Genomic DNA, 53,301 nt, shown 5'->3' with positions numbered 1-53,301 from the left:
CGCGCCGAGGTACAGGAACGACGCGGGCACGTCGAACAGCGTCTGGCCCTTGGTCAGCGCCTCCTGCAGCCCGCGCAGCATGGTCAGCATCCCGAGGGTGACCATGAACCCGGACAGGCCGAGCTTGAGGATGAAAAACCCGTTGAGCCCACCGATCACCGCACCGACCAGCAGGCACACCGGGATCGCCGTCCACGCGGGCAGCTCGATGCCGAGCCCGTTGGACGCGGCCGGGATGACCAGGGCGATCGCCAGGGCGGGCGCGATGCCGATGGTGGACTCCAGCGACAGGTCCATCTTGCCCGCGATGAGGATCAACGCCTGCCCGAGCACCAGCAGCGACAGCTCGCTCTGCTGCTGCAACACCGCGATCAGGTTGTCGGCGGTGAGGAAGATCGGGCTGACCACCGCCCCGACGACCAGCAGCACGATGATCGCGGGCACCAGCGCCAGGTCCTGGTAGCGGCCCAGGCGGAACTTCGGCGGGGCGGCCGCGGCGGCCGGCGGCCGGGTGAGTGCTTTCGTCATGACATCCCTTCGATCGCCGCGATCAGCTCGCCGTCGCGCCAGCCCCGGTCGAACTCCGCGACCACCCGGCCGTGGAACAGCACCAGGACCCGGTCGCACACCCGCAGGTCGTCCAGTTCGTCGGAGACGACGAGAGCGGCTTTACCCGCGCGGGCCTGGGCGTCCACCACGCCCAGCAGGGATTCCTTGGACTTCACGTCCACCCCGGCGGTCGGGTTGATCAGCACCAGCACGGCGGGCCCGGTCGCCAGGGCGCGGGCCATGACGACCTTCTGCTGGTTGCCGCCGGACAGGTCGGAGACCGGTTGGTCCGGCCCGGCGGCCTTGATGTCGTACTCCGCGATCGCGGTCCGACCGGAGTCGTGGAGCGCCGACTTGCGCACGAACGCCGCCGGGGCGGTCATGGTCGCGTTCTCGGCGATGGTCAGGTCCAGCACCAGGCCCTGGTGGTGGCGGTCGCGCGGCACGCACCCGATGCCGGCCCGCAGCGCGGCCGGCACGTCACCGGCGCGGACCCGCGAGCCCCGGACCGACACGGACCCGGCGGCGGACGAGCGCAGCCCGTAGACGGTCTCGGCCAGCTCGTGCTTGCCGCTGGACGCGCTGCCCGCCAGCCCGACCACTTCCCCTGCTGCCACTTCGAGGGACACGCCCTCGAAGCCGTCGCCCGACAGCCCGTCCACGGTCAGCACCGGTTGCGACGACCGGGGCCGGTCCGCGCCGTCCGGGATGCTCAGGCCGCCGGGCTCGCCGGTCATGGCCTGGATCAAGTCCGGTTTGGACAGTCCGTCGACCGGCGCGGTGAGGATGTGCTTGGCGTCCCGGTAGACCGTGACGGTCTGGCACACCTGGTAGATCTCCTGGAGGTGGTGCGAGATGAACAGGAACGTCACGCCGGTGTCCTGCAACGCCCGCATCCGGTCGAACAGCCGCTCGATCGCCGGGCCGTCGAGCTGGGCGGTCGGCTCGTCGAGGATGATGAACCGCGCCCCGCCCGACAACGCCCGAGCGATCTCCACGAGCTGCCGCTGCTCCACGGTCAGGTCGGCGACCCGGGCGTCCGGGTGCACCGCCACCTCGTACTGCTCCAACAGGTCGGCGGCCCGCCGGCGCAGCCTCGACCACCGGATCAGCCGGTCCTGCCGGTTGAGGAACAGGTTCTCCGCCACCGACAGCTCGGGCACGGCGGTCGACTTCTGGTACACGCACGCCACCTTCTCCCGCCACGCCGCGCGGTCCGCGACCGCCGGCGCGTCCGCGCCGAAGAACCGCACCGACCCGGCGTCCGGGGCGCGCATCCCGGTCAGCACCGACACCAGCGTGGACTTCCCCGCGCCGTTGCGACCCACCAACGCATGGGACTCGCCGGCCGTGATCTTGATCTCCACGTCGTCCAGCGCGACCGTGCGGCCGAACCGCACGGTCACCCCGGTCGCTTCAACGGCGTTCATTTGCCGATCTGGTTGCCCCAGAAGGCCTTGTCATCCACGTTCTCCTTGGTGATCAGCGGCGCCGGGAGCTGGTCCTCCAGCTGGCCGTTGCCCACGTCGACGATCTCGCTGCCGTGGTCGGTCTTGCCCGGCTTGAACGTCTTGCCCTCCACCGCGGCCTTGGCGTAGAACAGCGCCCACTCCGCGTACAGGTCCGCCGGCTGCGACACCGTCGCGTCGATCTCGCCCTTGCGGATGGCCTCCAACTCCTGCGGGATGCCGTCGTTGGAGACGATGAACACGTGCTTCGGGTCGGTCGGCGGCACCAGCATGTTCTTCTGCCGCAACACCTGCAGCGTCGGCGCGAGGAACACGCCGCCGGCCTGCATGTAGATGCCGTTGATGTCCGGGTGCTGGTTCAGCCGGGTCTGCAACGCGGCGGAGGCCTTGGTGCCCTCCCAGTCCGTCGGCTCCTCGAACACCGTGATGCCGGGGTAGTTCTCCTTCATGCACTTGGCGAACGCCTCGGACCGGTCGCGGCCGTTGACCGAGGACAGCGAGCCCTGGAACTCCACGACCTTGCCCTTGCCGCCCAGCTTCTCGCCGAGGAACCTGCACGCCTTCTCGCCGTAGGCCTTGTTGTCCGCCCGCACCACCATGTACGCCTTGCCCTTGTCCGGGCGGGTGTCCACGGTGATCACCGGGATCTTGGCCTTCTCCAACCGCTCCAGCGTGGAGGCGATCGCGCCGGTGTCCTGCGGCGCCATGATGATGGCCTTCGCGCCCTGGCTCTGCAACGACTGCGCGTTGGCGACCAGGTTCTCCACCTTGTTCTGCGAGTTCGTCGGCGCCATCAGGTTGATGCCCAGCGCCTTCGCCTTCTCCGGCGCGTACTTGATGTAGGAGTTCCAGAAGTCGGAGTCGGCCCGGGGGAAGTCCAAGCCGATCGGGCCGACGCCGGAGGCGGTGCCACCGGAGGTGGTGGCCGTGCCGCAGGCGGCGGTGGTCAGCGCGAGGCACACCGCGGCGGTGAGGATGCTGCGACGCTTCATCGTTCCTCGATTTCGGGGGAGGTTTTCCTAGGACTTCGGGCGCAACCGCAGCCCGTGCATGCCGCCGTCGACGGCCAGGACGGTGCCCGCGGTCGAGCCGGACAGCGGGCTCGCCAGGTAGGCGATCGCGCCCGCGACCTCGTCGGCCGAGACCAGGCGCCCGTGCGGCTGCCTGGCCTCCAACGCGGCCCGCTCGGCGTCCGGATCCGGTGCCGAATCGAGCAGGCGGCCCACCCACGGGGTGTCCGCCGTGCCGGGGGCCACCGCGTTCACGCGGACGCCCTCCCGCACGTGGTCAGCGGCCATCGCCAGGGTCAGCGCGTGCACCGCGCCCTTCGTGGCCGAGTACAGCGCCCGCTGCGGCAGACCCGCCCACCCGGCGATCGAACCCGTGTTCACCACCGCCGCCGCGGGCGAGCGGCGCAGATGCGGCAGGGCGGCGCGGGTGACCCGCACGATCCCACCCACGTTCACCTCCCACACCCGCCGCCACTCGTCGTCCGGGTTGGCGGCCACGTCCCCCTGCGCGCCGATCCCCGCGTTGTTCACCACGACGTCCAGCCGACCGAACCCGGCCACCACGGCGTCGACCGCCGCCCGAACGCTGTCGTCGTCCGACACGTCGGCCCGGATGCCCACCAGCGGCTCGTCCACCCGCGGGTTCAGGTCCAGACAGGCCACCTTCGCGCCCCGGGACGCGAGCAGGCGCGCGGTGGCCAAGCCGATGCCCGACGCGCCGCCGGTGACGATCGCGACCAGTCCCTCGAAGTCGTTCACGACGCCTCCGTCCACACCGGACCGTCGGGGTAGCGGTACGCGGCCAGGGTTTCGTCCTTGAGCCGGGCGGAGAACCCGGGCTCGGTGGGCGCGACGTACCGGCCGTCACGCACCACCGCCGGGTCGGTGAAGTGCTCGTGCAAGTGGTCCACCCACTCGATGACCCGCCCGTCCAGCGACCCGGACACCGCCACGTAGTCGAACAGCGACAGGTGCCGCACCAGCTCGCACAACCCCACACCACCCGCGTGCGGACACACCGGGACACCGAACTTGTGCGCCAACAACAGGATCGCCACGTTCTCGTTCACCCCGCCCACCCGACACGCGTCGATCTGCAACACGTCGATCGCATCGGCCTGGAGCAACTGCTTGAAGACCACCCGGTTCTGCACGTGCTCACCGGTCGCCACCCGGATCGGGTCCAACGCCGTCGCGATCGCCTCGTGGGCCAGCACGTCGTCCGGCGAGGTCGGCTCCTCGATCCAGTACGGCTGGTAGGGAGCCAGTTCGCGCATCCACCGGATCGCCGTGTCGACGTCCCAGCGCTGGTTGGCGTCCACCGCGATCCGCACCTGCCCGCCGACCACCTCACGGGCCAGCTTCATCCGCCGCACGTCGTCGTCGAGGTCACCGCCGACCTTGAGCTTGATCATGTCGAACCCGTCGGCCACCGCCTGCCGGGACAACGCGGCCAGCTTGTCGTCGGAGTACCCCAGCCAACCCGGCGAGGTCGTGTAGGCCGGGTAGCCCTCCCGGGCCACGAATTCCGCCCGCTCCGCCCGACCCGGCTCCGCCGCCCGCAACAGCCCCAGCGCCTCCTCCGGGGTCAACGCGTCGGACAGGTAGCGGAAGTCGACCAACCCGACGATCTCCTCCGGCGTCAACGCCGACAGGAACCGCCACAACGGCACCCCCGCCCGCCGCGCCGCCAGGTCCCACGCCGCGTTCACCACCGCCCCCAACGCCATGTGCGCCACGCCCTTCTCCGGGCCCAGCCACCGCAACTGCGAGTCGCCGACCAGCTCGAAGTACAGCGCTCCGAGGTCCGCGGCGGTCTCGGGGACGGCCCGGCCCACCAAGTGCGGAGCCAACGACCGGATCGCCGCCGCCTGCACGTCGTTGCCCCGCCCGATGGTGAACGCCAGGCCGTACCCGTCCGGACCCTCGTCCGTCCGCAACACCACGTACGCGGCCGAGTAGTCCGGATCGGGGTTCATCGCGTCCGAACCGTCCAACTCCCGCGACGTGGGGAACCGGATGTCCATCACGTCCAGGTCGACGATGCGGGCCATCACGCCTGCCCGAACGTCTGGCGCTGGGTGCCCAGGCCGTCGATGGACAGCTCGACCACGTCCCCGGCCCGCAGGTACGGCTTGGGCTCGGGCTGCCCGAGGGCCACGCCCGCCGGCGTGCCGGTGTTGACGAGGTCACCGGGTCGGAGGACGAGGAACCAGCTCAGGTAGCGGATCACCTCGGCCACCGGGAAGATCATGTGCTTGGTGGAGGAGTCCTGGCGAATGGTGCCGTTGACCGACAGCCGCAGGCCCAGGGCCTGCGGGTCGGGGACGTCCGCGGCGGGGACCAGGAAGGGGCCGAGGGGGTTGAACGTCTCGCAGTTCTTGCCCTTGTCCCACTGCCCGCCGCGCTCGATCTGGAACTCCCGCTCGGACACGTCGTGCGACACGGTGTACCCGGCGACGCAGGCCAGCGCCTCCTCGGCGGTCTCCAGGTACCGGGCGGTGCGGCCGATGACGACGCCGAGTTCGACCTCCCAGTCCGTTTTGACCGAGTTGCGCGGCACCAGGACCTCGTCGTACGGGCCGACGATGGTGTCCGGGGTCTTGAGGAACACCACCGGTTCGGCGGGGATCGCGGCGCCGGTCTCCTCGGCGTGGTCGCGGTAGTTGAGGCCGATGCACACGATCTTGCCGACGCCCGCGACCGGCGGCCCGACGCGCAGGCCCTCGGGGTCGAGCACGGGGAGCGTCCCGGCGGCGAGCGCGGCCCGGGTGCGGGCGATGCCGTCGGCGGCCAGGAACGGCCCGTCGACGTCGCCGGTCACCGGGCTCAGGTCGTACGTGGTCCCGTCGGCCGTCCGGACGGCGGGGCGTTCGGAGCCCGGCGCTCCGAGGCGCAGAAGCTGCACGGTGGGTCCTCCTCGGCTGCACGAAATACATCGGATGTATAGCCCGGCAGGACCGCCGTCGTCTAGATGCCTGGCGAGTATTGGTCCGATGACTTCGCCGCCGACTACGTTGCGCAACGATGCTCATGCACACCGTGGCCACCCGGGCACCCGCCGATCGGGTGGCGGCCCGCCGACTCAAGGCCGGAGCGACCACGCGCCGGGCGCCCTTGATGTCCGCCGCAACCAGCCGAAGAAGGGTTCCGATGAGACACCACCGTGCGGTGTGGGCGTCCGCCGCCAGCACCGCCGCACTGATCGCCTCGCTCACCACCGCCGGCGTCGCCCACGCGGACGAGCCGCTCGCCGAACCGCTCTCCCCCTCGGCCGCCGACGTGGCCCGGACCGGGTCGTCCGAGCAGGTCGGCGCGACCCTCGCGAAGGCGACCGGCACGGTCACGGCGTTCGTCGAACTGGCCGAGACGCCCGCCGCCGAGTCCTACGGCGCGGAGAAGCGGCGCGGTGGCGCGGACGCGCAGGCCGCCGACGCGGCGAAGCGGTCCCGGCAGCGCACCGACGACAAGGCCGCCCGCGTGGTGGACGTGCTGCGCGGCAAGGACTCCGCGACCCGCGAGGTCGCCCGGACCGCCAACGCCGTGTCCGGCGTGGTGGTCAGCGCCGACGCGGCCGGGGTGCGCGCGCTGGCCGGGCTGCCCGAGGTCCGGTCGGTGCGCCTGGCCGTGCCGAAGGTCGTCCAGAACGCCAGCTCCGTGCAGCTGACCAAGGCCGCGCAGGTGTGGCGGCAGACCGGCCGGTACGGCGAGGGCATGCGGATCGGCATCATCGACACCGGCATCGACTACACCCACGCCGACTTCGGCGGCCCCGGCACGCCCGAGGCGTACCAGGCCGTCGACCGGACCGCGCCGTGGACGCCGACCGCCAAGGTCGTCGGGGGTTACGACTTCGCGGGCGACGACTACGACGCGACCGAGCCGGAGAAGTCCACGCCCAAGCCCGACCCCAACCCGATGGACTGCCAGAGCCACGGCACGCACGTCGCGGGCACGGCCGGCGGGTTCGGCGAGAACGCGGACGGCTCCACGTTCACCGGCGACTACAGGACGTTGACCGACGACCAGCTCAACGCCATGCGGATCGGTCCGGGCACCGCGCCCAAGGCGTTGCTGTACGCGCTGAAGGTGTTCGGCTGCGAGGGGTCGACCAACCTCACCTCGCAGGCCCTGGACTGGGCGCTGGACCCCAACGGCGACGGCGACTTCGCCGACCACCTCGACGTGGTCAACATGTCCCTGGGCTCGGACTTCGGCGGCCAGGACGACCCGGACTCGCTGTTCGTGCGCAAGCTCGTCGAGCACGGCGTGCTGGTCGTGGCGTCGGCGGGCAACGGCGGCGACTTCTACGACGTCGGCGGCTCGCCCGCCAACACCCCGGAAGCGCTGGCCGTGGCCAACACGCGGGACGCGTTCGCGCTGCTGGACGGCGTGACGGTGGGCGGGGTCGACCAGCCGGGCCAGTACAGCCAGAACTACACCGGCTACGCCGGCCTCGACCTGACCCGGCCCGTGGTCGCGGTCGCCGCCGAGGGCAACAAGGACGGCTGCGACGCGATCGCCCAGGACCTCAAGGGCAAGTTCGTCTGGCTGGAGTGGGACGACAACGACACCACCCGCCGCTGCGGCTCGGCCGGGCGCACCAACAACGCCCAGAACGCGGGCGCGGAGGGCGTGCTGCTCACCTCCACCCGGGACAACTTCCTGGCCGCCATCGCGGGCAACGCGGCCATCCCGGCCTTCCAGTTCACCGGCACCGCGACCGCCGCCGTCCGGCCCGCGCTGACCGCCGGCACGCTGGAGGTCCGGATGCGCGGCGCGCTGCGCAACTCCGTGCCGACCACGACGCCGAAGCTCGCCGACACCATCACCCCGTCGTCCTCGCGCGGTGCGCGCGGCGCGGTGGCGGCCAAGCCGGACGTGGCCGCGCCCGGCGACACGATCGTGTCGGCCAACGTCGGCACCGGCAACGGCGCGGTGAGCAAGGGCGGCACGTCGATGTCCGCGCCGCACGTGGCCGGGATCGGCGCGCTGGTGCGGGAAGCGCACCCGGACTGGACCGTCGAGGAGGTCAAGGCCGCGGTCGTGAACACCGCCGGCAACGACGTGAAGTCCGGTGACGACAACACCGCCGGCCTGGCCGAGGCCCCGATGCGGGTCGGCGCGGGCCGGGTGGACGCGGCGTCGGCGGTGGGCGTGGACCTGCTGGCGATGGTGGCCGACAACCCCGGATCGGTCGGGGTGTCGTTCGGTCCGGTCGAGGCGGGGCGCACGGTGTGGCGGACCAAGACGGTGAACGTGGTCAACAAGGGCACGGCCTCGCGCACGGTCACCGCGGCGTACCACGAGTCAACGGCCGTTCCGGGCGTGAAGTACGAAGTGTGGCCGCGGACGGTGACGGTGGCGCCGGGCAAGACGGGCCGCGTGCGGGTGTCGCTGCGGATCGAGCCCGAGCAGCTGCGGAAGGTCGCCGACCCGACGGTGGTCAAGCAGCAGGTCGGCGTGGCGCGGCAGTTCATCGCGGAGGCGTCCGGCCGGCTGGTGCTGACGTCCGGGTCGACCGCGCTGCGGGTGCCGGTGTACGCCGCGCCCAAGCCGGCGGCGGACATCTCGGCGGGCTGGGTGATCTTCCGCGGCGACGTGGCGTCGGTGCGGCTGCGCGGGCGGCAGCTGGCGCAGGGCGAGGGTGACCAGGCGTACCGGTCGCTGGTCAGCGCGTTCGAGCTGCAGGGTTCGTCCGAGCGGCTGCCCGACTGCACCGACGAGGTGAAGACGGAGTGCGCGGTCAACGGGTCGGCCAAGGGCGGCGACCTGCGCTACGTCGGCGCCGCGTCCACCGCGCCCGTCGACAAGTCCGAGGGTGCTCTGCTCGCCTTCGGTGTCGTGACGTGGGAGAACTGGGTCACCTTGGGGGCCAACAACTCCCCCGAGATCCGGATCGACACCAACGGTGACGGGTCGCACGACTTCCGCGTGCACGCCGTGAAGCCGACCGACGCCAACGGCAACGTGACGGCGGACGTGTGGCTGGCGCGGACCGTGCGGGTGTCCGACGACGAGGTGGTGGACGAGCAGCCGTTGAACAGCCTGCACGGCGAGGTCGACACCAACCTCATGGACAGCAACGTGGTCGTGCTGCCGGTGACCTTGAAGTCGCTGGGGATCGACCCGGCGGGTGCGTCGTTCCGGCTGTCGTACACGGCTGGTACGACCGGCCAGTACGTCGCGCCGGGCAACGAGGGCGGGTTCGTGGACCACATCGGCACCCCGATGTCGTTCGACCCGCTCAAGCCGGGCCTGTCCGTGCGGCAGGGGACGACGCCGGCGCTGTCCTTCGTGGCAAGGACCGGTGCGCGGCTGGAGGTCCACCGCGACGCTGCGGCGTTGGCTGCGGACGGTGCCGAGAACCTGTTGCTGCTGCACCACCACAACACCACGGAGGAACGAGCCCAGGTCGTGAAGATGCGCGGCTGATCGGGGTTTGATCACTTTCCGCAAGGCCCGGCACAACCCTTCTGGGTGGTGCCGGGCCTTGCGTGCGTTCGACCATACTCGGGCGTATGGGCTTCGTGGTCGGCTTGGACGCGGGCGGCACCTCGACGAGAGCGCTGGTGCTGGACCTGGACGGCACCCGCCTGGGCGCGGGCGTGGCGGGCGGCGCCAACCCCAATTCGCACCCGCCGGAGCTGGCGGCCACACACATCTCCCAGGCTTTGAGCGCGGCCCTGGACGGTTTGGACGCGGCCAAGGTCGAGTCGGGCGTCCTGGGCATGGCCGGCTCCAGCAAGGTCCTCAGCGACCCCACCGTGAATGCCCTCTTCGAGGCCGCGTGGACCGGTGCCGGGCTGCGCTGCCCGATGCGCGTGATCACCGACTGCGAGGCGGCCTTCGCCACCGGTTCGTCGGCCCCGGACGGCACCGTCCTGGTAGCCGGCACGGGTTCGATCGCCGCCCGCATCACCGACCACCGGCTGGCCGGCACGGTCGGCGGCTACGGCTGGCTGCTGGGCGACGAGGGTTCGGCGTACTGGCTGGGCCGCGAGGCGGTCCGCGCCACCCTCCGCGCCTTGGAGTCCAACGCCCCCCTGGACCCGTTGGCCGAAGCGGTCCTGACCATGGCCGACCTGACCATGGCCGACCTGACCGTGACCGACTCCCGCCGCGACACCTGGCGCCGCCTGATCACCCAGTCGAACCAGTCCCCGCCGATCCACCTGTCCCACTACGCACCCCTGGTGACCGCCCACCACACAGCCCCATCGGCCGCCCGGATCATCACCGACGCCGTGGACGCTTTGGCCGACTTGGCCATGTCGTGCCGCGAGGAGGGCGACGAGACCCCGATCGTCCTGGTAGGCAGCCTGATCCAGGCCCACCCCTTGGGCACCCGCCTACGCGCCGAGCTGACGGCCCGCACCCACGCCGCGGTCCGCATCGCCACGGAGGGCGCGGCCGGCGCAGCGTGGCTGGCCGCCGTGGAGATCCTCGGCACCACCGCCCCCCGCCCCTGCTGAGGGCACCACCGGTCAGGCGGCTTCTTCCGGGACGCGCGGGTGGCGGAGGCCGGGGTGGTCCTCGGGCAGGGTTCGGCGGAGGAGCCACCAGCTCACCGCGATGCACACCGCCTGCAACGGCCAGGTCAGCGCCGCCCGCATGAACCCCAGCAACACCACCTGCTGCGCCACCCACAACGCCCCGAACACCACCACCCGCAGCACGTACTGACCCACCCAAGGCCAAGACGCCACCCGGTAAGCCCGCAACAGATCCGGATCCCGCCGCCACCGGAACTTCTGCCCCGTCACCAGCCCGACCACGACCCCCAGCAACGGCCACCGCACCACGATGCTCGCCGCCCACACCAGCGCACTAGCCGCGTTCAAGAAGATCTGGAGCAGGAAGAAGTCCTCGGCCCGACCGGTCTGCAAGGCGATGTACGCCGCCAGGACCACCAGCGCCACCGACACCACCACCGCACGCGGCCGGTCGCCGCGCACCACCCGGACCACCGCGATGACGACCCCGCACAGCACGGCCACCAGCGCCCCGGCCTCGATGGAACGCCCGGTCAGCGCCCACCCCAGGGCGAACGCCAAGGGCGGCAGGGACGCGTCCACGGCACCGCCCCGGCCGCCCAGCAGGTGGGCCAGGGACTCCTGACGGGTGTCGGTCATGCCTCCAGGGTGCCTTAGGGCAGCCTTACCCAGGTAACGGACCCGCATCGGAGCATTGACCGGGCATGACGCCCGTCACTACCGTGGCCCGAAATCGTCTGGAAAGTTACCAGACAGGTCAGACGGAAAGGCATGAGCCGATGCGAGCCGGTAGCCCACGACTGCTGCGCGAGATCAACGACCGCGCCGCGATCGAGGCCTTGCTGCGCAATGGACCTCTCACCCGCTCCGAGCTGGAGGGCATCATCGGCCTCTCCAAGCCGGCCACCGCCCAGCTGCTGACCCGCCTGGAAACCGAGGGCACGGTCCTGCGCAACGGCCTGCGCGGCGGCGGACGCGGTCCCCGCGCGCAGCTCTGGACGGTCAACGGCGCGCTGGCCCACGTCGCCGCCATCGACCTCACCCCGGACACGGTCGACGTGGCGATCGCCGACATCTCCGGCACGCTGCTCACCGAGCACTCCGCGCCCATGCCGCGCACCGACGTGCTGGAGGCGTTCCACGGCGCGGTCACCAAGGCCGCGAACCAGGCCGGGCTGTCCCCGGAAGCCCTCCACCACGTCGTGGTCGGCTCCCCCGGCGCCGTCGACCCGACCACCGGCCGGCTGAACTACGCGCCGCACATGCCGGGCTGGGAGGGCTTCGACATCCCGGGCACCCTCCAGGACCTCCTCGGCACCAGCGTCACCGTCGAGAACGACGTCAACCTGGTCGCGCTGGAGGAGATGATCGCCGGCCGGGCGAGCGGCGTGAAGGACTTCGTGCTGCTCTGGCCCGCCGACGCGGTCGGCGCGGCCGTCGTGGTCAACGGTGTGCTGCTCAGGGGCGCGACCGGTGGTGCGGGCGAGATCGACGCCATGCAGGTGCCCGACCACGCCCACGCCGAGACCGGCACCGAGCGCACCGGCAGCCGGTACGGCGACCTGCTCGACAGCGCCGCGATCGTCAAGCTGGCCCGCGCCCACGGGGTGTCCGCGCGCACCGGGCACGCCGCCGTCCGCAAGGCCCTGAGCGAGGGCACGGCCGGCCGCGAGTTCCTGGTCGACCTCGCCCGCCGCATCGCGACCGGCGTGGCCAACGTGATCGCCGTGCTCGACCCCGAACTGGTGCTGCTGTCCGGCGACATCGCGCACGCCGGCGGCACGACGCTCGCCGACCTCGTCGCCGCCGAGCTGCGCACCCTGGTGGTGCCCCGCACCCCCGTCCAACTCGCCCTGGTGACCGGGAAACCGGTGCGTTCCGGCGCACTGCACTCCGCGCTGTCGGTCGTCAGGGAACAGGTGTTCGGCCTACCCGCCGCCACGACCGAACCCTTCCGCGGCCCGCGCCAGTAGTCGGCGTGCCGCACAACGTCCCCGACCGCACGTTGAAGAAGGAGAGCACATGCGCAAGGTCCCCCGCGCAGCGTTGCTTTGCGTGGCCGCCGCGGTGTCCCTGACCGCCTGCGCCGCCGGCGCCGGCAAGTCCGACCAGGCGGGTGGCCTCGCCGCCGCGCCCGGCAAGGACGACAAGTTCACCCTGACCGTCTGGAGCCCGTTCTCCGGCCGCGAGCAGGACGAGGTCACCAAGGCGTTGGAGAGCTTCAAGAAGAAGTACCCCAACGCCGAGATCAAGCACGAGGGCAGCCAGGACGACGACAAGATCACCGCGGGCATCCGCGGCGGCAACCCGCCGGACGTGGCCCTGTCGTTCACCACGGACAACATCGGCCAGTTCTGCTCCTCCGGCTCGTGGCAGGACCTCAAGCCCTACATCGACCGCGACAAGGTCGACCTCTCGCAGATCCCCGACGCCGTCCGCTCCTACACCGAGTACAAGGGCACGCGCTGCGCGATGCCGATGCTCAGCGACGTCTACGGCCTGTACTACAACAAGGACATGCTCGCCGCGGCCGGCATCACCGCCCCGCCGAAGACCACCGCCGAGCTGGTCGACGTCGCCAAGCGCACCACCAAGTTCGCCCCGGACGGCTCGATCGAGGTCGCCGGGTTCATGCCCACGATGATGTTCTACGCCAACCGCCCGCCGATCCTGGCGCCGCACTTCGGGGCGAAGTGGGCCGGTCCGGGCGGCAAGTCGGCGCTGGCGAGCCCGGAGTGGGCGGAGATGCTGACGTTCCAGAAGGAACTCGTCGACTTCTTCGGCTTCGAGAAGCTGGAGCGGTTCCGCGCGGGCCTGGGCCAGCAGTACTCCAACGACCACGCGTTCCACCAGGGCAAGATGGCCATGATGATCGACGGCGAGTACCGCACCGCGTTCCTCAAGGACCAGGCGCCGCAGATCAAGTTCGGCACCGCGCCGTTCCCGACCAGCAAGCCCGAGCTGTACGGCACGGCGTTCACCGCGGGCACGATCATCGGTGTCCCCAAGGGCGCCAAGAACCCCGGCGCGGCCTGGGAGCTGATCCGGCACATGGCGTTCGACACGGACACGATCGTCAGCCTGGCCAACGGCCTGAAGAACATCCCCAGCACCAAGGCCGCCCTCGCCGACCCGCGGCTGGAGGTCGACGAGACCTTCAAGACGTTCATCGACCTGGCCGCAGGCGGCAAGCTCCAGGGCAACCCGGTCACCCCGATCGGCGACGCGCACATCAAGGCCGTGGGCGACTTCGCGGCCTCATGGCAGGCGGGCAAGGTGCCCGACCTGATGGCGGGGCTCAAGGACGTCGACAAGCAGATCGACGACCAGATCGCCAAGAGCGGCAAGTAGCCGTGACCGCCACGCTCGAACGCGTGGACGTGCCGCGGACCGCCCCCGCCCGGGGGCGGTCCCGCGCCCGCTCGCGCCACCGGTGGACCGTCCTGGCCTTCATGGCCCCGGCGGTCCTGGGTTTCCTGCTCTTCTTCGGCTACCCGCTGGTCGCCACGGTCGGGTTCTCGTTCACCGAGTACGACTTGATCAACCCGCCGGAGTGGACCGGGTTCGAGAACTACACCTACATGTTCGGCGACAAGCTTTTCCGCACCGCCGCGTACAACACGCTGTGGTTCGTGGTCGTGCTGACCGGGCTGCGGGTGGTGTTCGCGCTCGGGGTCGCGTCGGTGATCGCCCGGCTCAAGTCGGGCGTGGGCCTGATCAGGACGCTGTGCTACCTGCCGTCGCTGACCCCGCCGGTCGCGGCCACCCTGGTGTTCTTCCTGGTGGTGCGGCCCAACGACGGTCCGCTGGACGCGTTCCTCGGCTGGTTCGGCGTCGAAGGCCCGCTGTGGTTCTCCGACCCGGCGTGGGCCAAGCCGGGGATCACGCTGGTGATGCTGTGGGTGTCCGGCGACCTCATGATCATCCTGCTGGCGGCGATCATGGACGTGCCGCGGGAGCAGTACGAAGCGGCCGAACTCGACGGGGCCGGGCCGGTGCGGCGGTGGTGGCACATCACCCTGCCCAACATCTCGCCGGTGCTGCTGTTCGGCGCGGTGAACTCGATCATCCTGGCGTTGCAGCTGTTCACCCAGGCGGTCGTGGCGGGGTCGGCGGCCAGCGGGTCGGCCGACGCCACCGGCAGCACCAAGGACCTGGGCTTCCCGGAGAACTCGACGCTGACGTTCCCGGTGTGGCTGTACGCGCAGGGCTTCCGGTACTTCGACATGGGGTACGCGGCGGCGATGGCGACCGTGCTGTTCATCGTGTCGTTCGCCGCCACGGCGGTGCTGGTGCAGCGCATGCGCAAGGCGTCCTACCAGGAGGAAGGGGGTCCGGGCGCATGACCGCCGTGCTCGACGCGCGCCGCCCCGCCGAAACCCGGCCGCGCGACTGGAAGGGCGTGCTGGACTGGGTCGCGGTGCACAGCCTCGGCTTGGCGCTGGGCCTGATGTTCGCGCTGCCCGTCCTGTTCGTGTTCCTCACCGCCGTGATGTCCGACAGCCAGGCGTTCACCAAGGACCTGTGGCCGCGCGAGTGGCACTGGGGCAACTTCCTGGAGGTCTTCGACAAGGCGCCGCTGCTGAAGTACCTGGGCAACAGCCTGCTGTACTCGCTGCTGGCCACGGCCGGGATGCTGCTGTCGTCGATCCCGGCGGCGTACGCGCTGGCCAAGCTGCGGTGGCGGGGCCGCAACGCGGTGTTCCTGCTGGTGGTGGGCGCGATGATGCTCCCGCCGCAGGTGGTCGCCGTGCCGCTGTACGACACGTGGTCGAGCCTCGGCCTGACCGGCACGCTGTGGCCGCTGATCCTGCCGTACTTCCTGTTCGACGCCTTCAGCATCTTCCTGCTGCGCCAGTTCATCGTGACCATCCCGCAGTCCTATGTGGACGCCGCGCGGGTGGACGGGTGCACGGAGTTCCAGGCGCTGGTGCGGGTCGTCGTGCCGATGGCCCGACCGGGCATCGCCGCCACCGCCCTGTTCTGCTTCCTGTACACGTGGAACGACTACTTCGGCCCGCTGCTGTACACCGGTGAACGCCCGGACGAGTGGACGCTGTCGCTGGCGCTGTCGTCGTTCAAGGGGATGCACCACGTGCAGTGGAACCTGGCGATGGCCGTGACCCTGCTGATCATGGTTCCCGCGGTGGTGCTGTTCGCCTTCGCCCAGCGCTCGTTCGTCAAGGGCATCACTTTCACTGGAGTCAAGGGATGAAGCTCACCGTTGTCGGTGGCGGCTCGACGTACACGCCCGAGTTGGTCGACGGCATCGCGGGACGCCGGACCAGTCTCGCCGTGGACGAGATCGTGCTGGTGGACCCGGACGCCGAGCGGCTGGCCGTGGTCGGCGCGTTCGCGCAGCGGCTGCTCGCGCACGCCGGGCACCCCGCGCGGGTCACCACCACGACCGACCTGGAAAGGGGTGTCGAGGGCGCGTCGGCGGTGCTGCTGCAACTCCGCGTCGGCGGGCAGGCCGCGCGGGCGCAGGACGAGACGTTCCCGCTGGTGTGCGACTGCGTGGGGCAGGAGACGACCGGTGCGGGCGGGTTGGCCAAGGCGTTGCGCACGGTGCCGGTGGTGCTGGACGTCGCCGAGCGGGTGCGGGCGCTGGCCGGTGAGGACACGTGGATCGTCAACTTCACCAACCCGGTCGGGATCGTGACGCGGGCGCTGTTGCAGGCCGGGCACCGGGCCGTGGGGCTGTGCAACGTGGCCATCACGTTCCAGCGCTGGACGTCGGCACTCCTGGGCGTCGCACCGGACGCGGTCACGCTCGGCCACGTCGGGCTCAACCACCTCACGTGGGAGCGCGGGGTCTTCGTGGACGGCGTGGACCGCCTGCCCGAACTGCTGGAGCACCACGGGGAAGCGCTTTCCGCACACATAGGACTGCCCGCCTCACTCATGCGCCGCATGGGAGTCGTCCCCTCGTACTACCTGAAGTACTTCTACGAGCACGACGCCGTTGTCAAGAAGCAGAAGACCGACCCACCGCGTGCCGAAGTCGTTGCGGGCGTGGAAAAAGAGCTGCTCGATCTCTACAGCGATGTCAACGTCGTCACCAAGCCCGAGCAGCTCGGACAGCGCGGCGGTGCGTACTACTCCGAGGCGGCGGTCCAGCTGGTGCACGCGCTCACCGGCGGCACAGGCGCGGAGCAGCACGTGGTGAACGTGCGCAACAACGGAACCCTGCCGTTCCTGCCCCACGACGCCGTGGTCGAGGTCCCGGCGACCGTCACGGCTGACGGCGCGACCCCGCTGCCGGTGGATTCGGTGGAACCCGCGATCGCCGGACTGATCGCGCACGTCACCGCGTACGAGCACCTGGCGCTGGAGGCCGCGGTGCACGGCGGGCGGGACCGGGTGGCGGACGCGCTGCTCGCGCACCCGCTGGTCGGTCAGCACGCGATCGCGGACCGGTTGGCCGACGAGCTGGTGGCGCGCAACCGCGACTTCCTGCCGTGGGCGAAGGGGGCTTGATGGCCGACCGCGTGCTCGCCATCGACGGCGGCAACAGCAAGACCGCCGTGGCGCTGGTCGACGTCGAGGGGCGGGTCCTCGCGCAGGTGCGCGGACCCGGCGCCTCACCGCAGAACGTCGGCCTGCCGCGCAGTCTGGAGGTGTTCGGGGACCTGGTCGCCGAGGTGGCCCGGCTGGCCGGGTTGAGATCCACCGGGCCGGTCGCCACGCACACCGCCGCCTACCTCGCGGGCGCCGACCTGCCCAAGGAGGAAGAGGACCTGCGGGCCGCGATCGAGGGGCTCGGGTGGTCGGACACGACCGTCGTCGGCAACGACACGTTCGCGCTGCTGCGGGCGGGCACGTCCGACGGGATCGGCGTGGCCGTGGTGTGCGGGGCGGGGATCAACTGCGTCGCCGTCGCGCCGGACGGCCGGACGCACCGGTTCCCGGCTTTGGGCCGGATCTCCGGTGACTGGGGCGGCGGCGGGCACATCGGCAGCGAGGCGCTGTGGCTGGCGGTGCGGGCCGAGGACGGGCGCGGCGAGCCGACCGCGCTGCTGCCCGCCGTGCTCGCCCACTACGGGGCGCGGACGCTGGCCGAGGTGGTCGAGCGGCTGCACTTCGAGGAGCTGGAGTTCGACCCGCACGCGTTGTGCCCCTTGCTGTTCGAGGTCGCGGCGGCGGGTGACGCGGTGGCCCGTGCGGTGGTGGACCGGCTCGTCGAGGAGGTCGCGCTGCTGGCGTCGGTGTCGCTGCGCCGGCTGGAGCTGCTGGCCGAACCGGTGGACGTGGTCCTCGGCGGCGGCGTGCTGACCGGCACCAACGGCGTGGTCGTGGACGCGGTCCGGGACCGGCTCCGGGCGGTCGCCCCGCTGGCCGGGGTCCGGGTCGTCGACGTGCCGCCGGTGGTCGGCGCGGCCCTGCTCGGCCTGGACGCGCTCGGCGCCCCGCCGGTCGCGGAGCTGCGGCTGCGCACCGCGTACGAGTCGCAGGTGCCCGTGGAGGCCACGGGCTAGCAGGCCCCGGTGCGCGCGGGAGGTGTCAGGCGGCGGCCCTCCCCGCGCACCGGACCCTCCCCCGCTGCCAGGGGGATGTACGGCGGCGGCGCCTCCTGGCAGCGGGACCCCTACGCGCCCGACACCGTGGTGGGGATCGTCAGTTCGGTCCGGGACGTGCTCACCGGCACGCTGACGGTGAGTTCGGGGACGGTGACGGACGGCCTCCGGGTGGTCGTCGTCGTGGACGTGATCTCCGTTGCAGTCGGCTGTGTTCCGACCGTAGTCGTCGTCGTGGCGACCGTTCGGCGGGTGGTCGTGGTGACGGGGACTTCGACGCCCTGGAAGTCCATCGGCGGCCCGTCCCCGCCGGCGCGCTGGGTGGGCACCGGCGAGGTGCCCACGCGCTGCTCGCGCGGCGGTTCGGGGTCGGCCCGGGTGAGGGCGACAGCGGTCACGACGCCGGCCAGCACGGCCAGTGCGCCGAACGAGACCAGCGGGAGGGGCGGACGCGGCACGGTCGGCAAGGGTAGGCCCACGGACGTGACGAAACGCCCATTGGCGACACCGAGTCCCACCATCGAGTGATCTCCGGGCGTCTCCCGGGCCAACCGACGGTGGCGTAGGTCGGAGGTGCGGAGGCATCCTGTTGGGCGCGCGCGGGTCACGGGGGTGCCGCGCGGCTGTGACGAGGGAGGGGCGCGCGTGGAAGGGCTGGACAGTTTCGTCGCGTTGGGGGACAGCTTCACGGAGGGAATGGACGACCCCGGTCCGAACGGCACTTACCTGGGCTGGGCAGACCGCCTGGCGGCCTTGCTGTCGCTGGCGCGACCGGGCTTGCGGTACGCGAACTTCGCGGTGCGCGGCAAGATGCTCCAGGAGATCGTGGACGAGCAGATCCCGCTGGCGGTGTCGCTGAAACCGAAGCTGGCGACGTTCTGCGGCGGCGGCAACGACATCCTGGTGCCGGGTTCCGACCCGGACGCGTTGGCCGAGGTCTACGAGATCGCCGTGGCGGACCTGCGCGCGGCCGGCGCCGAAGTCCTGATCTTCACCGGTTTCGACCCGAAGCACACGCCGTTCCTGCGCTCGCTGCGCGGGAAGATCGCGATCTACAACAGCCACCTGTGGTCGGTCGCCGAGCGGTACCACTGCCGGGTGGTGGACCTGTGGTCGATGACCGTCCTGCACGACCGTCGCGCGTGGAGCGAGGACCGACTCCACCTGTCGACGGAAGGGCATCGGCGGGTGGCTCTGCGGGCGGCGGAGGTGCTGGGGTTCAAGCAGGCGGAGGACTGGAGCACGCCGTGGCCGCCGCTGGAGGACGAGGACTGGATGACGCAGCGGCGGCATGACCTGAAGTGGGCGCGGGAGCACGTCGTGCCTTGGATCGGACGCCAATTGCGCGGGGAATCGATGGGCGACGGTGTCGCACCAAAGCGCCCCGAACTCCTCCCGGTCTGCTCCGACTGACCGGGGTTCGAAAGGCGGACAACCACCCTGGAAAACAGGCTGCCCGGGCCGGCACTCTCCCCCGAATGCCGGCCCGGGCAGCGGTTCGGGTGGCTTCCCCCCTGGCATCCCCCTCCAAGAGCCACCCGTGCGCGCTCATCCGCTTGTGCGTTGATCAGCGCGCGTGTCCAAGTTCCCACGACTTCCCATTCGCGAGCTAAACACCCGCTAAACCTCGGTGGTCAAGGCTTCAAGGGCCGTTCGGACCAACATCGCCCGCGGGGCGCCGAGGCGTTCGAACAAGCGGAGGGATTCGGCCAGCTCCGCTTGGGCCGCCACGCGTTCACCGCGCTTGGCCAGCACCTCGCCGAGCACCTGGCGGCCGAACGCCTCCTCGAACTGCATCGAGCCGCCCCTGGCCAGCTCGACGCCCTGCCGCGCGTGCTCCTCCGCCTCGGCGAGCAGGCCCAGCTCGGTGTACATCTCGGCCAGGTTGTTCACGGCCAGGACGTACGCGCGCTCGTCGCCGTTGCGGTGGTGCACCTCCATCGCCTGGAACTGGTGCTGGGCGGCGGTTTCCAGCTGCCCCAGGCGTTGTTCCACCTGGGCCAGGTTGTTCAGGACGGTGGCCTCGCCCAGCGCGTCGCCGTCGCGTCTGGCCAGTTCGACGGCCTCGCGGTAGTACGCCAGGGCCTCCTCCAGGCGGCCTTCGGCGGACAGCGCGCTGGCCAGCTGGTCCAGGGTCATCACCAGGTACCTGGGCTCGCCCAGCTCCACGGCGATGCGGTGGGCGCGTTCGGCGTCGGGCAGGGTGCCGCGGATCGAGCCGGTCCGGGAGTTGATCTTGTACATGGCGTGCAGGACCAGCATCTCGCCGCGCCGGTCGCCGCTCACGCGGGCCGCCGCGAGGCCGAACTCCGCGATGCCCTGCCAGTCGCGGCTGACCACCCGGGCCACGCAGTAGGTGTGCACCAGCCGGACCAGTTGCCAGACCTGTTGGTGCAGGCCGGCTTCCGCGCCCGCGTGGACGAGGGCGATGAGGTTGGGCCACTCCTTGTCGTACCAGGACAGGGCCTGCGCCGCGGTGGCCGGGCGCGGCGCGGTCAGGTCGACCGCGGCCAGGTCCAGGCCGTCGCCGGAGGGGCGGATCAGCCGGCGGGCGTGGTCGCAGGCGGCCAGGTAGTGGTCCATCAGCCGGCGCAACGCGGCCGTGCGGCGCTCGGCGTCCTGCTCGCCCAGGACCTCCCGGGCGTACAGGCGGACCAGGTCGTGCAGGACGAAGCCGCCGCGCCACTGCTCGACCAGCAGGTGGGCGTCCGCGAGGTCGGCTAATCGCGCCGCCGCGGTGCCCAGGTCCGTGCGGCAGAGCGCGGCGATGGCGTGCGGGCTGACCCAGCGGCCCGGGACCAGGCCCGCGGCGCGAAACGTCTCCGCCAGTTCGGGCGGCAGGTTGCGGTAGGACACCGCGAGCGCCCGCGCCACGCCCACGCCGGTGTCCGCGAGGTCCAACGCCCGCAGCCGGACGTCGTCGTCGGACAGCTGGGCCACCAGCGACTCGACCGTCCACTCCGGACTGAACACCAGCTTGGCGGCGGCGATCCGCAGCGCCAGCGGCAGGTTGCCGCACAGCTCCACGAGCATCCGCACGGCCATCGGCTCCTGTTCGGACAACGGCTTGCCGACGACCTCGTCAACCAGCCGCACCGACTCGTCCTCGGACAGCGTGTCCAGCGTGAGCATCCGCGCCCCGTTGGACACCACCAGCGACTCCAGCCGCCGCCGGGACGTCACCAGCACCACCGACCCCGCGCCGGGCGGCAGCAGGAGCCGCACCTGCTCCGGGTCCCACGCGTCGTCCAGCACCACCAGCACCCGGCGCTTCGCCAGCACCGACCGGTAGAGCCCCACCCGGTCGTCCAGGTCGCGCGGCACGCCGTCCGCGGGCACGCCCAGGGCCAGCAGGAACCGCCCGAGCACCTCGGCGGGCGCGACGGGTTCCCGGTCCGGCGCGAAGCCGTTCAACGGGGCGAACAGCAGCCCGTCCGGGAACTGCTCGGCGCGCCGGTGCCCCCACGTCACGGCCAGCTCGCTCTTGCCGATGCCGGGCGCCCCGTTGACCACCGCGACGGTCGTGGCGCCCGGGTCGCGGCCGTCGCAGAGCCGGTCCAGCCACGCCAGTTCCTCGTCACGCCCGATGAACCCGCTCGCCGCCGCGGGCAGCTGCGCGGGCACCACGACACCGGGCCGGGGCGGCAGCGTCGCCGGCTCGGCGAGACCGCCGGCCCGCAGCGCCGGGTCGTCCCGCAGCACCTGCTCGTGCAGCACCCGCAGCTCGGGGCCGGGGTCGATGCCCAGCTCGTCCACGACCCGCCGGTGGAAGCGCTGGTAGGCCTCCAGCGCGTCGGCCCGCTGCCCCGACCGGTACAGCGCCCGCATGATCTGCCCGACGAACCGCTCCCGGAACGGGAACTCGCCCACCAGCTGGCGCAGCTCGCCGACCAGCTCCACGTGCCGGCCCAGCTCCAGCTCCGCCTCGATGCGCTCTTCCAGTGCGGCAAGCCGAAGCTCTTCCAGGTCGGTGGTGATCGGCTCGCCCGGCACGTCCGCCAGCACCGGCCCCCGCCACAGCCCCAGCGACTCGCGCAGCAGCTGCGCCCGGATCGCCGCCGGCTTGCCCCGCGCCCCGGCCACCAGGCGGCGCGCCCGGTGGAAGTCCAGCCGCCACGGGTCGACCGCGAGCTGGTAGCCCGGCGGGGTGGTCAGGATGCGCGCGGACCCGGCCGGGTCGGCCTGCTCCAGCATGCGCCGCAGCCGGGACACGTACCCGTGCACGATGGTCCGGGCCGTGGCGGGCGGTTCGTCGTCCCACAGGCAGTCCACGATCTCGTCGATGGGGACGACCCGGTTGGCCTCCAGCACCAGCATCGCGAGCAGCCCCCGCATGCCCTTGCGGCCGATGACGAGCTGTCGGCCGTCCGCGAGCACCTGCAAGGGTCCGAGGACACCGAACTCCAGCCCGCTCCTGCTCCGGTCAGCCATGCCCCTCCCCCGCCTGTCGCTACTGCCCAGTCACTCACATCAGGTGCGCCGGACGGCGTGTTGGATACCTGTCAGTAGATGTTGTTTGCTCAACTAGTCGTCGCTCCCATGACCGGACGACCCCGCGGCGGCTAGGGTTTTGACCCCGGACGACGCAGGTGCAGGAGGGCAAGTTGCCGCGCGAGCCGATGAGCGTGGTCGACCGTGGCGCCGCCTGCCTGCTGGGCGGCGCCCTGGGTGATGCGCTGGGCGCGCCCGTCCAGTACCTGGGGTGGACCGACATCCAACGAGACCACGGCCCCGAGGGTGTTCTGGAACCGCCGCGTCCCGCCCTGGTGACCGACGACACCCAGCTCACGCTGTTCACCGCGGACGGCTACCTGCGGGCGTGGGTGCGCGGGCACACCACGGGCGAGTGGGAGCCGGTGGAGATGGTGTGGCAGAGCTACCGGCGCTGGCTGACCACCCAGCAGGTGGCCGCGCCGGAGCTGGGTGCGACCGGCCTGGTGGGCGACGAACGGCTGTACTCCAGCCGGTCACCGGGCCTGACGTGCCTGCGCGCCCTGGCCGCCGACAGCCCGCCAACGCCCGAGGAGCCGCACAACGAGTCCTCCGGCTGCAACGGCGTGACCCGGACCGCGCCGGCGGGCTTCGCGCCGACCGCGGAGATCGCCTACGACCTGGGCTGCCGGTTCGCCGCGCTGACCCACGGCGGTACCGGCGGATGGGTGGCGGGTGGTGCGTTCGCGCTGCTGATCCACCTGCTGGCGGTGAAGGCGCGGCCGTTGCGGGAGGCGGTGGACCAGGTCATCGGCCGGGTGCTGCGCGACGACCCGTACACGGCGAACACCCTGAACCGGGCCGTGCTGTTCGCCGACGAGCACCGGGCGCTGGGCTTCGATTCGGTGCGGGTGGACCGCTTGGGCAGCGGGTGGACGGGTCCGGAGGCGCTGGCGATCGCCGTGCACACGGTGCTGGTGTACCCGCGGCGGTCGGAGTTCGTGGACGCGCTGCGGGCGGCGGCCAACCACTCGGGCGGCAGCGACGCGACGGCGGCGTTGACCGGCAACATCCTGGGCGCCCTGCACGGCACCGAGGCCCTGCCCCGCGATTGGCTGGCCGGCTTGGAGTTGGTGGACTTGCTGACCCGTTTGGGAACCGACCTGGGCCACTCGGTCGTCGGCGCGGAGTTCGACCACTCCCGCTACCTCTGAGACCGGGTCCACGTTCCACCGATCTCGGCCGCGTGCTCCCGAATGCGCGCGACCGAGACCGGCCCTCCGCGTGATCGAACGCCGGGGCACGCCCCGAGCGCGAAACCCGGCTGACCTGCACGGAGAAGGGAAAACCCGTGCCGGAGACGGTAGCAGAGCGCGTGCGCGCAATCACACCCGGCCCACCTCCTTAACGACGTGAAGGAGCAGGGCAACATCGTTCCCGTGGGTCTGGGACGGGACGCGATCGTGCGCGCGGCACTGGCGTTGCTCAACGACGTCGGCTTGGAGGGCCTGACCCTGCGCCGCCTGGCCGACGAACTGGACGTCCAGGCCCCCGCGCTCTACTGGCACGTGAAGAACAAGGCTGAGCTGTTGGACGGAATGGCCGCCGCGATCTTCCACGACGCCCTGGACGACGTGGAGGCCCCGCGCCGGGGCGAGTCGTGGGTGGACTGGACCGCCGACTGCGCCCACCGCCTCCGCACCGCGATGCTGACCTACCGCGACGGCGCCCACGTCCTCTCCGGCACGTGCCTGTCCCATGCGTCGGGCCGGCCGTTGGAGTTGGCCATGCGGACGCTGTGCGACGCGGGGTTCTCGGTCCGGGACGCGGGGCGGGGGATCGCCGCCGTCTACTCGTACGTGCAGGGCTTCACGGTGGAGGAGCAGTCCACAGGGCCTGGGGAGCCGGATGCCGCGCGGTTTCCCCTTGCCGCGCACGCTTGGGTGGAGTTGACCAAGGACGCGGACGAACGCTTCGAACACGGCCTGCGGTTGCTGCTGTCCGGGCTCCGGCTTTCCAGGTTCGGCAGCTGACCGTGCCCGCGGACGAGACCAAGACGGCCCAGGCACACCTCGCCCGACGCCCACGCCCACGGCTGCTGCTGCACCCACCCGAGTCGGCCAGCCTCCGCCCCAGGGACCACCGCCCCGCCGCGCACCACCCAACCGCACGTCAGCCGGCCCGGCACCAGCCAGTCCGGCGCCGCCCAACCGGGCACCAGCCCGCCCAGCACCAGCCAGCCATAGTCCGGCCGGCCATAGTCCGGCCGGCCGTGGTCCAGCCGGCCGTGATCCGACCGGCCACGGTCCGGCGAGCCGGGATTCGGCCGTCCCGGTTGGGCAGGTAGCCGTGCCGGTGGGCGTGCGCGCGATGACCGCGCTGTTGATCGACCTCGACGGCCGTGCCGACACCACCAACCTCGGCGACCTGGCCGTCCAAGCCGTCCGCCAAGCCCCCCGCGACGACCTGGCCGCCCTGGCCGAACTAGCCGAAGTCACCGGCTGGATCCTCTTCGAGGAAGAACGCCAAGCCGAGGCACACGCCCACAACCTCCTCGCCCTGCACCTTTCGCGGCAGTCGAATTTTCACGACGTTGAAATACTTACTTTGCTGAACAGTACTTTTCAGCGGACGCGGGTGAACAAGCTCCGAGAGGCGCTTGCGCTTGCGGCGCGAGGGGTGGAGCGAACCACATCCACGAAAGTGCGAGCGATGTTTGCGTTGCGGGAGGCGCGGGTGTACTCGCGGATGGGGCTGGAACGTGCGGCGTTGGGGGCGTTGGATCGGGCGCGGGACGTGCTTGAGGACGACCCGAGAGCACCGCACTGGGCTTGGTGGATCGACCAGGCCGAACTCGACGGGCACCGGGCGGCGGTGTTGGCGAACCTCGGGCGGCTGGAGGAGGCCGCACTCGCCTTCCCGCCGGACGACGGCCTGCGGTTCAGGGAAGTGTTGCGGGCCATGCGGTTCCGGACGCTTCGGGCGTTGGGTGAGTGGCACGGGCCGGAGCCGGTCTTCGCGAGTCCGCGAGCGCGTCAGGCGGCCACGGGCATCCCCGGAGTCCGGTACACCCGCGAAGAAGCGTCCACGGCGTAGACCTCGCACCCCTCCTGCGCGGCGGCCCACGGGATGCCGTCCAAACCCAGGGCGAACGCGGCGGTCGCGGTCGCGTCGGCCACCGTCAAGGTCGGGGCGAACACCGTCAGGCTCAGCAGGTCCGTCACCGGCTCACCCGTGCGGCCGTCGAGGATGTGGTCGCCGCGCTCGTACCTGCCCGAGGTCGCGACCGCGCCGGACGTCACCTCCAGCACCGCGCACAGCCGGTCGGCCGCCAGCGGGTGCCGCACCCCCACCCGCCAAGTCCCGCCGACGACCACGTCCCCGCCCGCGTTCACCACGAACCGGGTCGCACCCCCGGCCACCAGCAGGTCCGCCGCCCGCTGCACGGCCCACCCCTTGACCACCGCGCACGGGTCCAGCCCGCGACCGGGCAGCCGCACGTCGAACGCGCCCCCGGTCGCCAGCCGGTAGTGCTCGCACAGCTCCAGCACGTGCGCCAGATCCGGGCTGACCCCGGTCGGGTCGAGTTCACCCGAGCCCAGCCGGGACACCTCGCTGTCGGGCTTGAACGGGCTGAACCGCTCGTCCACCTCGCGCAACCACGCGAACGCCCTGTCGACGGCATCCTCGTCCGCCAAACCCTCCACCCGCACGGACACCGGCAGGCCCATGACGTGCTCGACGCGTCGCACCTGCCTCAGTCCTTCGCATCGATCGCGGCCTGGAGCGAGGTCACGTAGGCCTCGCTCGTCGTCGTCGCGCCCGAGACCGTGTCGACGTCGGCGCTCTGCGCGGTCAACGTCCCCTCGATCAGCAAGGGCACGGCCCGCCGGGTGGGCGCGCTGCCCGGCTGCTTGAGCATCGTCACGGCGGTGATGCGGTCGCCCTCGAAGGTCACCTGCACCTGCACGTCACCGTGGCTGGTGCGCACCAGCGACCCGGACACGGTCTCCGCAGAGCCCGAAGGCGTCCCCGAAGGCGAAGGCACATCGACCGCCACGGTCTCCGGAGTGGCCTCGAAGCGCCACAACGGGACCAGGCCGGCGACGGTCAGCAGCAGAACAGGAACAGCTCTCTTCACTACTCCCCCTCAACTCGCCAGGCTGAAGCGCTCGGCGTGGACCTGCCGCTTCGGCACGCCCAAGTCCCGCAAGCTCTGGAGCACGGCCCCGGTCATCCCCGGCGGACCGCACACGAACACGTCCCGGTCGCGGATGTCCGGCACGGCGTGCGCCAAGGCCTGCGGACCCAACGGCGCACCGTCGGACGGCCCGGTCACCACGTGCAGCACCGCTCCCCGCGCCTGCGCCAAGCCGCGCATCTCGTGCAGCAGCACGGCGTCCCGCGGCCGGCTGACCCGGTAGAGCACCACGACGTGCCCGCGCAACTCCTCCAGCAGCGCCCGGATCGGCGTGATCCCGACCCCGCCCGCGATCAGCAACGTGTTCGGCCGCGTCCGGTGCATCGTGGTGAACGCCCCGTAGGGACCCTCGGCGAACACCCGCGTCCCCGGCTTCAGCGCCCGCAGCGAAGCGCTGCCCGGCCCCAGCGCCTTCGCGGTCAGCCGCAGGTGCCTGCCGTCCGGCGCGGCGGACAGCGAGAACGGGTTGGCCTGCCACCAGCGGTCGCGGGTGAGGAAGCGCCACAGGAAGAACTGGCCGGCCCGCGCGGGCAGCCGGTCCAGGTGGCGGCCGGTGATGTAGATCGACACCACGTCCGGCGACTCGGGCACGACGGCCGCGACGCGCAGCCGGTGCCGGAGGTTGCGCCACAGCGGCAGCACGAGCCGTCCGACGACGACCGAGCCCAGCGCGAAGCCCCACAGGCCCCACCAGTAGGCGGTGGCGGCGGGCGACGCGGTGAACGTCGTGCCGGTGCCGATCTGGTGCGAGAACGCCAGGACCACCGCGATGTAGGTGTACAGGTGGATGAAGTGCCAGGTCTCGTACGCCATCCGCCGCCGCGCCCACCGCGCCGACACCCCGCCCACCACCATGATCACCAGCAGCGCCACGATCGCCCGCAGCACACCGTCCACAGTGGTCGCCAGCGACACGAACTCGTCCACCGGCGGCAGGGACGCCGGCTGCGCGTACCCGAGGGTGATGAACACGGCGTGCGCCACCAGCAGCCACAGCAGCGAGAACCCGACCCAGCGGTGCCACGACGTGAGCCGGTCCATGCCCAGCCGGCGGTCCAGCCACGGCAGGCGGGCCACCAGCAGCAGTTGGAACGCCATCAGCAGCGCCCCGTACAGGCCGGTCAGGCGGCCGAGGAGGACCAGGGCGTTGGCCGACGCGCCCGACTCGGCGAACAGCGCGGCGACCACGACCACGTTCGCGGCCAGCACGGCGTGCAGGCCGGTGCGGGCCACCACCTTCGGGCGCACGGCCGGCGCCTGGAGCTGGACGGTTGTCACGGGCGGCTCTCCTGTTCGGCGTGGACGACCTCATCGAGCCTGCTGGTGGAAGCTGTGCCGGTCCTGTCGCCGACCTGTCGGCTTCCTGTCGATCCGCGCGGTGGTTCGCCCGGCGCGCGGCGGTGACGCACCATGAGCACGTGGACAAGGGCAACGCGGTTCGACTGCTCGTCGTGGACGACGAGCCGCACATCGCCGACCTGGTCGCGACCGTCGCCCGGTACGAGGGGTGGCAGGCGCGGACGGCGGGCAGCGGCGAGGCCGCGCTGTCGACGGCCGCCGAGTTCCACCCGGACATCGTGGTGCTCGACCTGATGCTGCCCGACCTGGACGGGTTCACCGTGCTGGACCGGCTGCGGGCGTCCGGCGCGATGGTCCCGGTCGTGTTCCTCACCGCGCGCGACGGGACGGCGGACCGCGTCGCGGGCCTGACCCGGGGCGGCGACGACTACCTGGTGAAGCCGTTCTCGGTGGAGGAGCTGATGGCGCGGCTGCGGGCCGTGCTGCGGCGCAGCACCGGGCCGCAGTGGAAGCGTTCGGTGCTGAAGGTGGCGGACCTGGCGATGGACGAGGACACCCGCGAGGTGCGGCGGGACGGGAAGCTGGTGACGCTCACGCCCACCGAGTACGAGCTGCTGCGGTACCTGATGCGCCGGTCGCCGGCCGTGCTGACCAAGGCCCAGATCCTCGACCACGTGTGGGAGTACGACTTCGGCGGCCGGTCGAACGTGGTCGAGCTGGTCATCTCGCACCTGCGGCGCAAGCTGGACGTGGGACGGGAGCCGCTGATCCACACCGTGCGCGGCGTCGGGTACGTGCTGCGCAAGGCGCCCGACTGATGCGCTTCACCGGTTACCGCAGGTTGGCGCTGGGCACCCGGCTCGCGCTCGGGCTGGGCGCGTTGGCGCTGGTCGTGTTCGCCGTGGTCGGCACGGTGATGGCGGGGCGCATGGAGAACTACCTGGCGCAGAAGCTCGACGAGCAGGTGGGGCGGTCGCAGCAGGACCTGGAGAAGGAGATCCACCGGACGGGCAAGCTGACCAAGAACGTCTACGGCTGGTTCGCGGCGGTGTACCGGGTCGAGAACGGCACGGCCACGTTGGAACCGCCGTCCGTGCAGCCGAACCCCGAGCTGCCGGCGGACCCGGGCAAGCTGGCGGAGGTGGCGGCGGCGACCACGGGCTCCGAGCCGGTCTTCCGCACCGAATACCTCAAGGGCTACGGGACGTACCGCCTGCGCGGCTGCCCGTTGGGCGACGGCCAGGTGCTGGTCAGCGCCGCGCCGATGAACGACATCACCACCACGGTCCGGCAGCTGGTGCTGGTGGAGGTGGCCACGTTCCTGCTGGCGCTGGTCGCGCTGGTGGTGGCCGGCCGGGCCGTGCTGCGCCGGGGCCTGCAACCGCTCAGCGACATGGCCAAGACGGCGCGCGACATCACGTCCCACGACCTGACCGACTCGGCCCGGCTGCCGGTGCGGGTGGAGGGCGGCAACGGGGGCGTCGAGGTCGAGGAGCTGCGGACGGCGTTCAACCGGATGCTGGAGCACATCGACACGTCCCTCGCCGCCCGCACCGCCGCCGAGCAGCGCCTACGCCGTTTCGTGGCGGATGCGTCCCACGAGCTGCGCACCCCTCTCACGTCGATCCGGGGCTACGCGGACCTGTTCCGCTACGCGGCCGCCAACGCCCCTGCCGAACGCGAGGCCCACCTGGAGAAGCTGCGCTCGGAAGCGGCGCGCATGAGCGTTCTCCTGGACGACCTGCTCCTCCTGGCCCGCCTCGACTCGGCCGAGGCCGAAACCCCGATCCGCCTGGAGGACGACGACCTGGCTGTGTTGGCCCAAGCCTCCGCCGACGCCTGCCAAGCCGCACACCCCAACCACCCGCTGACGGTCTCCGCTCCCGAGTCGCTGCCCATGCGCTTCGACCCGATGCGCCTGCGCCAGGTCATCGACAACCTGCTGACCAACGCGGCCACTCACACGCCGGCGGGGACGGCGGTGTCGCTGTCGGTGGGTGTGGAGGGCGAGTTCGCGGTGATCAGGGTGAGCGACACGGGACCGGGTATCCCGGCGGAGGACCAGCCCCGGATCTTCGACCGCTTCTACCGCGTGGACAACTCTCGGACACGGGGCAGCGGCGGCAGCGGACTGGGGTTGGCGGTGGTGCATTCGCTGGTCGCGGCGCACGGAGGAACGATCACTGTGGACAGCCGCCCGGGCTCGACGACGTTCACGATCAGGATTCCGAGGCGGGGCTGGTGACCCCCACCCGCGAGGCCGCGTCGGCTTGTCGCGTCGCCTTTCGCTCCGATCACGCTTTTGATCGGAGCGAAACGCGGCGCGACGAGCCGACTTCCAGGCGGCCGTGCCTGCCGCGACGCCCGTCGCGGCCGTCCAACACGGAGCCGGTGAGGGGACTTGAACCCCTAACCTTTCGCTTACAAGTTCTAAGACACACTGTTCGGGTCCGTTCAGCAGCGTTCAACGCGCTGGTCAGGCCGGTTCAGGTAGCTACCCGAACACAACGGAACGAACCGGGACTGAGCCCCAAAGTGAGACCCTTCCCGCTCCCCGTGACCTGCGGCAAGAGGGCTGTAACAGCAGGGGGCTCAATTAGGCCGCGCTGGGCAGCCCTACCCATCACCCCACCCCGTGCGCGACAGTGCCTCTCCAGGCGACTCAGCGGGCGCTGAGTGCCGCTCTGTCCCTCAAGGTCTCGGGTGAGTGGCCCGTTCGACCAGGCGAATCTGTTGGGCCGTCAACGAGCGAATGAGCCCCGCACCACGTCGCCATCAGGGCTACAACGTGACGGGTTCCCCTGCGGCCTCCTGCCCCGCTTGGTGGCGCTTCCCCGCCGGCTGGGTTTCGTCCTACCCGAGTGGTGGGGGCGCTGCGTCCAGGGCGCTTCCGTCACCCCTCCTGTTACAGCCCATAGGGGACAGGTGGGACAGCACCCAGCGACACTGTCCCACTGAATAAGGCCAGGTCAGCAGCTATGCCGAGACAGGTGGGACAGGTGGGACAGCACTCCCACCGCCCGCAGCACTAAGCGGCGCAAATCTAGCCCGCGCGGACCGTCGAACTAGGACTCATCGGTGTCGTGAACCGAGCCGAGTACGACTTCGTCCCCAACGATGCGCAAGACACCGGCTACGACGTCCGAACTCCCAACACGACCGATCAGTTGAGAGGCCAGCCTGTGAGCTGACTCTTCGGTTTTGGTTACCGTAATAAGATGCGTGGTGCCGCTCACAAGAGTTGCCGATACCGCCCATTGTTCTAGGTTGCGCTGATGTTCGAGTTCGATTGCTTCAACGTGATCCGCGCGAACCCAGGCACCCGCGCTTCCAGCCGTCCTGATCCATAGCGCCGGATTCATCGGACCTCCAAGCCGCTCGTGGTTGCGCCGAACTGCTTCACGACTTCCACCATGCACGACCGTCCGCGTCGTCTTTCGCGGCCCGGCCAACCTGCATTGGCTCACGAGGTGCGCCAATCGTGAGGTCACCAGTGGCCCTGAGTCCGACAGTGCGGAGGGCTTGAACGCGCTGTAGTGCGATTCGACGGCCGTCGCTGCTTCGTTCACGCCATTGTGCGCTTTTATGGGTTTGCCGGTCATGGATTCGGTACAGCCATGTTGTATCTGGGGCATTGTACCCGTCGACACACTCGGAAAGTGCGCTGAACATCACGATATCGTCGTCGACCGGTGTTCCGCCCCACCCGCCAAATGCCCGCACAAGCTGGGTCCTCATAAGTAGTCCGGCGCAATGGATTGGCCAGTTGCCACCGTGCTCAATCGCCCAGTTGTTGACTACGCCAGCCATGACCTTCCCGTACGGCAGCGCCGATTCGTAAGTCCGGCGTGACCCATCTGGCAAGTAGTCATCAGCCTGTCCCACTACCCAATGAACCGAACTGTCGTCAAAAATCGGCAAGAGCCGCAGCAGTGCGCCCGGTAGTAGTACGTCATCATGGTCGAGCACTTGCACAATGTCACCCGTTGCGCGAGTGAGCGCGAGATTCCGGGTAGCGGCGATTCCAGTATGCGCATCATTAGATGCGTAGTTTACGCACTCGATATCCGCGACCCGCGCGGCCAGTGTTGGAATCTCACCATCCTCTTGAACCAGCCACTCCAACTCCCATCCGGCTGGTAGCTCTTGAGCCTGCACGCTCGCGATCGTCTCGGCGAAGTAGTCGGACAGCGGAGCATATGCGGCGGTAATGATTGAGATCCGGCGGTTCATGCGGTCGCATCCCATCGGGTCAGCATGGTGTGAAAGGTCAGCATAGTGCGATCGGCCGGGTACTGCGCATCGGTGACTTCGACAACGCGATCGTTAATGTCTATCGAAATGCGGCGGACCCATAGCATAGGTGTGCCGTCCGGTAGATCCCAGGCTTGCACTTCCACCGTAGTGGGCATTGCCGCCGTGACATGGTCTACAACGCGGTCGATTTCGACGCCAACCGTGTACAACTGATGCATGGTGCCGCCCGGCCAGCGAGCATTGGCAGGGTCCGAGATAGCCGGGTTGGGGCTGATGATGTCACCAGGCAGCCAAGAGACGGACTTAGCTGCAAGCACGCCTGTTCGCCGAACCCTGTGCGTGTATTCTCGCCGCAAAAGAGACGTGCCCTCTTGGACTTTGAACGCGTCCGCCAGGTCCGCGTCTGCCGCCACGAAGGAATACTTCGCTTCAAACTCGAAGTCATCGAGCGGCGCTCCCATGTCATCCTCAGCGAGCCCATGCTCACGCCGCGCCTTCTCGGACTTTCGTACGAGATCCTTCTCTACCTGGTGCCGCAGGGAGCTTCGCTCGACTCGCTTCGGTCGCGGTCGCACTGTCGGCGCTTTGCCACGGCCGCCGACGACTAGCCCTTGACCCTTGAGCAGAGCGATCGCTGTGCGCGCGGTCGTGATCGAGCACGTGTAGTCGCGGGCTAGGTCGTGCAGCGTGGGCAGCGAGTCACCCGACCGCAGGTCACCCTTCTCGATCTTGATTCGGAGGTCATCGGCGATCCGAAGCGCGATCGGCTGATGCGCGGCAGTCCGCTGGGGGTCCATACCGCCACTGTAGTGCATCTTTGCCGGTTTGCGCGCAAACCTCTTGCGCAACGACTGTCGACGTGTGTAGCTTCCGGTTTGCGGGTTTGAGGGCAAACCCGCAAACATACGAAGGAGGCGTGACGTGGTCCCCGACGACGAACAGCAGTTCAGCCCGGACGGGCTGACGGAGGACGTGATTGACGCGCTGTTGGCGCAGGTGGCGGACGAGTTGGCGGAGCTGCCGCCCGCGACGTCGGCGTTGTTGGACGGTTCGGCCCGGACGCGGCGGGACCGCCGGGTCGTGGAGCGCCAGTTGGGCGGGACCGTGCGGGTGCTGCGGGTGCACGGCTTGTCGTCCGGCTCGGTCGGGACGGAGGCGGCGTGATGGCGCGGACGTTGCGGAGCTTTTCGGCGCGTTTCCGCGTGGTGGAACAGCGGCTGGCGGACGTGGTCAGGCGCGGCGTGAGCGACGACCGCGCCGCGTACTTCGCGGACGTGGTGGCGGCTCACGTCGCGATGGCGGACCTGTACCGGGAGGCCCGGGACGCGGCGGTCGGTGACATCGGCGGCATCGTGTGGTCCGCGCTGTACGACGCGGAGCAGGTGCACCGCGCCGAGGCGCGGGAGTTGGAGCGTTTCGCGGCGAAGGTGGCGTTGTCCGACGCGGCCGGGACGGCGGCGTGATGGCCCGCCCGCGCGACAGCTTCGACACGGTGGTGTTGCCGGGGTCCGGTCGGGCGGTGTTCTGCCGGGGGTTCGACAGCGGGTTGCCGGTGTTCGGGTTCCGGGGCCGTCCGGGCGCGGTGCCGCCGGAGTTGGCCACCCGCCGCCAGTTGCGCGCGTTGGGCTTACGGCCCGGCGGCGCGGACCCCGTGGCGCTGCTGCGGTTCCGCCACCGCCGCCCGTACCGCCGGGTCGAGATCTGCGAGTTGTACCGCCGCGACACCGCCGTGCCGGTGCGCCCGATGACCCCCGCCAAGTGGGCGGCGCTGGACAAGGCCAATTGCGCCCGGCGGGCGCGTCGGCTCAGCCAGGAACAGCACGAAGTGACCTTGCCCGGACCGGCGGCTGCGTCCCGCCAAGAACTGACCACCGGTCCGGTCCACCCCAACTCCGTCACGTGGTGACGGGTCAGGAGAGCTGAAGCATGTCCTACAGGACCCCCCAACACCAAACCCTCATCCGGTGGACGCCGCTGGTCGCCGCGTCCGTGTTCCTGGCCGTGGTACTGGTGTTGACCGCGTGCGAGCCGGGTTCCGGTTCGTCCGGTGTGGACACCACCCCGGTGCAGACCGGCGGTGAGGTCGAGTTCTCCGCGCGGTGCGACGAGACCGGCTTCGCCTACGACATCGAGCCGGACACCCAGGAGGCATACCAGGCGGCGCGGGAGTACTGCCGCAGCCTGGACGCCGCGATCGAGAACGCGCCCTGGCCGTCCGGGTTCCGCCCCACCGGCCCCGTGGCGGTGGAGCGATGAACACGCTCGTGTTGCTGGCCGTGCTGGGCGTCGCCCTGGCGCTCGTGCTGGCCGTGCTGCTGTGGAAGGCCGTGGTCACGCTCGCGCTGGTGGCCGGTGCCGTGTGGGCGCTGGTGGCGCACGGCGGCAACGACGCCGTGACGCTGCTCGCCGTGACCGCCGCCGCGCTGGCGGTGCTGCTGCTGATGACCACCACCCGCCGTCGACCCGCCGCCGTGCTGCGGCTGCGTCCCGAGGAGGTGACCGCGTGACCAGCGCCTACCCGACCACGGTCGACACGTTGGAGACCAAGGTCCGCAACTGGGCCGCAGAGCTGGGGCACCTGCCGTCCCGCAACCAGGTCATGAAGCGGTTCAAGGTCGGTGCGCCCAAGGCCACGGCCGTGCTGACCGCGATCAAGAACGCGGAGCACCGGCAGGAGGTTGCCGACTTCTACACGGCGCGGGCCAAGGTCAGCGACGACGCCTTGCGGCGGCTGCACGCGGTCCCGGCCGACCACGCCACCACCGACGCCCCCACCACGGCGGACACCACACCCGCCGACACCACACCGCCCGCGACCACCACCGAACCGGCCGTGCCGGACGCGGTCGAGCGCCCGGCGGACGGTGGTGACGGAAGCGCCCCGGACGCAGCATTTTTCGGCCAGGCGGGACGAAACCCGGCCGGCGGGGAAGCGTCACGGGACGGGCAGGAGGCCGCGGGTGAACCGTCACGCGTTGGGCGTTCCCGCGTGGCGTCGTGGCCGTTGTTGCTGCTCGCGCTGCCCGCGTTCGTGGCGGTGTGGGGCGGTTGGGTCGGGCTGGGTGAGCTGACCGGGTTCGGCCCGGTGCGGCTGCTGCCCGGCATCGCCGACGACTTCGTCATCAACTCGGCGATCACGCTCCCGATCGGCGTTGAGGCCTACGCCGCGTACGCGCTGCGGGTGTGGCTGTCCGGCGCGACCCGGTCCACCGCCGCCCGCCGCTTCGCCCGGTGGTCCGCGATCGGCTCGCTCGTGCTGGGCGCGCTGGGACAGGTCGCCTACCACCTGATGGAAGCGGCCGGGGTCACCGTCGCGCCGTGGTGGATCACCACGTTCGTCTCCGTGCTCCCCGTGGTCGTACTCGGCTGCGGCGCGGCACTCACCCACCTGTTGCACCACGACCGGACGGAGAACCGGGGATGACCACGCCCGACAGCGCCGTGTGCGACCTGACCGACGAGTGCCCGGCGACGCAGCACTACGCGAACTGCCCGAAGTTCAGCGTCGTCATCCCGCTGACCCTCACCTGGGACCAGGGCGACGACAACGACGAGGACAACGGCGAGGACCAGGGGGTGACCCGATGACCAACGCGACGCCAGTCGACCGCACGACGCCCGACGCCACGCCCGTCACCGACGCGCCGGACAACGTCGTCCCGCTGCACCGCGCGTCCGACGCGACCGCCGTACCGGGCGCGGAGGTCGAGCCCGCCCCGCCCGTGCTGGACGCGGAGATCGTTGAGGAGACCGACGACCGGGCGGACCGGCCGGTGGTGCCGGTCGACCAGCCGGGCAGCGTGCACGACGCGGACTTCCTGACCCGCATCCGGGAGACCGACCGGCTCCCGATCATCCCGACCTACCTGCGGACGCTGTCCCAGGCCCGGCAGACCGCCGGGTGGGTGGCGCGGCACTACGCCCACACCGCCGCCTACCACGTGGTCCGCTCGCCGCTGTACGCGCTGCGGCTGGCGGTCCGCTCCCCGCAGGGAGCGTGGGCGCTGATGGCGGCCACCGGCCGGTGGGTCTCCGACGCGGAGGGCCGACCGGTCCGCCGCGCCGTCGCCGAGTCCGGCAACGCCGACCACTACCTGAAGCTGTCCCACCAGCGCGACGCCCGGGTCCGGACCCGCTTCATCATGCTGGCGGTCGGCCTGGTCCTCGGGCCGGTGCTGATGTTCGTCTTCTACGACGTCACGCCGGAGTGGGTGACCTGGGTCTGTGGCGCGGTTGCGCTGGGCATTCTCGGCAGGATCGGCACCCCGGCGGACAAGCCGGTCGCGTCCCGCGCGGTGGTCGGGGTCCAGGCCCAGAAGCTCACCTCCGATCTCGTGGTGCAGGGTCTGGTGTCGCTGGGCATCGGCGGCATCACCAGTGCGGTGTCCAAGCGCGGCGAGTCCGCCATCGGGTTCACCGCGCCCATCCACCGGGACGGACCCGGCTGGCGGGCGGACGTGGAACTGCCGCCGGGTGTCACGGCGGCCGAGGTCATCGAGCGGCGGGAGAAGCTCGCCTCCGGGCTCGGCCGCCCGCTGGGGTGCGTGTGGCCCGAACCCCGCACGGACGGCCACCCCGGTCAGCTTGTGCTGTGGGTGGGGGACCGGGACATGTCCAAGGCCCGTCAGCCGGTGTGGCCGCTGCGGCGCGGCGGCGCGATCGACCTGTTCCGGCCCCAGCCGTTCGGCACCGACGTGCGCGGCCGGTGGGTGGAGATCGTCCTCATGTTCATCACCGGGATCATCGGCGCGGTCCCGCGCATGGGCAAGACGTTCACCCTGCGAAAGCTGCTGCTCATCGCCGCACTCGACCCGCGCGCGGAGCTGCACGCCTTCGACCTCAAGGGCACCGGGGACCTGTCCCCCCTGGCCGTCGTGGCGCACCGCTACCGGGCCGGGGACGACCCCGAGGACATCGAGTACGTCCTGGCCGTCCTGCGGGAGCTGCGGGACGAGATGCGGCGGCGCACCAAGGTGATCCGCGAGTTGCCCAAGGACCTGTGCCCGGAGAACAAGGTCACCACCGAGTTGGCCTCGAACAAGACGCTGCGGCTGCACCCCATCGTCGTCGGCGCGGACGAGTGCCAGGTGCTGTTCGAGCACCCCGACCACGGCCGCGAGTTCGAAGAGATCTGCACCGACCTCGTCAAGCGCGGCCCGGCCACCGGCATCGTGCTCATCCTGGCCACACAGCGGCCGGACTCGAAGTCGATCCCCACGCAGATCAGCGACAACGCCGTGTTCCGGTTCTGCCTCAAGGTCACCGGGCAGATGGCCAACGACATGGTGCTAGGCACGTCGTCCTACCGCAACGGCGAGCGCGCCACCCAGTTCGCCTTCGCCGACAAGGGAATCGGCCTGCTCAAGGGCGTCGTAGACGAGACGACCACGGTCAAGAGCGTCTACATCGACGGCCCCGACGCCGAAGCCATCGCCGGACGCGCCCGCGCGCTGCGGGTCGCGGCCGGGCGGCTGACCGGCTACGCCGCCGACCAGGACTCCGAAGTGGACGCCGACGCGGCGGACACCCTGCTGCCCGACATCGCCGCCGTCATGGGCAGCGCCGACAAGATGTGGTCCGAGTCCATCGTGGACGCACTGGCCGAGCTGCGGCCCGGCGTCTACGGGCCGTGGGCCGAAGGCGACGGCAAGGACAAGGCCACCCGCCTCGGTGCCGCGCTCAAGCCCTACGACATCCGCACCGTGCAGGTGTGGGGCACCGACCAGACCACCGGCAACGGTGCCAACCGGCGCGGCGTCAACCGCGCCGACATCACCAACGCCATCACCGACCGTAACGGACGGTAGGGCGAACGCCTAGCCCCGGAGCGCGCTGGGTCTAGCACCACACCCCGCTAGACCTAGCGCCCCCGCTAGCCCCACACAACACACCTGATCAGCGCCCTAGTTCCTAGCGGCGTCGGTGCCCCACACCCAAAAACCGGCCCCGGAGGCCTCCTGTGACCCCCTCACGACTCGTTCTCGCCATCGCCGTTCTGTGCACGCTCAGTGACAACACGCAGGTCAGCGTCACCGGCTGGCTCATCCTCACCGGCTACGCCCTCCTGCACTTCGGCTTACTGCTCGCCTACCCGTTCAAGAACTGCCGGGCCTGCAAAGGCGCTGGTCACCACCAGTCCAAGTTCCTCCGCGCCTACCGCACCTGCCACCGCTGCGGCGGCACCGGCAAGACCCTGCGCACCGGCCGCAAGGCGCTCAACGCCGCCACCCGCGTCCGCCGCGCCCGCCGCGCCGCCGCCAACCACCGCCGCGACCAGGTCAACGGGGGGACGTGACATGTGCCGAACCGGTGGACGCCGCTGCGACGGCAGCCACACCACCAGCCGCGCCACCCAGACCACCCGCAAACGCGTCTCCCGCGCCCGCAAAGCACTGCGCGAGGCCAAGGCCAGCGGTGACGCCGCCGCCGTCGCCGACGCACAGCAGCGCCTGGACGCCGCCCGCACCGCACACGAGAAAGCCAAGCAAGCCATGCGCCACAACGACACCGCACCTCAGGACGGGGACGTGACCACCGAACGCGCCACCGCCACCACGTCCACCCCGGACACCGTGGTCGTGGTCAACAACAGCGCCAACGCCGGACCGGGAAGCACCGTGTACCAGGCGGCGGTCATCAACGGCCCGGTGGCGTTCGGCTCCAACGGACCCGACTTCGACTTCGACGGGCCGGACAACGGCGGCGGCTTCCGCATCCAAGCGGGCCGCATCCACCCGGACTGACCACCCCTCCCGCTGCTCACGGCGGGGACGTGACCACCCCGCCCCCGCCGTGAGTCTCCAGAAACCCTCTCGCCATCGTCCACAGGAGACTGTCATGTCGGATCACAACCGCTTGCTGTCCGCAGCGTTGGACGCCGCCGACCACGGCTGGCCGGTGTTCCCGCTCGTGCCCGGCGGCAAGCGGCCCGCCATCCGCGACTGGGAACAGCGCGCCACCACCGACACCGACCGCATCCGCCGCTGCTGGACGGCCGGGCCGTACAACATCGGGTTGGCCACCGGCCCGGCCGGGCTGGTCGTGGTGGACCTGGACGTGGCCAAGCCGGACAAGCAGACCCCCGGCGACATCGGCCACGGGCTGGAGACCCTGTCGTCGTTGTGCGGGCTGTACGACCAGCCGCTACCGGTGGACACCCGCACCGTGACCACCCCGTCCGAGGGTTGGCACCTGTACTTCACCGCCCCCGCCGACACGGAGTACCGCAACAGCGCGGGCAAGCTGGGTCGGCTCATCGACACCCGCGCGCACGGCGGCTACGTCGTCGCGCCCGGCTCGACCGTCGACGGCCGCGCCTACACCCTCACCGAGGACCTCCCGGTGGTGCCGCTGCCCGGCTGGCTCGCCACGCTGCTGCGCCCCGCGCCGCTGCCCCCGCCGCCGCCCGCCCCGGTGCCCCTGCGCGCCAGCGCCGGGGACCGGCGTGGGAAGTACCTCAAGGCCGCCATCGACGCGGAAGTCGCCCGGGTGGAGGGCGCGCGCGGCGGACAACGCAACTTCGCCCTCTACTGCGCCGCGCAAGCCCTGGGGCAGCTCGTGGCCGGTGGCGCGCTGACCGAGGACCAAGTCCGCGACACGCTGATGCACGCCGCCGCCGGGCACATCGCCGTGAACGCCTACAGCGCCTACGCCGCAGAGCAGACCATCACCAGCGGACTGCGGGCCGGTGCCCGCCGCCCCCGGCAGGTGGCCGCGTGAACCGCCCGCGCTTACTCGACCTGTTCTGTCGCGCGGGTGGCGCGTCCGCCGGGTACCACGCCGCCGGGTTCGACGTGACCGGCGTGGACATCGACCCGCAGCCCCATTACCCGTTCCCGTTCGTCCAAGCTGACGCGCTCACCGTGGACCTGTCCGGCTACGACGTGGTCACCGCGTCCCCGCCGTGTCAGCTCTACTCGCAGGCCACGCCGAAGCACCGCCGGGCCGACCACCCCGACTTGGTGGAACCGATCCGCCAGCGGCTGCGTGAGGCCGTCGAACGGGGGGACATCTGGGGCTACGTCATCGAGAACGTGCCCGGCTCGCCGCTGATCGACCCCGTCCAGCTCTGCGGGCGCACGCTGCGGTTGGACGTCCAGCGGCACCGGCTGTTCGAGTCCAACCTGGCGTTGTTCGGGACGGAGTGCCACCACGACACCGGGACGCGGGCGGTGCCGGTCTACGGCGCGTACGGCCAACGCCCGAGACGAAAGCCGGTCGACCGGGAAGCGTCACCGGGACGAAAGCCAGCCGGCGGGGAAGCGTCACCCGCAGAGCGCACGTCCGCCGACCGGGGCCGGGAAGCGATGGGCATCGACTGGATGCCCTGGACCGACCTCACCCAGGCCATCCCACCCGCCTACACGTTCTGGCTCGGCACCCAGCTCATGGGCCACGCCCGCCACCTGCGGCCCGTGACGGAAGCGTCCTGGACCCTTCCGTCACGCCCGGCCGGTGACGGTAGCCACCGGTGGGAAGCGTCACCGAGTGACGGTTCCACCGCGGCCCCCGGTGACGAAAACGACGCATCCGGCCTGGTCACCGCCCGTCTCTGCCGCTGCGGCAAGCCGCTTCGCCGACCCGACACCGGCCGGTGGCCGCGCCACTGCTCCCACGCCTGCCGCCAAGCCGCCTACCGCGCCCGCACGAGGGAGAACGCCGCATGAACACCCCGCCCGTCCCGCCCGAGGAACGCGAGCCGTTCGCCGACTCGTGGACCGCAGACCGGCTGATGCGCGCCGACTTCCCCGACCCGCGCTGGGCCGTCCCCGGCGTGCTGTGCGAAGGCGTCTCCCTGCTCGCCGGACCGCCCAAGGTCGGCAAGTCCTGGATGTCCCTGGGGCTGGGGCTGTCCATCGCGGCCGGACAGCCCGCGTTCGGCTCCATCGACACCGGACCGCCCGCCCCGGTGCTCTACCTGGCGCTGGAAGACACCGCCCGCCGGTTGAAGACCCGCATGGGCAAGATGCTCGGGGACACCGCCGCGCCGCCGCTGCTCACCCTCGCCACCGACTGCCCGCCACTGCCCCAGGGCGGTGACCGGGAAATCGCCGGGTGGCTCAACCTCAACCCGACCGCCCGCCTGGTCGTCATCGACGTCTTCGCCAAAATCCGGGGAAACGAGCCGGTCAACACCCAGCAATACGACGCGGACTACCGCGCGGTCGGTCGCATCAAGCGCGTGGCCGACCACTACGGGATCTCCGTGGTTCTGGTCCACCACGTCCGCAAAGCGGCGTCAGAGGACTTCCTGGCCACCGTGTCCGGTACCAACGGCATCGCGGGCGCGGCGGACGCCGTCCTGGTGCTCGAACGCGCGCGTAACAACGCGGACGGCGTTCTGCACGTCACCGGCCGGGACGTCGAAGAGAACGACTACGCGCTCAGCTTCGACCCCACCAACGGCGCGTGGTCCCTTTTGGACGGCCCGGCCGTCGACCACACGGCGGGGGACACCCGCGTAGCGATCCTGCGCTACCTGCGCGAACACCCCGGAAGCACCCCCGCCGAAATCGCCGCAGCAACCGGCATCAACGCGGGCAACGTCCGCAAGACCTGCGCCCGGATGCAGGAAGCGGGACAGCTCACCAAAGACGCGACCAGCCGCTACTACGTGCCCCTGCCCTGACCGCCGGGACACCCCACGCGACCCCTGTCCCACCTGTCCCACCTGTCTCGCCACACCACCTGACCAGCACAAACCGGGTGGGACAGGCCCCACCACACCTGTCCCACCCAGTCCCGCACCACCGCACGAGAGGACACCCGGCGATGAACCACGACGCTCACCTCGAACTCGCGTCGCTGCTTCACCGACTCGGCGAACTCCTCGCCGAAATCACCGCACACCAACCGCCCACCATTCCCGAACCGCGCCAGTCACCGGAACGCACTCTGCTCACCGTCGAGGAAGCCGCGAACCGACTCGGCATCAGCCGCACCCGCGCTTACGCCCTGATCAGCAGGGGAGACCTCGAATCCATCCGGATCGGACGCCTTCGGCGCGTCCCCACATCCGCTATCGCGGAATTCGCGCGCCGCCTGACCACCTACCCGCACGCCGCCTGACCAACTCGGAGGCACACGCATGGCACGCAAGAAGCGACCCGAGGGAACCCGCGCACCCAACGGCGCAAGCAGCATCTACCTTGGCAACGACGGCTATTGGCACGGCCGCGTCACGATGGGCGTTAGGGACGACGGCAAACCGGACCGCCGCCACGTCAAGCGGAAGGATGAGAAGGACGTTATCGCTGCGGTACGTGAGTACGAGCGGCAACGCGACAGTGGGAAGGTGCGCAAGCCGGGTAAGGGCTGGACCGTTGAGAAGTGGCTGGTGCACTGGCTGGACAACATCGCCACGCCGTCGATCACGCCGAACGCCGCATCGGCGTACCACTACGCGGTTCACAAGTGGCTCATCCCTGGTGTGGGCGCGCACCGCCTCCACCGACTTCAGCCCGAACACTTGGAAAAGCTGTACGTCAAAATGCAGGCTCAAGGCCGCTCAGCCGGATACGCCCATCAAGTGCACCGCACGGCAAGAACGGCGTTGAACGTCGCGGTGAAGCGCGGCCACATCACGGTGAACCCGGCTTCACTGGCAAAGGCTCCACACGTGGAAGAGCAGGAAGTCGAACCGTTCACGTTCGAGGAAGCACAGCAGATTCTGAAGTGTGCTGCAACGCGCCGGAACGGTGCACGGTTCGCCGTCGCGCTCGCGCTAGGGCTGCGCAAGGGTGAGGCGCTGGGGCTGAAGTGGGCGCGCATCGACTTCGACGGCGGCGTTCTGCGGACACCCCGCCAGATCCAGCGGCACAAGTGGAAGCACGGGTGCGACGACCCGAACGCGTGTGGCGCACGACGGCACAAGGTGAAGCCGTGCAAGCCGACTTGTAAGGCGCACAAGCGCAAGCCGTGTCCGCCGCCATGTCCGCCTGATTGCACCGCCCATGCCGTCATCTGCCCTCACCGGCACGGCGGCGGTCTCCGCGAAGTGCCCGTGAAGTCGCGGGCGGGACGGCGCGCGGTCGGCATTCCCGGCCCATTGCTGGACTTGCTCCGTGAGCACAAAGAAGTTCAGGACGCGGAGCGCGACCGTGCAGGCAGCGAATGGCGCGAGGGTGACTGGGTCTTCGCCCAGCCGAACGGGAAACCTTTGGACCCGCGACGCGACCACGACGAGTGGAAGGAGCTGCTGACCGAGGCAGGGGTCAGGGACGCACGGCTGCACGACGCGCGGCACACCGCCGCCACCATCTTGTTGGTAATGGGCGTACCGCCGCGCGCGGTCATGGAGATCATGGGGTGGTCGCAGATCTCGATGGCCGCTCGGTACCAGCACATGCCGTCTGAGCTGACCATGCGCGTCGCCAAGCAGGTCGGGGACCACCTGTGGAAGGACAAGTGAGACCCAAACTGAGACCCCGCTAGTCCCGCTCGGTACCCCCCTGAACGGCATTGCCGCTGGTCAGGGGGGTACTGCTATTGGAGCCGGTGAGGGGACTTGAACCCCTAACCTTTCGCTTACAAGGCGAGTGCTCTGCCAATTGAGCTACACCGGCGCGGCGGATGCGCCGGGGACATCGTAAGCGCCCGCAACAGGTGCTACCTGCGGCGAACGGTCTGCTCAGGGTGTCCCGACATTGGTCCATTGGGAGGTTCCGGACACCGTCCGAGTGGCCCAAGGAACACCTAAAACCGCTGGCCAGCGGCATCAACAGAGCTGAACGCACAGTGATCGACCCACCCGCACCAGGGACCCCGCACGGGGGTGGCGCATCACACAACCGCGAATGTGACACCGTCGAGCGTGGCTAAACCGTGATCCACGAGGAGGTCCACCCCCAGTGAGGCTGCGGCGCAAGCGGTACCGCGACCCCAGGACCGTGCCTGACCTGTGGCAACCCGTCGAGGGACCGGCTCTCCCGGACGACGCCACCGTCCACCTGGTCCTCGACCTCGCCCTCCGGGTCGGCGAGGTCCAGCTGGCCAGTGGCGCGGGGGCCGCGGACGCCACGGCCACGGTCATGGCGGTCGCGGACGCGTACGGGTTGCCGCGCACCGAGGTGGACGTGACGTTCACCTCGATCACCGTCTCCTGCCACCGGGGCACCGAAGCCGCGCCGGTCACCTCGCTCCGGGTGGTGCGCAGCCGGGGCCTCGACTACACCCGCCTGGCCGCGCTGGAGTCCCTGATCCGGCGGATCACCGACAACCAGGTCAAGCCCGCCGACGCCTACGCCGAACTCGACAAGATCACCAAGCAGCCGCACCCCTACCCGCGCTGGGTCGCCACCCTGGCCTGGGCGGGCATGGCGGGCGCGGTGGCGTTCCTGGTCGGCGGCGGGCCACTGCTCGCGCTCGCCGCCGCGCTGGTCACGGCCCTGATCGACCGGGTCGGCCGGCTGCTCAACCGCCGCGCCCTCCCCTTCTTCTTCCAGCAGGTCGTCGGCGGGGCGCTGGCCACCGCCGCAGCGACCGTCATGTACGCCACCGACGCGTTGCCGGCCGTTCGACCCTCGCTGCTGGTCGCGACCGGGATCGTGGTGCTGCTGTCCGGGTTGTCGCTGGTCGGCGCGGTGCAGGACGCGATCACCGGGTACAACGTCACCGCCGCCGGCCGGCTGATGGAGATCGCGCTGCTCACCGCGGGCCTGATCACCGGCATCGCGCTCACCCTGCGCGCCGGGGTGCAGTTCGGCGTGCGGACCTCCCTCGCCGACCCGTTGCCGCCGTTGATCTCCGACGTGCCGGTCCAGTTCGTCGCGGGCGCGGTGACCTCGGCGTTCTTCGCGCTGGCCGCCTACGCCCCGCTCTCCGCCCTGCCGATCGCGGCGGCCGCCGGCGCGGTCGGCACGGGCACGTACGGGCTGCTCGTGCTCACCGGCACGAACGTGATCACCTGTTCGGCGGTGGCCGCCACGGTCGTGGGATTCGGCGGCGCGGTGATCTCCCGCCGGCTGCGCACGCCGCCGCTGGTGGTCGCGGTGGCGGGCATGGTGCCGTTGCTCCCGGGCTGGACCACCTACCGCGGTCTTTACCAGCTGACCGTCGAGCAGGACGTGGGCGGCCTGTCGACCCTCGTCCTGGCCGCCGGCACGGCGTTGGCGCTGGCCAGCGGGGTGGTGCTGGGCGAGTTCCTGGGCCGGCCGGTGCGCACGGGCCTGAGCCGGCTGGAGCGGAAGCTGGCCGGGCCCCGGTTGTCCGGCCCATTGCGTCCCGCCAAGCGCCGGGTCGAGTGACCACCCACTTAGGGGTGACGTTGCTCCTACCTGTCGTGAACACCGTGTGACGGACACCTCTGCCGGGCATTCCGGGACGGCCTCAGCCACTACCCTCAGTGGCGGGCGCACCAACCGTGGATGTCGCGACGAGAGTCGGCGGCGGTTCAACAGGAGGCGTTACCAAGGTGGGCATTGGCGAGAACGGCGCGGATTTTCTGGTCGTGGCTAACCGCTTGCCGGTGGACCTGGAGCGCCTGGAGGACGGCACCGAGCGCTGGAAGCACAGCCCTGGTGGCCTGGTCAGCGCCCTGGAGCCGTTCCTGCGCTCGCACAGCGGGGCGTGGATCGGCTGGCCCGGCGTGGCGGACGCCGACGTCGAGGCGTTCGAGGAGGACGGTCTCCAGCTCCACCCCGTCGCGCTCAGCTCCGCTGAGGTCCGCGACTACTACGAGGGCTTCTCCAACGGCACGCTCTGGCCGCTCTACCACGACGTGGTCGCCCCGCCGGCGTTCCACCGGCGCTGGTGGAACGCCTACGTCCGGGTGAACCAGCGGTTCGCGGACGTGACGGCGAAGGTGGCCGCGCAGGGCGCGACCGTGTGGGTGCAGGACTACCAGCTCCAACTCGTCCCGGCGATGCTGCGCGAGCTGCGGCCGGACCTGCGGATCGGGTTCTTCCTGCACATCCCGTTCCCGCCGGTGGAGCTGTTCATGCAGCTCCCGTGGCGCACCGAGATCATCCGCGGCCTGCTCGGCGCGGACCTGGTCGGCTTCCACCGGCCCGGCGGCGCGCAGAACTTCCTGTGGCTGGCCCGCCGCCTGGTCGGCCTGGAGCCCAGCCGGGGCGCGGTCGGCGTGCGCACCCGGCCGGGTGTGGTGCAGGTCGGCGACCGCACGGTGCGGGTCGGCGCGTTCCCCATCTCCATCGACTCGGCGGGGCTGGACGCGCTGGCGCGCAGCAAGGAGGTCCAGGCGCACGCGAAGCAGATCCGCGAGGACCTGGGCCGGCCGAAGAAGATCCTGCTCGGGGTGGACCGGCTGGACTACACCAAGGGCATCGACGTGCGGCTGCGCGCCCTGCACGAGCTGCTCGCGGACGGCCGGGTCGACCCGCGCGACGTCACCATGGTCCAGCTCGCCACGCCCAGCCGGGAGCGGGTCGAGCACTACAGGCAGATGCGCAGCGAGATCGAACAGGCGGTGGGCCGGATCAACGGCGAGTTCTCCACCGTCGGCCACACGGTGGTCCACTATTTGCACCAATCCGTAGATCGGCGGGAATTGACCGCGTTCATGACCGCCGCGGACGTCATGGTGGTCACCCCGGTCCGAGACGGCATGAATCTGGTGTGCAAGGAGTACGTCGCCTGCCGCTACGACCTGGGCGGCGCGCTCGTGCTGTCCGAGTTCGCGGGCGCCGCGGCCGAGCTGACCAGCGCTTTCCTGGTGAACCCGCACGACCTCGACGGTGTGAAGAACGCTCTGGAAGCGGCCCTGACACTCGATCCGGCGGAGGGTCGCCGTAGGATGCGCGCGCTGCGCCGCCAAGTCCTCACGCACGACGTCGACCGCTGGGCCCGCTCGTTCCTTGACGCCTTGGGCACGCAGAGCGCAATCTGAATCAGTTCAGGCTATCTGAATCAGTTCAGACCCTGCAACCCGACCTGTCCCACCGAGTCTTGAGGAGGGGCGTTGACCGCCGAAGCCCTCCCCGCCGAGCTTCGCCGTGCGATCGTGCAGCTGGCCCGCACACCACGCCTGCTGGTCGCCTGCGACTACGACGGGACACTGGCTCCGATCGTGGCCAACCCCGAGGACGCCCGCCCCCTGCCCGAATCGGTGGGCGCGCTGCGCTCCCTGGCGGGCCTGCACGAGACCACGACGGCGGTGATCTCCGGACGGGCGCTGCGCGACCTCGCGACGCTGTCGCGCCTGCCGTCCGAGGTGCACCTCGTGGGCTCGCACGGGTCGGAGTTCGACGTCGGTTTCGTCCACGCCCTCGACGCCGACGCGAAGGCCCTGCACCGGCGCCTGGAGACGGCGCTTGAAACGATTGTGGAAGGCCACGAGGGCGTGAGCCTGGAGGTCAAGCCGGCGAGCATCGCGGTGCACGTCCGGCGGGCCGAGCAGCCCGTCGGGGACCGGGTGCTGGACGCCGTGCGCGGCGGTCCCAGCACGTGGGACGGCGTGCAGGTCACCGAGGGCAAGGCCGTGATCGAGCTGGCCGTCGTGCAGACCGACAAGGGCCACGCGCTGGACGTGCTGCGGCACCGGGTGTCCGCGACCGCGTCGATCTTCGTGGGCGACGACGTCACCGACGAGAAGGCGTTCGCCCGGCTGTCCGGGCCGGACGTGGGCATCAAGGTCGGCGACGGCGAGTCGCTGGCCGAGTACCGCATCGACGACACCGTCGACGTGGCCACCGTGCTCGCGTTTCTGTTCGAGGAGCGCAAGAACTGGCTGCACGGCGACCAGGCGGTGCCGATCGAGCGGCTGACCATGCTCGCCAACGAGCGGTCGGTCGCCCTGCTCACCCCGGACGCGCGGCTGAACTGGCTGTGCCACCCCGAGCCGGACTCGGCGGCGGTGTTCGCCGACCTGCTCGGCGGGCCGGCGGCGGGCCACTTCTCGATCAAGCCGGAGCACGGGTCGCTGCCGCTGGGCCAGCGCTACGTGCCGGGCACCATGATCGTGGAGACCCGCTGGTCGCGGCTGCTGGTCACCGACTACCTCGACCACGACCTGGCCTCGCACCGCACCGACCTGGTCCGGCGCATCTCCGGCTCCACCAACGCGGTGATCACGTTCGCGCCGCGCCCGGAGTTCGGCCAGGTGCCGGTGCGGCTGCTGCGCGAGCGCGACGGCCTGCGCGTGGTCGGCACGTCCGACCCGATGGTGCTGCGCTCGCCCGGGGTGGACTGGCAGATCACCTCCGACGGCATCCAGGAGACGGCCACCGCCGTCGTGCGGCCCCGGGAGGGCGCGCCGGTCCTGCTGGAGCTGCGGTGCGGCACGGACGACCTGTCCGAGGCCACGCTGGGCGAGGCGGAGCGGCGGGCGCGGGCCGGGTCGTTCTGGTCGGACTGGGCGGCCACGCTCAAGCTGCCGCCGGTCGAGACGGACCTGGTGCTGCGGTCGGCGCTGACCCTGAAGGGCCTGGTGCACCACGACACCGGCGCGATCATGGCCGCGGCGACCACGTCGCTGCCCGAGGAGCTGGGCGGCATCCGGAACTGGGACTACCGGTACTGCTGGCTGCGCGACGCCGCGCTGACCGCGCAGGCCCTGGTGTCGCTGGGGTCGCTGGGCGAGGCGGAGGCGTTCCTGGGCTGGGTGCACGGCGTGCTGGCCACGCTGCCCGGCCCCGAGCGCCTGCACCCGCTGTACACGTTGCAGGGCACCATGCTGGGCGCAGAGGCCGTCATCGACACGCTGCCCGGCTACGCGGGCTCGCGGCCCGTGCGCGTGGGCAACCTGGCCAACCAGCAGGTGCAGCTCGACGTGTTCGGCCCGGTCGTGGACCTGGTGGTGCAGCTCGCCGCCGCGCGCGGTTCGCTCACCGACCAGGACTGGCGGATGGTGCAGGCCATGGCCGAGGCGGTGGCCCGGCGCTGGCACGAGCCCGACCACGGCATCTGGGAGGAGCGGCACGCGCCGCGCCACCACGTGTACTCCAAGGTCATGTGCTGGGTGACGCTGGACCGCGCGGTGTCGCTGGGCGAGACCTACGGGCGCGAGATCGACCCGTCCTGGCCGGTGCTGCGCGACACCATCGCCAACGACGTGCTCAAGCACGGGTGGAGCGAGGAGGCCCAGTCGTTCACCACCGCCTACGACGGCGACGACCTCGACGCGGCGTCCCTGCACGTCGGCCTGACCGGCTTGATCGACCCGACCGACGAGCGGTTCCAGGCCACCGTCACGGCCGTCGAGGCGGAGCTGCGGTCGGGTTCGACGGTGTACCGGTACCGGCGCGACGACGGCCTGCCCGGCGACGAGGGCGGCTTCCACCTGTGCGCGGCGTGGATGATCGAGGCCTACCTGCTCACCGGCCGGCGCACCGAGGCCGAGGAGCTGTTCGCGCAGATGGTCGACGCGGCCGGCCCGACCGGTCTGCTGCCCGAGGAGTACGACCCGATCGCGGAGCGCTCCCTGGGCAACCACCCGCAGGCGTACAGCCACCTGGGCCTGATCCGCTGCGCCCAGCTCCTGGCGGCCCTGCAGTAGTTCTCTTCGGAACGCCCCCGACCTCCTTCCGGTCGGGGGCGTTCGTCATTTCCGGAGCTTGAGGAGCTGGAGGGCTTCGAAGAGGTCGTGGGCGACCAGGGCGCGGGTGTCGCTCGGGAGCGGACCGGCGTCCGGCGGGACCAGGGCCTTGGTGTAGCCGAGGCGGGCGGCCTCGGTGAGGCGCCGGCCGACCCCGTTGACCCGGCGCAGTTCGCCGGACAGACCGACCTCGCCGACCACGACCAGGTCGTGCGGCAGGGGTTGGTCGGTGGCGGCGGAGGCGACCGCGAGGGCCACGGCGAGGTCGACGGCGGGTTCGACCAGCTTCATGCCGCCGACGGTGGCGGTGAAGACGTCCTTGTTGTGCAGCGCCATCCGGCCGCGCTTCTCCAGCACGGCGAGCGCCATCGCGACCCGGGCCGAGTCCAGCCCGCTGACCGCCCGTCGGGGTGAGGGCAGGTTAGTGGGGGTGACCAGCGCCTGGACCTCGCCCAACATGGGGCGCTTGCCCTCGACCACCACGGTGACGGCGGTGCCGGTGACGTCCTGGTCGCGGCGGTTGAGGAACAGGCCGGACGGGTCGGGGACGCCCACGATGCCGTCGTCGCGCAGCTCGAAGCAGCCCACCTCGTCGGCCGCGCCGAAGCGGTTCTTGATGCCGCGGACCAGGCGCAGGCTGGAGTGCCGGTCGCCCTCGAACTGGAGGACGACGTCCACGAGGTGTTCGAGGACACGGGGTCCGGCGACCGAGCCGTCCTTGGTGACGTGCCCGACGAGCACGATCGGCAGCCCCCGTTCCTTCGCCAACGCCACCAGTCCCGCCGTGACCGCGCGCACCTGGGTGACCCCGCCCGGCGTGCCGTCCACCTCGGGTGAGGACATGGTCTGGACCGAGTCGACGATCAACACACCCGGGTCGACCGCTTCGACCTGCCCCAGCACGGCGCTGAGGTCGCTCTCCGCGGCGAGGTACATCTGCGGGTGGATGTTCCCGGTCCGCTCGGCCCGGAGCCGGACCTGGCCCGCCGACTCCTCACCGGTGATGTAGAGCGAGGGCACGGACCCCTTCACGGCCCACTGGTAGGCGACCTCGAGCAGCAGCGTGGACTTCCCCACCCCGGGTTCCCCGGCGAGCAGCACCACCGCGCCCGGCACCAGCCCACCCCCGAGCACCCGGTCCAACTCGGCGACCCCGGTCCTGCGGGCCCGGGCCGACTCGATGTCCACTTCGCCGATGGGCCGGGCAGGCGCGCTGGGCGCACCGGCGACCACCCGGGCCAGCGCGGACCGACTGACGCCCCGCTCCTCAACGGTCCCCCAGGCCTGGCACTCCGGACACCGCCCCACCCACTTGGCCACCTCGTGCCCGCACTCGGCACACCGGTACGAAGCCTTGACCGCACGCCCGTTCTTGACCACGGGGTGCAGGCTAACGACCACCCCCGACAGTCCCTGGTTCCACTCGCGGGTTCCACTGGCGGGTCCACTCGCGGGACCAGTTCCTCAGTGCGCGACACGCCCGGGATTGTCGGTACCCGGTGGGATGATGGAGACGGGGGCCGGAGGCCGCGCCCGCGTCACGGGCGCACAGAGGGCACACGGGCCACCTGCCGCCATCCACGCAGCTCAGCCCACTACCGCGACCCGCTAGCCGTCCCAGCGAGCTGCCAGCCACCCTTCCCGCCGCGAGCCGCCACCGCCAGCCGCGAGCCGCGAGCCGCGAGCCGCGAGCCGCGAGCCGCGAGGAAACGCCACCACCCCCGCACGCGCCAGAGCCAACCCGGCCGCCAGCCGCCAGCCGCCAGGAACTCCACCACCCCCGCACGCGTGCCAGCCAGTCCCGCCGCCAGCCGCTGCACTCCACCAGACGCCGCCCTCCGCAGGCCACCCCAGCAGCCCGCGGAAGCCCAGCGCCTCCCGGCAGCAGTCACCCCGGCGCGGCCAGCCGCGCGCCGCCGGCCGCCCCACCCGCCATCCTCACCGACACCTCGCTGACCTGCACAAACAGTGGCAGCCGTGGCCTCCGGCCCCCGTGTCCATCATCTCACCGGGCACCGACAATTCCCCGGGAGATCCGCCGGAAGCACGTTCAGAGCGACCCATGGACACAGCGAGAGGCCCGCCCCCGGAGTCGGGAGCGGGCCTCGGTGAGTCGCGAGGTCTGGCCGCGAGTCGCCGGGTCAGTGCTTGGAGGGCTCGTCCTTGCGCGGCTCCGGGGTGGCGCCGATGGGCAGGTCCAAGGTGATCGGGCCGGCCTTCTCGAACAGGAAGGTCACCCGCACCGTCTGGCCCGGCCGCAGCTCGCCCTTGAAGTCCTTCAGCACGATCTTGACCTTGCCCGGCTCGCTGGGCTTCGCCGACACGGACACCGACGCCGACGGGTTCGCCGTCGTGGTCGCGGGGGCCGAGACGGACGTGTCCGAGGCGGAAGTCGTCGTGGTCGTAGTAGCCGTCCCCGAGACGGGGGAGGTGGTGGTGGCGTGGGCCGCCGACGTGGAGGTCGGGGCGGACGTCGTGGTCTTGTGGCTGCCGGCGTCGTCCTGGTCGGCGCCGCCGATGATCGCGGTGCCCGGCTCCAGGTCCCGGTCACCGGTGATCTCGGCCTCGGCCGACCGCTCGCTGGTCACGGACAGGAGCTTGTCCGCGTCGGTGCCGTTGTTCGCGATCACGACCACGATCGGGGCGCTGTCGCCCTCCTCGTAATACCCGTGCTCGACCGGGAACAGCAGCTGCGCGTCGCGGACGGCGATGGCGCCGACCGTCCCGCTCGCACCGTTGACGGCGGCCACCTGGGTGTCGGTCTGCGTGACCTGGCCTGCGCTGCAGCCCGCAGCCGCGAGGCCGAGACCGGCCGCGACTGCGGCCACGACGGCCAGGCGGCGAGACGCTGGGGACTTCTGCGGTGCGCGACCCACGGCTGCTCGGATCCTTCCGGTGTGCTGACACAGGCGGGCCGTACCCGGCAGTAGGCCGGTCGACCACCAGTCCAGGAGCCTAACGGGGCGTTCACCGGCCCACCTCATGTGGTGCCCCACAACACCCGCCACGACGTCCACAGTGGAGCAAGATCGTCCTGGGCGTTGCACGCCGCCGGGTGGTTTGTCAACCCCCCTCGCGGCCCTGACCTGCGCGAACTGATCTCCGGACGCCGAAGAGGGGATTGCTCGACGTGTTAGGATGGGGTTAGCGAAAGGGGCAGAGGACACATGGTTTTCAAGGTCGGAGAGACCGTCGTCTACCCGCACCACGGTGCCGCTCTCATCGAAGCAATCGAGACCCGTGTGATCAAGGGCGAGGAGAAGAAGTACCTCGTCCTCAAGGTCGCCCAAGGCGACCTCACGGTTCGCGTCCCCGCCGACAACGCCGAGATCGTGGGCGTTCGTGACGTCGTCGGCCAGGAGGGTCTTGACAAGGTCTTCGAGGTCTTGCGTGCTCCCCACACGGAGGAGCCGACCAACTGGTCCCGGCGGTACAAGGCCAACCTCGAGAAGCTCGCGTCCGGTGACGTGAACAAGGTGGCCGAAGTGGTGCGCGACCTCTGGCGGCGCGAGAAGGATCGCGGACTGTCCGCTGGTGAGAAGCGGATGCTGGCGAAGGCTCGACAGATACTGGTTAGCGAA

49 protein-coding genes and 1 tRNA gene are annotated in these 53,301 nt (G+C 71.0%); 33 read left to right on the top strand and 17 right to left on the bottom strand.

All coding sequences use genetic code 11. The annotated features are described in order from the left end of the window. The 6 genes from RIN75_RS37100 to RIN75_RS37075 all read right to left on the bottom strand — a co-directional run. On the bottom strand, positions 1–528 hold a 528-nt coding region (locus RIN75_RS37100; RefSeq protein ID WP_375296071.1), incomplete at its 3' end, for an ABC transporter permease. Continuing rightward, positions 525–1,979, bottom strand: a complete 1,455-nt coding sequence (locus RIN75_RS37095; protein WP_309116774.1) for a sugar ABC transporter ATP-binding protein — start codon at positions 1,977–1,979, stop codon at positions 525–527. The genes RIN75_RS37095 and RIN75_RS37100, both read right to left, overlap by 4 nt. Next, on the bottom strand, positions 1,976–3,010 hold the full coding sequence (locus tag RIN75_RS37090) for a sugar ABC transporter substrate-binding protein (protein WP_309116773.1): 1,035 nt from the start codon (positions 3,008–3,010) through the stop codon (positions 1,976–1,978). Before RIN75_RS37090 ends, RIN75_RS37095 begins: the two co-directional genes overlap by 4 nt. Positions 3,011–3,037: 27 nt before the next feature. Further along, positions 3,038–3,787, bottom strand: a complete 750-nt coding sequence (locus tag RIN75_RS37085; protein ID WP_309116772.1) for an SDR family oxidoreductase — start codon at positions 3,785–3,787, stop codon at positions 3,038–3,040. After that, positions 3,784–5,082 carry an enolase C-terminal domain-like protein gene (locus RIN75_RS37080; protein WP_309116771.1) on the bottom strand — a complete coding sequence of 433 codons (1,299 nt, stop codon included), beginning with the start codon at positions 5,080–5,082 and terminating at the stop codon, positions 3,784–3,786. Before RIN75_RS37080 ends, RIN75_RS37085 begins: the two co-directional genes overlap by 4 nt. Then, positions 5,082–5,936 carry a fumarylacetoacetate hydrolase family protein gene (locus RIN75_RS37075; RefSeq protein ID WP_309116770.1) on the bottom strand — a complete coding sequence of 285 codons (855 nt, stop codon included), beginning with the start codon at positions 5,934–5,936 and terminating at the stop codon, positions 5,082–5,084. Before RIN75_RS37075 ends, RIN75_RS37080 begins: the two co-directional genes overlap by 1 nt. A 245-nt stretch (positions 5,937–6,181) precedes the next feature. Here RIN75_RS37075 and RIN75_RS37070 point away from each other — a divergent pair, with 245 nt between their 5' ends. Both RIN75_RS37070 and RIN75_RS37065 read left to right on the top strand, forming a co-directional pair. Then, complete coding sequence (locus RIN75_RS37070) at positions 6,182–9,463, top strand: S8 family serine peptidase (RefSeq protein WP_309116769.1); 3,282 nt, start codon at positions 6,182–6,184, stop codon at positions 9,461–9,463. 86 nt (positions 9,464–9,549) lie between these two features. Continuing rightward, positions 9,550–10,503: a BadF/BadG/BcrA/BcrD ATPase family protein gene (locus RIN75_RS37065; RefSeq protein WP_309116768.1), complete on the top strand. Its 954-nt coding sequence runs from the start codon at positions 9,550–9,552 to the stop codon at positions 10,501–10,503. A 12-nt stretch (positions 10,504–10,515) separates the two neighbouring features. On the opposite strand, the gene RIN75_RS37060 is transcribed toward RIN75_RS37065, so the two are convergent. Next, complete coding sequence (locus RIN75_RS37060) at positions 10,516–11,163, bottom strand: DUF3159 domain-containing protein (RefSeq protein ID WP_309116767.1); 648 nt, start codon at positions 11,161–11,163, stop codon at positions 10,516–10,518. A gap of 140 nt (positions 11,164–11,303) precedes the next feature. On the opposite strand from RIN75_RS37060, the gene RIN75_RS37055 reads away from it, so the two are divergent. The 6 genes from RIN75_RS37055 to RIN75_RS37030 are packed head-to-tail and all read left to right on the top strand — an operon-like array spanning position 11,304 to position 18,002. Beyond that, positions 11,304–12,497 (top strand): ROK family transcriptional regulator, encoded by a 1,194-nt coding sequence (locus RIN75_RS37055; RefSeq protein ID WP_309116766.1) that lies wholly within the window; start codon positions 11,304–11,306, stop codon positions 12,495–12,497. A gap of 49 nt (positions 12,498–12,546) precedes the next feature. Further along, positions 12,547–13,875, top strand: a complete 1,329-nt coding sequence (locus RIN75_RS37050) for an extracellular solute-binding protein (protein WP_309116765.1) — start codon at positions 12,547–12,549, stop codon at positions 13,873–13,875. Between the two features lie 2 nt (positions 13,876–13,877). Continuing rightward, the gene (locus RIN75_RS37045) at positions 13,878–14,870 is read left to right on the top strand and encodes a sugar ABC transporter permease (RefSeq protein ID WP_309116764.1); all 993 of its coding nucleotides are present in this window, start codon (positions 13,878–13,880) and stop codon (positions 14,868–14,870) included. Continuing rightward, on the top strand, positions 14,867–15,739 hold the full coding sequence (locus RIN75_RS37040) for a carbohydrate ABC transporter permease (RefSeq protein ID WP_309116763.1): 873 nt from the start codon (positions 14,867–14,869) through the stop codon (positions 15,737–15,739). The genes RIN75_RS37045 and RIN75_RS37040 overlap by 4 nt, the downstream gene beginning before the upstream one ends. After that, positions 15,736–17,004 carry a 6-phospho-beta-glucosidase gene (locus RIN75_RS37035; RefSeq protein ID WP_309116762.1) on the top strand — a complete coding sequence of 423 codons (1,269 nt, stop codon included), beginning with the start codon at positions 15,736–15,738 and terminating at the stop codon, positions 17,002–17,004. The genes RIN75_RS37040 and RIN75_RS37035 overlap by 4 nt, the downstream gene beginning before the upstream one ends. Further along, on the top strand, positions 17,004–18,002 hold the full coding sequence (locus RIN75_RS37030; protein WP_309116761.1) for a BadF/BadG/BcrA/BcrD ATPase family protein: 999 nt from the start codon (positions 17,004–17,006) through the stop codon (positions 18,000–18,002). The genes RIN75_RS37035 and RIN75_RS37030 overlap by 1 nt, the downstream gene beginning before the upstream one ends. Positions 18,003–18,112: 110 nt before the next feature. Here RIN75_RS37030 and RIN75_RS37025 read toward each other — a convergent pair whose 3' ends face one another. Beyond that, positions 18,113–18,499, bottom strand: a complete 387-nt coding sequence (locus RIN75_RS37025) for a hypothetical protein (protein ID WP_309116760.1) — start codon at positions 18,497–18,499, stop codon at positions 18,113–18,115. 187 nt (positions 18,500–18,686) lie between these two features. Between RIN75_RS37025 and RIN75_RS37020 the strand changes: the two genes are divergently transcribed. Next, positions 18,687–19,454, top strand: coding sequence for an SGNH/GDSL hydrolase family protein (locus RIN75_RS37020; protein ID WP_309116759.1), 768 nt, complete (start codon positions 18,687–18,689; stop codon positions 19,452–19,454). Between the two features lie 207 nt (positions 19,455–19,661). On the opposite strand, the gene RIN75_RS37015 is transcribed toward RIN75_RS37020, so the two are convergent. Further along, positions 19,662–22,472 carry a BTAD domain-containing putative transcriptional regulator gene (locus RIN75_RS37015; RefSeq protein WP_309116758.1) on the bottom strand — a complete coding sequence of 937 codons (2,811 nt, stop codon included), beginning with the start codon at positions 22,470–22,472 and terminating at the stop codon, positions 19,662–19,664. Between the two features lie 158 nt (positions 22,473–22,630). On the opposite strand from RIN75_RS37015, the gene RIN75_RS37010 reads away from it, so the two are divergent. The 3 genes from RIN75_RS37010 (at position 22,631) to RIN75_RS37000 (ending at position 25,568) form a co-directional block, all read left to right on the top strand. Then, entirely contained in the window at positions 22,631–23,686 is a 1,056-nt protein-coding gene (locus tag RIN75_RS37010) for an ADP-ribosylglycohydrolase family protein (RefSeq protein ID WP_309116757.1), read from the top strand. Between the two features lie 225 nt (positions 23,687–23,911). Beyond that, positions 23,912–24,505 carry a TetR/AcrR family transcriptional regulator C-terminal domain-containing protein gene (locus RIN75_RS37005; protein ID WP_309116756.1) on the top strand — a complete coding sequence of 198 codons (594 nt, stop codon included), beginning with the start codon at positions 23,912–23,914 and terminating at the stop codon, positions 24,503–24,505. 337 nt (positions 24,506–24,842) lie between these two features. Further along, on the top strand, positions 24,843–25,568 hold the full coding sequence (locus RIN75_RS37000) for a hypothetical protein (protein WP_309116755.1): 726 nt from the start codon (positions 24,843–24,845) through the stop codon (positions 25,566–25,568). Here the strand turns inward: RIN75_RS37000 and RIN75_RS36995 are convergent. Genes RIN75_RS36995 through RIN75_RS36985 form a run of 3 tightly spaced genes read right to left on the bottom strand, consistent with a single transcriptional unit; the run spans position 25,508 to position 27,951 of the window. Beyond that, positions 25,508–26,224, bottom strand: a complete 717-nt coding sequence (locus RIN75_RS36995) for an FAD:protein FMN transferase (protein WP_309116754.1) — start codon at positions 26,222–26,224, stop codon at positions 25,508–25,510. The two genes, RIN75_RS37000 and RIN75_RS36995, sit on opposite strands and share 61 nt — an antisense overlap. 5 nt (positions 26,225–26,229) lie before the next feature. After that, positions 26,230–26,613, bottom strand: a complete 384-nt coding sequence (locus tag RIN75_RS36990) for an FMN-binding protein (protein ID WP_309116753.1) — start codon at positions 26,611–26,613, stop codon at positions 26,230–26,232. A 9-nt stretch (positions 26,614–26,622) separates the two neighbouring features. After that, positions 26,623–27,951 carry a ferredoxin reductase family protein gene (locus RIN75_RS36985; RefSeq protein ID WP_309116752.1) on the bottom strand — a complete coding sequence of 443 codons (1,329 nt, stop codon included), beginning with the start codon at positions 27,949–27,951 and terminating at the stop codon, positions 26,623–26,625. Positions 27,952–28,091: 140 nt separating this feature from the next. Here RIN75_RS36985 and RIN75_RS36980 point away from each other — a divergent pair, with 140 nt between their 5' ends. After that, entirely contained in the window at positions 28,092–28,790 is a 699-nt protein-coding gene (locus RIN75_RS36980) for a response regulator transcription factor (RefSeq protein ID WP_309116751.1), read from the top strand. Then, positions 28,790–30,217: a HAMP domain-containing sensor histidine kinase gene (locus tag RIN75_RS36975; protein ID WP_309116750.1), complete on the top strand. Its 1,428-nt coding sequence runs from the start codon at positions 28,790–28,792 to the stop codon at positions 30,215–30,217. The genes RIN75_RS36980 and RIN75_RS36975 overlap by 1 nt, the downstream gene beginning before the upstream one ends. Positions 30,218–31,371: 1,154 nt before the next feature. Here the strand turns inward: RIN75_RS36975 and RIN75_RS36970 are convergent. Both RIN75_RS36970 and RIN75_RS36965 read right to left on the bottom strand, forming a co-directional pair. Next, positions 31,372–32,205 (bottom strand): glycosyltransferase, encoded by an 834-nt coding sequence (locus tag RIN75_RS36970; RefSeq protein WP_309116749.1) that lies wholly within the window; start codon positions 32,203–32,205, stop codon positions 31,372–31,374. Further along, the gene (locus RIN75_RS36965; protein ID WP_309116748.1) at positions 32,202–33,026 is read right to left on the bottom strand and encodes a GntR family transcriptional regulator; all 825 of its coding nucleotides are present in this window, start codon (positions 33,024–33,026) and stop codon (positions 32,202–32,204) included. Before RIN75_RS36965 ends, RIN75_RS36970 begins: the two co-directional genes overlap by 4 nt. Before the next feature lie 124 nt (positions 33,027–33,150). On the opposite strand from RIN75_RS36965, the gene RIN75_RS36960 reads away from it, so the two are divergent. From RIN75_RS36960 to RIN75_RS36890, 15 genes are all read left to right on the top strand, one after another. Then, entirely contained in the window at positions 33,151–33,393 is a 243-nt protein-coding gene (locus tag RIN75_RS36960; RefSeq protein ID WP_309116747.1) for a hypothetical protein, read from the top strand. Further along, a complete protein-coding gene (locus RIN75_RS36955; RefSeq protein WP_309116746.1) occupies positions 33,393–33,692 on the top strand; it encodes a hypothetical protein in 300 nt (99 codons plus the stop codon). The genes RIN75_RS36960 and RIN75_RS36955 overlap by 1 nt, the downstream gene beginning before the upstream one ends. Continuing rightward, the gene (locus RIN75_RS36950) at positions 33,692–34,135 is read left to right on the top strand and encodes an RRQRL motif-containing zinc-binding protein (protein WP_309116745.1); all 444 of its coding nucleotides are present in this window, start codon (positions 33,692–33,694) and stop codon (positions 34,133–34,135) included. The genes RIN75_RS36955 and RIN75_RS36950 overlap by 1 nt, the downstream gene beginning before the upstream one ends. Positions 34,136–34,155: 20 nt before the next feature. Beyond that, positions 34,156–34,485, top strand: coding sequence for a hypothetical protein (locus tag RIN75_RS36945; RefSeq protein WP_309116744.1), 330 nt, complete (start codon positions 34,156–34,158; stop codon positions 34,483–34,485). Further along, entirely contained in the window at positions 34,482–34,736 is a 255-nt protein-coding gene (locus RIN75_RS36940) for a hypothetical protein (RefSeq protein ID WP_309116743.1), read from the top strand. Before RIN75_RS36945 ends, RIN75_RS36940 begins: the two co-directional genes overlap by 4 nt. Further along, positions 34,733–35,653, top strand: coding sequence for an ABC transporter permease (locus RIN75_RS36935; protein ID WP_309116742.1), 921 nt, complete (start codon positions 34,733–34,735; stop codon positions 35,651–35,653). Before RIN75_RS36940 ends, RIN75_RS36935 begins: the two co-directional genes overlap by 4 nt. After that, on the top strand, positions 35,650–35,817 hold the full coding sequence (locus RIN75_RS36930) for a hypothetical protein (RefSeq protein WP_309116741.1): 168 nt from the start codon (positions 35,650–35,652) through the stop codon (positions 35,815–35,817). Before RIN75_RS36935 ends, RIN75_RS36930 begins: the two co-directional genes overlap by 4 nt. Beyond that, positions 35,814–38,036 (top strand): FtsK/SpoIIIE domain-containing protein, encoded by a 2,223-nt coding sequence (locus RIN75_RS36925; RefSeq protein ID WP_309116740.1) that lies wholly within the window; start codon positions 35,814–35,816, stop codon positions 38,034–38,036. The genes RIN75_RS36930 and RIN75_RS36925 overlap by 4 nt, the downstream gene beginning before the upstream one ends. Before the next feature lie 152 nt (positions 38,037–38,188). Then, positions 38,189–38,524, top strand: a complete 336-nt coding sequence (locus RIN75_RS36920; RefSeq protein ID WP_309116739.1) for a hypothetical protein — start codon at positions 38,189–38,191, stop codon at positions 38,522–38,524. Between the two features lies 1 nt (position 38,525). After that, on the top strand, positions 38,526–38,972 hold the full coding sequence (locus RIN75_RS36915; RefSeq protein WP_309116738.1) for a hypothetical protein: 447 nt from the start codon (positions 38,526–38,528) through the stop codon (positions 38,970–38,972). A gap of 94 nt (positions 38,973–39,066) precedes the next feature. Continuing rightward, entirely contained in the window at positions 39,067–39,948 is an 882-nt protein-coding gene (locus RIN75_RS36910; RefSeq protein WP_309116737.1) for a bifunctional DNA primase/polymerase, read from the top strand. After that, positions 39,945–40,895: a hypothetical protein gene (locus tag RIN75_RS36905; RefSeq protein ID WP_309116736.1), complete on the top strand. Its 951-nt coding sequence runs from the start codon at positions 39,945–39,947 to the stop codon at positions 40,893–40,895. The genes RIN75_RS36910 and RIN75_RS36905 overlap by 4 nt, the downstream gene beginning before the upstream one ends. Then, positions 40,892–41,857 (top strand): AAA family ATPase, encoded by a 966-nt coding sequence (locus tag RIN75_RS36900; RefSeq protein WP_309116735.1) that lies wholly within the window; start codon positions 40,892–40,894, stop codon positions 41,855–41,857. Before RIN75_RS36905 ends, RIN75_RS36900 begins: the two co-directional genes overlap by 4 nt. A 143-nt stretch (positions 41,858–42,000) precedes the next feature. Then, positions 42,001–42,297, top strand: a complete 297-nt coding sequence (locus RIN75_RS36895) for a helix-turn-helix domain-containing protein (protein WP_309116734.1) — start codon at positions 42,001–42,003, stop codon at positions 42,295–42,297. A gap of 19 nt (positions 42,298–42,316) precedes the next feature. Then, on the top strand, positions 42,317–43,639 hold the full coding sequence (locus RIN75_RS36890; RefSeq protein ID WP_309116733.1) for a tyrosine-type recombinase/integrase: 1,323 nt from the start codon (positions 42,317–42,319) through the stop codon (positions 43,637–43,639). Positions 43,640–43,717: 78 nt separating this feature from the next. On the opposite strand, the gene RIN75_RS36885 is transcribed toward RIN75_RS36890, so the two are convergent. Beyond that, positions 43,718–43,793: transfer RNA gene (locus RIN75_RS36885), tRNA-Thr, on the bottom strand. 324 nt (positions 43,794–44,117) lie between these two features. On the opposite strand from RIN75_RS36885, the gene RIN75_RS36880 reads away from it, so the two are divergent. From RIN75_RS36880 to otsB, 3 genes are all read left to right on the top strand, one after another. After that, positions 44,118–45,473, top strand: a complete 1,356-nt coding sequence (locus tag RIN75_RS36880) for a threonine/serine exporter family protein (protein ID WP_309116732.1) — start codon at positions 44,118–44,120, stop codon at positions 45,471–45,473. Positions 45,474–45,640: 167 nt separating this feature from the next. Next, positions 45,641–47,074: a trehalose-6-phosphate synthase gene (locus RIN75_RS36875; RefSeq protein ID WP_309116731.1), complete on the top strand. Its 1,434-nt coding sequence runs from the start codon at positions 45,641–45,643 to the stop codon at positions 47,072–47,074. A 72-nt stretch (positions 47,075–47,146) separates the two neighbouring features. After that, positions 47,147–49,681, top strand: a complete 2,535-nt coding sequence (otsB, locus tag RIN75_RS36870; RefSeq protein ID WP_309116730.1) for a trehalose-phosphatase — start codon at positions 47,147–47,149, stop codon at positions 49,679–49,681. 45 nt (positions 49,682–49,726) lie between these two features. Here the strand turns inward: otsB and radA are convergent, their stop codons facing one another. Both radA and RIN75_RS36860 read right to left on the bottom strand, forming a co-directional pair. Beyond that, positions 49,727–51,100, bottom strand: coding sequence for a DNA repair protein RadA (gene radA / locus RIN75_RS36865; RefSeq protein ID WP_309116729.1), 1,374 nt, complete (start codon positions 51,098–51,100; stop codon positions 49,727–49,729). 761 nt (positions 51,101–51,861) lie between these two features. Continuing rightward, positions 51,862–52,548 (bottom strand): hypothetical protein, encoded by a 687-nt coding sequence (locus RIN75_RS36860; protein WP_309116728.1) that lies wholly within the window; start codon positions 52,546–52,548, stop codon positions 51,862–51,864. A 339-nt stretch (positions 52,549–52,887) separates the two neighbouring features. On the opposite strand from RIN75_RS36860, the gene RIN75_RS36855 reads away from it, so the two are divergent. Then, a partial coding sequence (locus tag RIN75_RS36855; RefSeq protein ID WP_309116727.1) for a CarD family transcriptional regulator occupies positions 52,888–53,301 on the top strand: 414 nt, incomplete at its 3' end.

The sequence above is a fragment of the Saccharothrix sp. genome (genome assembly GCF_031180885.1).
Classification (GTDB): Bacteria; Actinomycetota; Actinomycetes; order Mycobacteriales; family Pseudonocardiaceae; genus Actinosynnema.
The sequence above is the reverse complement of the archived record's forward strand: the minus strand, read 5'-3'. Positions and strand labels throughout refer to the sequence as shown.

Excerpts from the sequence above, each read along its gene's own strand:
- RIN75_RS37095 (WP_309116774.1), bottom strand. The coding sequence starts at position 1,979 with ATGAACGCCGTTGAAGCGACCGGGGTGACCGTGCGGTTCGGCCGCACG.
- RIN75_RS37090 (WP_309116773.1), bottom strand. The coding sequence starts at position 3,010 with ATGAAGCGTCGCAGCATCCTCACCGCCGCGGTGTGCCTCGCGCTGACC.
- RIN75_RS37080 (WP_309116771.1), bottom strand. The coding sequence starts at position 5,082 with ATGGCCCGCATCGTCGACCTGGACGTGATGGACATCCGGTTCCCCACG.
- RIN75_RS37070 (WP_309116769.1), top strand. The coding sequence starts at position 6,182 with ATGAGACACCACCGTGCGGTGTGGGCGTCCGCCGCCAGCACCGCCGCA.
- RIN75_RS37065 (WP_309116768.1), top strand. The coding sequence starts at position 9,550 with ATGGGCTTCGTGGTCGGCTTGGACGCGGGCGGCACCTCGACGAGAGCG.
- RIN75_RS37060 (WP_309116767.1), bottom strand. The coding sequence starts at position 11,163 with ATGACCGACACCCGTCAGGAGTCCCTGGCCCACCTGCTGGGCGGCCGG.
- RIN75_RS37055 (WP_309116766.1), top strand. The coding sequence starts at position 11,304 with ATGCGAGCCGGTAGCCCACGACTGCTGCGCGAGATCAACGACCGCGCC.
- RIN75_RS37050 (WP_309116765.1), top strand. The coding sequence starts at position 12,547 with ATGCGCAAGGTCCCCCGCGCAGCGTTGCTTTGCGTGGCCGCCGCGGTG.
- RIN75_RS37040 (WP_309116763.1), top strand. The coding sequence starts at position 14,867 with ATGACCGCCGTGCTCGACGCGCGCCGCCCCGCCGAAACCCGGCCGCGC.
- RIN75_RS37035 (WP_309116762.1), top strand. The coding sequence starts at position 15,736 with ATGAAGCTCACCGTTGTCGGTGGCGGCTCGACGTACACGCCCGAGTTG.
- RIN75_RS37030 (WP_309116761.1), top strand. The coding sequence starts at position 17,004 with ATGGCCGACCGCGTGCTCGCCATCGACGGCGGCAACAGCAAGACCGCC.
- RIN75_RS37015 (WP_309116758.1), bottom strand. The coding sequence starts at position 22,472 with ATGGCTGACCGGAGCAGGAGCGGGCTGGAGTTCGGTGTCCTCGGACCC.
- RIN75_RS37000 (WP_309116755.1), top strand. The coding sequence starts at position 24,843 with ATGACCGCGCTGTTGATCGACCTCGACGGCCGTGCCGACACCACCAAC.
- RIN75_RS36975 (WP_309116750.1), top strand. The coding sequence starts at position 28,790 with ATGCGCTTCACCGGTTACCGCAGGTTGGCGCTGGGCACCCGGCTCGCG.
- RIN75_RS36970 (WP_309116749.1), bottom strand. The coding sequence starts at position 32,205 with ATGAACCGCCGGATCTCAATCATTACCGCCGCATATGCTCCGCTGTCC.
- RIN75_RS36965 (WP_309116748.1), bottom strand. The coding sequence starts at position 33,026 with ATGGACCCCCAGCGGACTGCCGCGCATCAGCCGATCGCGCTTCGGATC.
- RIN75_RS36955 (WP_309116746.1), top strand. The coding sequence starts at position 33,393 with ATGGCGCGGACGTTGCGGAGCTTTTCGGCGCGTTTCCGCGTGGTGGAA.
- RIN75_RS36950 (WP_309116745.1), top strand. The coding sequence starts at position 33,692 with ATGGCCCGCCCGCGCGACAGCTTCGACACGGTGGTGTTGCCGGGGTCC.
- RIN75_RS36945 (WP_309116744.1), top strand. The coding sequence starts at position 34,156 with ATGTCCTACAGGACCCCCCAACACCAAACCCTCATCCGGTGGACGCCG.
- RIN75_RS36940 (WP_309116743.1), top strand. The coding sequence starts at position 34,482 with ATGAACACGCTCGTGTTGCTGGCCGTGCTGGGCGTCGCCCTGGCGCTC.
- RIN75_RS36930 (WP_309116741.1), top strand. The coding sequence starts at position 35,650 with ATGACCACGCCCGACAGCGCCGTGTGCGACCTGACCGACGAGTGCCCG.
- RIN75_RS36925 (WP_309116740.1), top strand. The coding sequence starts at position 35,814 with ATGACCAACGCGACGCCAGTCGACCGCACGACGCCCGACGCCACGCCC.
- RIN75_RS36915 (WP_309116738.1), top strand. The coding sequence starts at position 38,526 with ATGTGCCGAACCGGTGGACGCCGCTGCGACGGCAGCCACACCACCAGC.
- RIN75_RS36910 (WP_309116737.1), top strand. The coding sequence starts at position 39,067 with ATGTCGGATCACAACCGCTTGCTGTCCGCAGCGTTGGACGCCGCCGAC.
- RIN75_RS36900 (WP_309116735.1), top strand. The coding sequence starts at position 40,892 with ATGAACACCCCGCCCGTCCCGCCCGAGGAACGCGAGCCGTTCGCCGAC.
- RIN75_RS36895 (WP_309116734.1), top strand. The coding sequence starts at position 42,001 with ATGAACCACGACGCTCACCTCGAACTCGCGTCGCTGCTTCACCGACTC.
- RIN75_RS36890 (WP_309116733.1), top strand. The coding sequence starts at position 42,317 with ATGGCACGCAAGAAGCGACCCGAGGGAACCCGCGCACCCAACGGCGCA.